The sequence below is a fragment of the Streptomyces sp. NPDC058662 genome, assembly GCF_042716255.1.
Classification (GTDB): Bacteria; Actinomycetota; Actinomycetes; order Streptomycetales; family Streptomycetaceae; genus Streptomyces.
In genome coordinates, this window is record NZ_JBHXRU010000005.1 from 1 (window position 1) to 54883 (window position 54883).

At 72.9% G+C, this 54883-nt stretch carries 54 protein-coding genes (1 of these 54 cut by a window edge); 32 read left to right on the forward strand and 22 right to left on the reverse strand.

The features are described 5' to 3' along the window. Positions 1-124: 124 nt before the first annotated feature. The 3 genes from ACFWUQ_RS03590 to ACFWUQ_RS03600 form a co-directional block, all read right to left on the reverse strand. A complete protein-coding gene (locus ACFWUQ_RS03590; RefSeq protein ID WP_384532163.1) occupies positions 125-694 on the reverse strand; it encodes a hypothetical protein in 570 nt (189 codons plus the stop codon). 91 nt (positions 695-785) lie between these two features. Next, complete coding sequence (locus ACFWUQ_RS03595) at positions 786-1553, reverse strand: thioredoxin family protein (RefSeq protein WP_384532165.1); 768 nt, start codon at positions 1551-1553, stop codon at positions 786-788. Between the two features lie 291 nt (positions 1554-1844). Further along, positions 1845-2030, reverse strand: a complete 186-nt coding sequence (locus ACFWUQ_RS03600) for a hypothetical protein (RefSeq protein WP_384532168.1) — start codon at positions 2028-2030, stop codon at positions 1845-1847. A gap of 73 nt (positions 2031-2103) precedes the next feature. On the opposite strand from ACFWUQ_RS03600, the gene ACFWUQ_RS03605 reads away from it, so the two are divergent. Then, entirely contained in the window at positions 2104-2388 is a 285-nt protein-coding gene (locus ACFWUQ_RS03605; protein ID WP_384532170.1) for a hypothetical protein, read from the forward strand. Between the two features lie 339 nt (positions 2389-2727). On the opposite strand, the gene ACFWUQ_RS03610 is transcribed toward ACFWUQ_RS03605, so the two are convergent. The 8 genes from ACFWUQ_RS03610 to ACFWUQ_RS03645 all read right to left on the reverse strand — a co-directional run bounded on the left by ACFWUQ_RS03610 (position 2728) and on the right by ACFWUQ_RS03645 (position 13528). Next, positions 2728-3609 carry a CAP domain-containing protein gene (locus tag ACFWUQ_RS03610; protein ID WP_384532173.1) on the reverse strand — a complete coding sequence of 294 codons (882 nt, stop codon included), beginning with the start codon at positions 3607-3609 and terminating at the stop codon, positions 2728-2730. A gap of 531 nt (positions 3610-4140) precedes the next feature. Then, complete coding sequence (locus ACFWUQ_RS03615) at positions 4141-6057, reverse strand: helix-turn-helix domain-containing protein (protein WP_384532175.1); 1917 nt, start codon at positions 6055-6057, stop codon at positions 4141-4143. A 124-nt stretch (positions 6058-6181) separates the two neighbouring features. Next, on the reverse strand, positions 6182-7561 hold the full coding sequence (locus tag ACFWUQ_RS03620) for an MFS transporter (RefSeq protein WP_384532178.1): 1380 nt from the start codon (positions 7559-7561) through the stop codon (positions 6182-6184). Positions 7562-7658: 97 nt separating this feature from the next. Beyond that, positions 7659-8444, reverse strand: a complete 786-nt coding sequence (locus ACFWUQ_RS03625; protein ID WP_384532180.1) for a 3-hydroxybutyrate dehydrogenase — start codon at positions 8442-8444, stop codon at positions 7659-7661. Between the two features lie 221 nt (positions 8445-8665). Then, positions 8666-10063, reverse strand: coding sequence for a 3-hydroxybutyrate oligomer hydrolase family protein (locus tag ACFWUQ_RS03630; RefSeq protein ID WP_384532486.1), 1398 nt, complete (start codon positions 10061-10063; stop codon positions 8666-8668). A 226-nt stretch (positions 10064-10289) separates the two neighbouring features. Beyond that, positions 10290-11591, reverse strand: coding sequence for a PHB depolymerase family esterase (locus tag ACFWUQ_RS03635; protein WP_384532489.1), 1302 nt, complete (start codon positions 11589-11591; stop codon positions 10290-10292). 501 nt (positions 11592-12092) lie between these two features. Then, positions 12093-12746: a CoA transferase subunit B gene (locus tag ACFWUQ_RS03640; protein ID WP_384532183.1), complete on the reverse strand. Its 654-nt coding sequence runs from the start codon at positions 12744-12746 to the stop codon at positions 12093-12095. Then, complete coding sequence (locus ACFWUQ_RS03645; protein WP_384532185.1) at positions 12746-13528, reverse strand: CoA transferase subunit A; 783 nt, start codon at positions 13526-13528, stop codon at positions 12746-12748. Before ACFWUQ_RS03645 ends, ACFWUQ_RS03640 begins: the two co-directional genes overlap by 1 nt. Before the next feature lie 258 nt (positions 13529-13786). On the opposite strand from ACFWUQ_RS03645, the gene ACFWUQ_RS03650 reads away from it, so the two are divergent. From ACFWUQ_RS03650 to ACFWUQ_RS03670, 5 genes are all read left to right on the forward strand, one after another. Continuing rightward, positions 13787-14053: a hypothetical protein gene (locus ACFWUQ_RS03650; protein WP_384532187.1), complete on the forward strand. Its 267-nt coding sequence runs from the start codon at positions 13787-13789 to the stop codon at positions 14051-14053. A 209-nt stretch (positions 14054-14262) separates the two neighbouring features. Continuing rightward, a complete protein-coding gene (gene dhaK, locus ACFWUQ_RS03655) occupies positions 14263-15270 on the forward strand; it encodes a dihydroxyacetone kinase subunit DhaK (protein ID WP_384532190.1) in 1008 nt (335 codons plus the stop codon). A 96-nt stretch (positions 15271-15366) separates the two neighbouring features. Then, positions 15367-15972 carry a dihydroxyacetone kinase subunit DhaL gene (dhaL, locus tag ACFWUQ_RS03660; protein ID WP_384532192.1) on the forward strand — a complete coding sequence of 202 codons (606 nt, stop codon included), beginning with the start codon at positions 15367-15369 and terminating at the stop codon, positions 15970-15972. Between the two features lie 107 nt (positions 15973-16079). After that, positions 16080-16472: a PTS-dependent dihydroxyacetone kinase phosphotransferase subunit DhaM gene (locus ACFWUQ_RS03665; RefSeq protein WP_384532492.1), complete on the forward strand. Its 393-nt coding sequence runs from the start codon at positions 16080-16082 to the stop codon at positions 16470-16472. A gap of 122 nt (positions 16473-16594) precedes the next feature. After that, entirely contained in the window at positions 16595-17836 is a 1242-nt protein-coding gene (locus ACFWUQ_RS03670; protein ID WP_384532194.1) for an MFS transporter, read from the forward strand. A gap of 33 nt (positions 17837-17869) precedes the next feature. Here the strand turns inward: ACFWUQ_RS03670 and ACFWUQ_RS03675 are convergent, their stop codons facing one another. The 3 genes from ACFWUQ_RS03675 to ACFWUQ_RS03685 form a co-directional block, all read right to left on the reverse strand. Beyond that, positions 17870-20371, reverse strand: a complete 2502-nt coding sequence (locus ACFWUQ_RS03675; RefSeq protein ID WP_384532197.1) for a SpoIIE family protein phosphatase — start codon at positions 20369-20371, stop codon at positions 17870-17872. Then, complete coding sequence (locus ACFWUQ_RS03680; protein ID WP_384532199.1) at positions 20364-24965, reverse strand: HAMP domain-containing protein; 4602 nt, start codon at positions 24963-24965, stop codon at positions 20364-20366. Before ACFWUQ_RS03680 ends, ACFWUQ_RS03675 begins: the two co-directional genes overlap by 8 nt. Before the next feature lie 225 nt (positions 24966-25190). Continuing rightward, the gene (locus ACFWUQ_RS03685; protein ID WP_384532202.1) at positions 25191-26072 is read right to left on the reverse strand and encodes a SigB/SigF/SigG family RNA polymerase sigma factor; all 882 of its coding nucleotides are present in this window, start codon (positions 26070-26072) and stop codon (positions 25191-25193) included. A gap of 279 nt (positions 26073-26351) precedes the next feature. On the opposite strand from ACFWUQ_RS03685, the gene ACFWUQ_RS03690 reads away from it, so the two are divergent. After that, positions 26352-27257 (forward strand): NAD-dependent protein deacetylase, encoded by a 906-nt coding sequence (locus tag ACFWUQ_RS03690; RefSeq protein ID WP_384532204.1) that lies wholly within the window; start codon positions 26352-26354, stop codon positions 27255-27257. 93 nt (positions 27258-27350) lie between these two features. Here ACFWUQ_RS03690 and ACFWUQ_RS03695 read toward each other — a convergent pair whose 3' ends face one another. Then, on the reverse strand, positions 27351-28442 hold the full coding sequence (locus ACFWUQ_RS03695) for a GNAT family N-acetyltransferase (RefSeq protein WP_384532207.1): 1092 nt from the start codon (positions 28440-28442) through the stop codon (positions 27351-27353). Positions 28443-29432: 990 nt separating this feature from the next. On the opposite strand from ACFWUQ_RS03695, the gene ACFWUQ_RS03700 reads away from it, so the two are divergent. Then, positions 29433-29606, forward strand: coding sequence for a hypothetical protein (locus tag ACFWUQ_RS03700; protein ID WP_384532209.1), 174 nt, complete (start codon positions 29433-29435; stop codon positions 29604-29606). Between the two features lie 55 nt (positions 29607-29661). Here the strand turns inward: ACFWUQ_RS03700 and ACFWUQ_RS03705 are convergent, their stop codons facing one another. From ACFWUQ_RS03705 to ACFWUQ_RS03715, 3 genes are all read right to left on the reverse strand, one after another. Next, positions 29662-29889 (reverse strand): hypothetical protein, encoded by a 228-nt coding sequence (locus tag ACFWUQ_RS03705; RefSeq protein WP_384532212.1) that lies wholly within the window; start codon positions 29887-29889, stop codon positions 29662-29664. Between the two features lie 124 nt (positions 29890-30013). Continuing rightward, entirely contained in the window at positions 30014-30697 is a 684-nt protein-coding gene (locus ACFWUQ_RS03710; protein ID WP_384532215.1) for a hypothetical protein, read from the reverse strand. Then, positions 30688-31332, reverse strand: coding sequence for an RNA polymerase sigma factor (locus ACFWUQ_RS03715; RefSeq protein WP_384532219.1), 645 nt, complete (start codon positions 31330-31332; stop codon positions 30688-30690). Before ACFWUQ_RS03715 ends, ACFWUQ_RS03710 begins: the two co-directional genes overlap by 10 nt. 161 nt (positions 31333-31493) lie before the next feature. Here ACFWUQ_RS03715 and ACFWUQ_RS03720 point away from each other — a divergent pair, with 161 nt between their 5' ends. The 6 genes from ACFWUQ_RS03720 (at position 31494) to ACFWUQ_RS03745 (ending at position 34222) form a co-directional block, all read left to right on the forward strand. Further along, positions 31494-31973 (forward strand): Asp23/Gls24 family envelope stress response protein, encoded by a 480-nt coding sequence (locus ACFWUQ_RS03720; protein ID WP_384532222.1) that lies wholly within the window; start codon positions 31494-31496, stop codon positions 31971-31973. Positions 31974-32043: 70 nt separating this feature from the next. After that, positions 32044-32223 carry a hypothetical protein gene (locus ACFWUQ_RS03725; RefSeq protein WP_384532225.1) on the forward strand — a complete coding sequence of 60 codons (180 nt, stop codon included), beginning with the start codon at positions 32044-32046 and terminating at the stop codon, positions 32221-32223. Beyond that, positions 32220-32615, forward strand: coding sequence for an Asp23/Gls24 family envelope stress response protein (locus tag ACFWUQ_RS03730; protein WP_384532227.1), 396 nt, complete (start codon positions 32220-32222; stop codon positions 32613-32615). Before ACFWUQ_RS03725 ends, ACFWUQ_RS03730 begins: the two co-directional genes overlap by 4 nt. Before the next feature lie 35 nt (positions 32616-32650). Next, positions 32651-33301 (forward strand): DUF6286 domain-containing protein, encoded by a 651-nt coding sequence (locus tag ACFWUQ_RS03735; RefSeq protein ID WP_384532229.1) that lies wholly within the window; start codon positions 32651-32653, stop codon positions 33299-33301. A gap of 19 nt (positions 33302-33320) precedes the next feature. Beyond that, positions 33321-33926 carry an alkaline shock response membrane anchor protein AmaP gene (locus ACFWUQ_RS03740; protein WP_384532232.1) on the forward strand — a complete coding sequence of 202 codons (606 nt, stop codon included), beginning with the start codon at positions 33321-33323 and terminating at the stop codon, positions 33924-33926. A gap of 122 nt (positions 33927-34048) precedes the next feature. After that, positions 34049-34222 (forward strand): CsbD family protein, encoded by a 174-nt coding sequence (locus ACFWUQ_RS03745; protein WP_384532235.1) that lies wholly within the window; start codon positions 34049-34051, stop codon positions 34220-34222. Between the two features lie 115 nt (positions 34223-34337). Here the strand turns inward: ACFWUQ_RS03745 and ACFWUQ_RS03750 are convergent, their stop codons facing one another. Both ACFWUQ_RS03750 and ACFWUQ_RS03755 read right to left on the reverse strand, forming a co-directional pair. Beyond that, the gene (locus tag ACFWUQ_RS03750) at positions 34338-35522 is read right to left on the reverse strand and encodes an SRPBCC family protein (protein WP_384532238.1); all 1185 of its coding nucleotides are present in this window, start codon (positions 35520-35522) and stop codon (positions 34338-34340) included. 3 nt (positions 35523-35525) lie between these two features. After that, positions 35526-36524, reverse strand: coding sequence for a histone protein (locus ACFWUQ_RS03755; RefSeq protein WP_384532241.1), 999 nt, complete (start codon positions 36522-36524; stop codon positions 35526-35528). A 219-nt stretch (positions 36525-36743) separates the two neighbouring features. Between ACFWUQ_RS03755 and ACFWUQ_RS03760 the strand changes: the two genes are divergently transcribed. The 10 genes from ACFWUQ_RS03760 to ACFWUQ_RS03805 all read left to right on the forward strand — a co-directional run bounded on the left by ACFWUQ_RS03760 (position 36744) and on the right by ACFWUQ_RS03805 (position 43633). Next, entirely contained in the window at positions 36744-37118 is a 375-nt protein-coding gene (locus tag ACFWUQ_RS03760) for a gas vesicle protein (protein ID WP_384532244.1), read from the forward strand. A 28-nt stretch (positions 37119-37146) separates the two neighbouring features. Further along, entirely contained in the window at positions 37147-37620 is a 474-nt protein-coding gene (gene gvpJ / locus ACFWUQ_RS03765; RefSeq protein ID WP_384532247.1) for a gas vesicle protein GvpJ, read from the forward strand. A gap of 3 nt (positions 37621-37623) precedes the next feature. Next, positions 37624-38343, forward strand: a complete 720-nt coding sequence (locus ACFWUQ_RS03770; RefSeq protein WP_384532250.1) for a GvpL/GvpF family gas vesicle protein — start codon at positions 37624-37626, stop codon at positions 38341-38343. 33 nt (positions 38344-38376) lie between these two features. Further along, entirely contained in the window at positions 38377-38625 is a 249-nt protein-coding gene (locus ACFWUQ_RS03775) for a gas vesicle protein GvpG (RefSeq protein ID WP_384532253.1), read from the forward strand. A 27-nt stretch (positions 38626-38652) separates the two neighbouring features. Continuing rightward, positions 38653-39129: a gas vesicle protein gene (locus tag ACFWUQ_RS03780; protein WP_384532256.1), complete on the forward strand. Its 477-nt coding sequence runs from the start codon at positions 38653-38655 to the stop codon at positions 39127-39129. Next, the gene (locus tag ACFWUQ_RS03785) at positions 39126-39983 is read left to right on the forward strand and encodes a GvpL/GvpF family gas vesicle protein (RefSeq protein WP_384532259.1); all 858 of its coding nucleotides are present in this window, start codon (positions 39126-39128) and stop codon (positions 39981-39983) included. The genes ACFWUQ_RS03780 and ACFWUQ_RS03785 overlap by 4 nt, the downstream gene beginning before the upstream one ends. After that, positions 39980-40198: a gas vesicle protein gene (locus tag ACFWUQ_RS03790; protein ID WP_384532262.1), complete on the forward strand. Its 219-nt coding sequence runs from the start codon at positions 39980-39982 to the stop codon at positions 40196-40198. Before ACFWUQ_RS03785 ends, ACFWUQ_RS03790 begins: the two co-directional genes overlap by 4 nt. A 164-nt stretch (positions 40199-40362) precedes the next feature. Then, the gene (locus tag ACFWUQ_RS03795; protein WP_384532265.1) at positions 40363-40701 is read left to right on the forward strand and encodes a gas vesicle protein K; all 339 of its coding nucleotides are present in this window, start codon (positions 40363-40365) and stop codon (positions 40699-40701) included. A gap of 142 nt (positions 40702-40843) precedes the next feature. Further along, the gene (locus ACFWUQ_RS03800) at positions 40844-41305 is read left to right on the forward strand and encodes a hypothetical protein (protein ID WP_384532268.1); all 462 of its coding nucleotides are present in this window, start codon (positions 40844-40846) and stop codon (positions 41303-41305) included. An 81-nt stretch (positions 41306-41386) separates the two neighbouring features. Further along, positions 41387-43633, forward strand: coding sequence for a tetratricopeptide repeat protein (locus ACFWUQ_RS03805; protein WP_384532271.1), 2247 nt, complete (start codon positions 41387-41389; stop codon positions 43631-43633). Between the two features lie 90 nt (positions 43634-43723). Here ACFWUQ_RS03805 and ACFWUQ_RS03810 read toward each other — a convergent pair whose 3' ends face one another. Next, positions 43724-44431, reverse strand: coding sequence for a TetR/AcrR family transcriptional regulator (locus ACFWUQ_RS03810; RefSeq protein WP_384532273.1), 708 nt, complete (start codon positions 44429-44431; stop codon positions 43724-43726). 120 nt (positions 44432-44551) lie between these two features. Here ACFWUQ_RS03810 and ACFWUQ_RS03815 point away from each other — a divergent pair, with 120 nt between their 5' ends. Continuing rightward, a complete protein-coding gene (locus ACFWUQ_RS03815; protein ID WP_384532276.1) occupies positions 44552-46186 on the forward strand; it encodes an amidohydrolase in 1635 nt (544 codons plus the stop codon). Here the strand turns inward: ACFWUQ_RS03815 and ACFWUQ_RS03820 are convergent. Then, positions 46153-47325: a LacI family DNA-binding transcriptional regulator gene (locus tag ACFWUQ_RS03820; RefSeq protein ID WP_384532279.1), complete on the reverse strand. Its 1173-nt coding sequence runs from the start codon at positions 47323-47325 to the stop codon at positions 46153-46155. The two genes, ACFWUQ_RS03815 and ACFWUQ_RS03820, sit on opposite strands and share 34 nt — an antisense overlap. A 141-nt stretch (positions 47326-47466) precedes the next feature. Between ACFWUQ_RS03820 and ACFWUQ_RS03825 the strand changes: the two genes are divergently transcribed. The 7 genes from ACFWUQ_RS03825 to ACFWUQ_RS03855 all read left to right on the forward strand — a co-directional run. Then, the gene (locus tag ACFWUQ_RS03825) at positions 47467-49104 is read left to right on the forward strand and encodes an ABC transporter substrate-binding protein (protein ID WP_384532282.1); all 1638 of its coding nucleotides are present in this window, start codon (positions 47467-47469) and stop codon (positions 49102-49104) included. Beyond that, on the forward strand, positions 49101-50054 hold the full coding sequence (locus tag ACFWUQ_RS03830) for an ABC transporter permease (RefSeq protein WP_384532285.1): 954 nt from the start codon (positions 49101-49103) through the stop codon (positions 50052-50054). The genes ACFWUQ_RS03825 and ACFWUQ_RS03830 overlap by 4 nt, the downstream gene beginning before the upstream one ends. Further along, a complete protein-coding gene (locus ACFWUQ_RS03835) occupies positions 50051-50920 on the forward strand; it encodes an ABC transporter permease (protein ID WP_384532288.1) in 870 nt (289 codons plus the stop codon). The genes ACFWUQ_RS03830 and ACFWUQ_RS03835 overlap by 4 nt, the downstream gene beginning before the upstream one ends. Positions 50921-50925: 5 nt before the next feature. Further along, complete coding sequence (locus ACFWUQ_RS03840) at positions 50926-51909, forward strand: ABC transporter ATP-binding protein (RefSeq protein ID WP_384532291.1); 984 nt, start codon at positions 50926-50928, stop codon at positions 51907-51909. Further along, positions 51906-52763: an ABC transporter ATP-binding protein gene (locus ACFWUQ_RS03845; RefSeq protein WP_384532294.1), complete on the forward strand. Its 858-nt coding sequence runs from the start codon at positions 51906-51908 to the stop codon at positions 52761-52763. The genes ACFWUQ_RS03840 and ACFWUQ_RS03845 overlap by 4 nt, the downstream gene beginning before the upstream one ends. 465 nt (positions 52764-53228) lie before the next feature. Next, positions 53229-54485, forward strand: coding sequence for a family 16 glycosylhydrolase (locus ACFWUQ_RS03850; RefSeq protein WP_384532297.1), 1257 nt, complete (start codon positions 53229-53231; stop codon positions 54483-54485). A gap of 169 nt (positions 54486-54654) precedes the next feature. Next, positions 54655-54883, forward strand: the 5' portion of a protein-coding gene (locus ACFWUQ_RS03855; protein WP_384532300.1) for a beta-1,3-glucanase family protein. 1433 nt of this gene lie beyond the right edge of the window; only the first 229 of its 1662 coding nucleotides appear in the window; its start codon is at positions 54655-54657; its stop codon lies beyond the right edge, outside the window.

A 54883-nucleotide genomic window follows, 5' to 3' on the forward strand; every position in this document is an offset into this window, starting at 1 on the left:
GTCCGGTGCGGTGCATCGCAAGACGGCGGACCACGGCTCGTACTGGACGTACCGCCGTGGTCCGCCAACGCCGCGAGGTGCCGTGCCGGGCGCCGCGACCCGGTGAACCTTTCCGGCCACGGCACTAGGGCGCGGCGGCGAACACCGGGCCGTCGTCGGTGACGCGCAGGCGTACGGGGCGGTCGGAGACGGGGACGGTGCAGCCCTCCTCCGTGCTGCAGCTCGCGTACCCGATCAGTACGGTCGCCTCGCCGTTGCCGTCGGCGCTGACGGGGAGGGTGGCGGTGACGGGTCCGTCCGGGTAGACGGGGACGGGGGCCTCCACGCCGGGCACGCTGATGGTCCGTACCTCGGCTGCGGCCTCCAGTGGCCCGTCGGCTCGCAGGGCTCCGGTGACGGCCATGGTGGTGGGTCTGCCGACTCCTTCGATCCCGGTGGGCGGCAGGTCCTTGCTGTAGAGGTGGAAGCCCTCCTCGTCGGGGGTGAGGACGGCGGTCAGGGTGCCCTGCGCGGAGCGCCAGTCGGACACGGTGAGGGTGACGGTGACGCCGTTCTCGCTGAAGCGGGTCGTGGGCGGCGCGGCGCCCTTGCCGGCCTGTTGGGGGCCGCACGCGGCGAGGGCGGCCAGGGCGAGGAAGGCGGCCACCGCGGGGCGGGCCGTCCGCGCGGAGATCAGGTACGGGGAGCCGTTCATCTGTGCCTCGGTCTCGGTCTCGGGGGATCGGATCGGTTCCGGGCCGCCGTGGACGGCCCTGGGCGCCGGCGGGAGCGGCCCGCTGCTGTCATCACGCCCACTGGCGGAGGAAGGAGTTGATGCCCTCCGGCGTCAGGGCGGGGTTGCCCGTGAGGTGTGTGTCGGTGCGTACCGTGCCGGACGGGGTGACGACGACGAGGACGGGCATCTTGTAGCTTCCGCCCCCGGGGCTGTACTTGCGCAGCAGCGCGGACCCGGCGGAGCTGCCGCCACCGATGTCGATCTTGACCAGGTGGTACGAGGCTCCGAGGATCGCCGTGGTCTGGGGCTGCGCGAACACCTTGTCGGCGGCCTTGCAGTTGCCGCACCAGTTGGCGCCGAAGTCGAGCAGCACCATCCGCCCGTCCGACGCGGCCGCCCGCAGTGCCGCGTCCACCGCCTTCTGGGGGTCTGCCGCACTGTCGTAGCCGGGACCGGGTACGCGCGCCGGCGCGGGGGCGGAGGGGGTACGGGACGGCCGGGCGGTCGTCCGCGCGGCGGTCGCAGACGCCGTCTTCGCGCGCGCGGGGCTCGCCGAGGCGGCGGGCGGAGTGCTGTCGGACGCCGACGGGGAGGCGGAGGCCGTCGGGGTCGCCTCGGCGGACTCGGTGGCGGACGGCGCCTGGGACGGGAGGGCCGCGGACGGCGCCGCGGCCGTGACCGCCGGGGCGGACCGCGCGGCCGGGGACGACGGCCCGCACGCGGCGGTCAGCCCCACCGCGGCCACGGCGGCGGCGACCAGCGGGAGCCGCACGCCCAGGAGCGCGGCGGAGCGGGCCCGGACGCGGCTGCGGACGGGGCGGGGCGTGGGAGAGCGCATGGCGGGGCCACCTCGGGGAGCGGTGCGGAGTCCGGGGCGTGCGGGAACGCCGTCCGGAAGGGTGCGGCCTGCGGCCCGGCAGTTCGCCCGGAACACTGCGTCCCGGGCACCGGGGCCGCTCGGCTGACGTGAGCATAGGACCGCTCCGTGCCGCTCGGGCCCCGTGCGCCCGATCTTGAGGTTCCCCTAAGGAAGAGCTCACCTTCCGCTTCACCGGGACGTACGCGAGGGACGGACACCAGCCGACAAACAGCCGGAAAAGGGAGTTACGTTGAGAGGGGGCGGGGCCGCTCAGAAGGACGCCTCGCGGACGGTGGCCTTCGCCGACGGCGTGATCGTCGCCGTCATGGTCGAACGGTGGTCCGCGCCGGTGAAGGTGACCGTGAGGGAGTCGGCCGCGGTCTGCGAGGTGGAGGTCTTGAAGCCGCGGCCGGGGATCGCGGAGATCAGGCACACGCCCCGGCTGCCGTACCGCACCGTCACCTTGCCGCCCTGCGTGGGGACGGTGTGCAGGCCCGGTCCGCCCTCCTGGCAGTCGACGGCGAGAGGCTTGGGCGAGCTGGTCCGACCGGCCGTGGAGGAGGTCCTGGTGGGGGTGGAGGCCGAGGGCGACGGCCGCTCGGTCGCCGGGGGCGGGACGCTCGCGGAAGGGCTCGGCGGCGGCTCGCTCGGCGAGGGACTCGGCGGCGGAAGCCACGCGGGCGGCGAGTCGATGACCACCGGGGCGGCCCGCGCCACTGGGGGCGTACGGCTGGTCGATCCGACCACGAACTGGACCGTCGCGAGCACGGCGGTCACGCTGGTGACGGTGCACGACAGCCATATGAGCAAGTAGCGCGGAATTCGGGGCACGGCCCCATAGTGGCCGACGGCCAGGGGCGCTTGTCACCGGCTCCCGCTCCAGGCCTCCCCTACCGGCCTCGCGGCTCGGGCTGCCTCCCCGTCTTGGGCTCCCGGGCTCGGGCTGCCGGTGCGGGCATCCCGGTACCGGACGCGGCCGCTGACGCCGACGTCCTCCTGACCCGGTGACGGGTCAGGAGGACGTGTGCCGCTCGGCCGGCGGGCCGGTCACGGCGGGCGCGGCCTCACGCGCGTGTGGGGGAGGCACGCGGAGGCCGGGTCAGGGGGCTTGCGGTTCGCGGCCGGTGACCAGTGGGTCGGCGGCCTGCGGCAGTCAGCTCGGCGTGCCGAAGTTCTGCGTCCACCACGGGCCGCCGTCGCCCTTGTGGACGCCTATGCCGATCTCCTTGAAGGCGCAGTTGAGGATGTTTGCCTTGTGGCCGGAGCTGTTCATCCAGGCCTTCATCACGGCGTCGGCGTCGCTCTGACCGCGGGCTATGTTCTCGCCCAGCCGCGACCACTTGTACCCGGCGGCCTCGACGCGGCTGGTCATGGTGGAGCCGTCCGGACCGGTGTGGGACATGACCCCGCTGCGGGCCATGGTGTCGCTGTACGCCCGTGCGGCCGCGTTCAGCTTGGCGTTCGCGGCCAGCGGGCCGCATCCGGCCGCCGCCCGCTCCTTGTTGACCAGGGCGAGGACGGCGGACTCGGACGGGTCCGCGGCACCACCGGAGCCGCCGGAGCCACCGGAGCCGCCCGACGTGCCGGAGCCCCCGGAACCGCCGCCCGTCGTCGCGGGGGCGGTACGTACGGGCTTGCGCGTCTGCGGCGGGGCCGGCGCGGCGGGCTCGCTCGCCGGGGCCTCGGCCTTCGTGGGAGTGGCGGAAGCACTGGCCTCGGCGCCGGGCGTCTCCGGAGGGAGCGAGCCGGGGGCGGCCGCCGCCTCGGCGGTGACCGCGGGCAGGGCCGGGGTGGGGGACGCCGACTCCGCCCCGCTGTCCGCGCCCGCCGCCCCGGTCTTCGCGCCGGACTTCGCACCGGCGGCGCCGTCGGCCCGGCTGTCCGCTCGCCCGCCGCTGTCGGAGTCAGCCACCGCGACGCCGACCGCGACCGCGGCTGCGGCCGCGGTGAGGGACAGCACGATGCGCGTGCGCACCGCCTTCTTGCGGCGGGCTTCGACACGGGACGGCGTTGCGGGGGTTTGGCTGCGGCTCATGCCGGTAGCACCTCACGGAGAGAATGGGAGGAAGGGGCTCCGGCTGAGCCTAGGACGGTGACCAGCGAAAAGATCCGTTCGGAGCCGTTCTTCAACCTCCCTTAAGGAAGCCCGCAGGATCGGCACAGGACGATTGGGGCCAATCGCCCCCGACGCCGCCTCAGGTGGGCTCAGTCGCCGCCGCCTCCTCCCCCGCAGGAAGACCCGCCGCCCCCGCAGGAGGACCCGCCGCCGCAGCCGTGGCCGCCGCTGTCACCGCCGCCGCCCCAGGACCGGGAGCGGCGCCGCTGGGAAGGAGGCCTGCCCGCCCGTAGCGCCGCGACCGCCAGCACGATGAGGACGAACCCCACCATCACCACGTACTCCATGAGCCGTACCCCCGTTGTTCCGTTCGTTCGCGATCTGTGAACGGGGGATGCCCCGCGCGGAGGTTCCCAAGCCGGGTTTGAGCAAGTTCAGAGCTTGCCCCCCGGGGGGGCGCGCACGCCCTTCAGCGCGGTGATCGCCGGGATACCGGCGGCCTGCATCGCGCTAGGACTCCGGCCCGTTCTTCGGTGCTATGCGGGCGATGCGCAGGGCGAGCTGGATCTCCAGCACCCTCTCCGGGGACTGCCAGTCACGGCCGAGGAGTTGTCCGATGCGGTCCAGGCGCTGCACCACGGTGTTGATGTGCACGTGGAGGGCCTCTCTCGCCCTGGACTGGCTCATCCCGACGGCGAAGTAGACCTGGAGGGTGTGCATGAGGTCGGTGCCGCGTTTGGCGTCGTACTCGACGACGGGGCCCACGGTCTGGCGGACGTATCCGCCCAGGTCGGTCTGGTCCCCGAGGAGTACGCCGAGGAACCCGAGGTCGGTCAGGGCGGAGCCGGTGCCGTCGTGGCCCAGTGCGCGGAGCGCGGCCAGGCAGCGGCGGGCTTCCGCGTGGGCGTCGGCGAAGCCTCCGGGGCCGGTCACGGGGCCGGCGGCTCCGACGGTGACGGGGGAGCCCACGGCGTGGCCCAGTTCCTCGGCGAGTGAGCGCGCGCAGGAGCTCGGGGTGTCGGACGGGTAGAGGAGTACCACGTCGTCGTGGTGGGGGCCGGCCAGTCCCTTGCGGTTCTGCGCGGTGCGGGCGGCCGCGGACAGCAGCCGTTGGCGCGGCGCCGCCTCGGCGTGGAGCACGAAGACCGAGTGGGGGTGGTTCAGGTTCAGCCTGAGGCGGCGGGCGCGGGCCGACAGGCTGGTGGTGTCCGCGGCCCGGGTGAGCAGGTCTCCCAGGAGTTCGCCGCGTACCCGGTCCTCTGCCTCGGCGACGGAGCGCCGCAGGAGCAGGAGCAAGGCGGTGACGACGCTGGCCCGTTCGAAGAGGCGGCGGTCGGCCTCGCTGAGGTCGGCGCGGCCGGTCAGCGCGATGCTGCCGAGGAGTTCGTGTCCGGCGAGGACGGCGCACACCCAGGTGCCCTGCACGGGAACGGCGCGTCCTCCGGCGCGGGAGGCCGCGACGGCCTGCGCCGAGGGGGGTCGGGGGTCTGCCCCGGCCCGGGCGAGTTCGGCGCCCTCGGCGTCGTGGATGAGGGTCCCGCCCTGGAGTACGGCGCCGATGGCGTTCGCGACCTCGGCGATGTCCCCGCCGCGCAGGACGAGGTCGGTGAGCCGGTCGTGGGCGTCCTCGGCCCGCCGCATGGCCTGGCTGTGGGCCTCGATCGTCTGCGACGCCGCGTTGAGGTCGACGAGGGCGGTACGCGTCTCCTCCAGCAGGCGGGCGCTGTCGATGGCGATGGCGGCGTGGTCGGCCAGCGAGGACAGCAGCGCGATCTCGTCGGGGGTGAAGGTGCGGGCGGTGCGGTCCGCCGCGTAGAGGACTCCGATGACACGGGTCCCGACCCGCAGCGGTACGCCGAGGATGGCCCGCAGGCCCTCCTCCGTCACGGCGCTGTCGATGGTGGTGGTGTGCTTGAAGCGCGGGTCGTCGCGGTAGTCGCCGGTGGTGTACGGGCGGGCCGTCTCGGCCACCAGGCCGCCGAGGCCCTCGCCCATGCCGAGGCGGACCTGCTGGAACGCGGCGGACACGCATCCGTCGGTCACCCGCATGTAGGTGTCGCCGGCCTCGTCGTCGTTGAGGGACAGGTACGTGACGTCCGTGCCGAGCAGCAGCTTGGCCCGGTGGGTGATCGCCCGGAGGACGGCGTCGAGGTCCCTGAGGGCAGCGAGGTCGCCGGCGGTGTCGAAGAGCGCGGCGAGTTCCACCTCGCGCCGGCGGTGCTGGATGAGCGTGCGGCGGATGCGCAGCGCCACCTGGGTGGCTTCGGCGATCGCGGCTCTGTCCGGCTCGGGGACGCCCGCGTCCTGGGCGGCCTCGCCCGGACGCGTGAAGTGTTCGAGGGGTGCGCCCTGGGCGAGGAGGTCCAGCAGCTGCCGCACGGCGGCGAACGCCGGTCCCGCGTCGGGCTTCTTCACCGAGGGGGGCATGGGCGGCTCTCCGGGGTTCTGGATGCGGTGGGGTGCGCGCGTACCGGGTGTTCCGCCGGTGGGCGCGGGCCCGGTGCGGTGCCCGCCGTACCACCCGGGGCGGCGCGGTACGGCGGGTGCCCGCTCAGCTGTCGGCCGGGACCCGGTCGTGCTGGGTCGTGCGGCTGCCGGGGACTGTCGCGTCGCCGGGCAGGTGGTCCTGCGCCAGGTTACGCCCGCGGGTCTCCTTGGCCGCCAGCACGGTCAGGGTGGTGACGGCCGCCGCCGCGGCGAGGTAGATCGAGATCGGGGTGGACGAGTCGTAGGCGTCGAGCAGGGCGACCGCGATGATGGGGGCGAGCGCGCCGCCGATGATGGACGCGAGCTGGGAGCCCATGGAGGCGCCGGAGTAGCGGATCCTGGTGTCGAACATCTCGGAGATGAAGGCCGCTTGGGGCCCGTACATCGCGCCGTGCAGGACCAGCCCGATGGTGACGGCGGCGGCGATCACGGGGAACGACTTGGTGTCCAGCATCGCGAAGAACGCGAACGCCCAGCCGGCCATGCCCACCGAGCCGATCAGGGTGACCGGGCGGCGGCCGATCCGGTCGGACAGCGCGCCCCACGCGGGGATCGTGACGAAGTGGACGGCGGAGCCGATGAGGGCGGCGTTCAGCCCCTGGCTCTTGGACAGCCCGAGGTGGGTGGTGATGTAGACGAGCAGGAAGGCCGTGATGATGTAGTACGAGATGTTCTCGCCGAACCGGGTGCCGACGGCGGTGAGGACTCCGCGCCAGTTCGTCCGGAACACCTCGGCCACGGGCGGCTTCTCCTTGACGCCGGCGGCGGCGCGCTCGGCGGCCTTGGCCTGGGCCTCCAGGAAGACCGGGGACTCCGAGACCGATACGCGGATCCACAGGCCGATCAGCACCAGCACGCCGGAGAGCAGGAACGGGATCCGCCATCCCCAGGCGAGGAACGCCTCCTCGGACTGGAACGCGGCCAGCAGCGCCAGTACGCCGGTGGCCAGCAGGTTGCCGCCGGGGGCGCCGGCCTGGGGCCAGGAGGCCCAGAAGCCGCGGTTCTTGTCGTCGCCGTGTTCGGAGACCAGCAGGACCGCACCGCCCCACTCGCCGCCGAGGGCGAAGCCCTGGACCAGCCGCAGCAGGGTGAGCAGGATCGGGGCTCCGACGCCGATGGTGGCGTGCGTGGGCAGCAGGCCCATGGCGAAGGTGGCGCCGCCCATCAGCAGCAGGCTGAGGACGAGGAGCTTCTTGCGGCCGATCTTGTCGCCGTAGTGGCCGAAGACCATGCCGCCGAGCGGTCGGGCCGCGAAGCCGATGGCGTAGGTGAGGAAGGCCAGCAGGGTGCCGACCAGGGGCTCGCTGGTCGGGAAGAACAGCTCGTTGAAGACGAGGGCGGCGGCGGAGCCGTACAGGAAGAAGTCGTACCACTCGATGGTGGTGCCGATCAGGCTGGCGCTGATGACACGCGCGATACCGGTTCTGGGTGCCTGGTTTGGCATGGCGGGGTACCACATTTCGGCTGGGAGCGGTGGTGGGAGTGCGTGCAGGTACGGGAGAGGGCGCGGGGGACGGCCAGGGGAACGGGGGTGGGGGCGGTCAGGCCGCGGTCCAGCCGCCGTCCAGGGGGAGGGAGGAACCGGTGATGTAGCCGGTGTGGGGACCGCAGATCCACAGGGCGACGGCGGCGACCTCCTCGGGCCGGATCATCCGTTTGATCGCGGAGCGGCTGAGCATCACCTCGCTGACGACCTGTTCCGGGTCGATGCCGTGGGCCGCGGCCTGGGCGGCGATCTGCTGCTCGACCAGGGGCGTGCGGACGTAGCCGGGGTTGATGCAGTTGCTGGTGACGCCGTACGGGGCCCCTTCGAGCGCCGCGACCTTGCTCAGCCCTTCGAGGGCGTGCTTCGCGGTCACGTAGCCGGCCTTGAAGGCGCTGGCGCGCAGGCCGTGCACGCTGGAGATGTTGACGACCCGGCCCCAGCCCCGCGCGTACATGTGCGGCAGGGTCCGGCGCAGCAGCAGGAAGGGTGCGTGGACCATGACCTTCTGGATGAGCTCGAAGCGTTCCGGAGGGAACTCGGTCAGCGGCGCCACGTGCTGGAATCCGGCGTTGTTGACGAGGACGTCGACCTCGGCCGGCAGTTCCTCCACGGAGTCGGGACGGGCCAGGTCCACCACGTGGGCCCGGCCGCCGATCTCCTCGGCGACGGCCTCGGCCGACTCCTTGTCGATGTCGACGACGTGGACGAGGGCTCCGGCGGCGGCGAACGCCGTGGCGCAGGCCCGTCCGATGCCGCTGCCCGCGCCGGTCACCATGGCGGTGCGGCCGGTCAGGTCGACACCTGCTGTCCCGTCGAACGCGGGAGTGATTCCGCTTGTCATGGCCGGAATCATGCGGGACACGCACGTGCCACTCCCATGTGCGGGCCCGCCACAGTCGGGCGCCGCCCTGTGTGGGTCTTCACCAACGGGCCGGCTCCGGGGTGGCGTACGGCGGACTCGCGACGGGTTAGCGGCGGATTCGCGACGGGCGTCGCGGCAGGTGGCAGACGCGCGGGAGCGGGGCCCGCAGAGGGACCCCGCTCCCGCGGTCTCGCACCATGTCAGGCGGTGTCAGGTGTGAGCCGGCACCGGGTGAGCAGGCTTTCGGGGTCCGCGGCGCCCGGGCGGGGCAAGGTGCGGCTGGGAGGCGGCTGGACGCCGCGGCCCAGCCAGCCCTCCAGTGCCGTGAAGGCCGAGCGGTGGCAGGGCGTCAGCGGGCGGAGCCGGTCGGGGAAGGCGTCGTAGAGCGAGTCGACGTGCGTTCCTCCCTCGACCCGGTAGTAGCGGAAGAGGTGGCCGCGGCCCGCGGCCCGCACCATCTCTGCGTACACGTCGGACCCCTGGCCGATGGGAAGCAGCACGTCGAGGGTGCCGTGCAGAGTGATCAGGGGTCGGCCTATCCGCCCGGTCAGGGCGATCTTCGCGACGGCCTGGTGGACGCTCCGCGGTCGGGAGCCGTAGTCGTAGTCGCTGTCGCAGGCGGGCGAGCCCGGTGCGCAGAACGGCGTTCCGGCCTCCAGCGCGCCGTCGTAGCCCGGATCCAGTTCCTCGCGGTAGATCCGCTGGGTCAGATCCCAGTAGTACTGGTGGTGGAAGGGCCACAGGAACTCCGAGCCGGTGGGGAAGCCGGCCGCCGTCATCTCGCGGTGCGCCCGTTCCGCGCCCTCGCCGCCCGCCGCGTACGCGGGGTAGGCGCGCAGTGCGGGCGGCAGGAAGGTGAGCAGGTGCGGCCCTCGCGTCCGCCAGAGCGTGCCCTCCCAGTCCACTCCCCCGGAGTACAGCTCGGGGTGGTTCTCCAACTGCCACCGCACCAGGTAGCCGCCGTTCGACATACCGGTGGCCAGTGTGGTCGAGGGGGGCCGGTGGTAGCGCTGCCCGACCACGGCGCGGGCGGCCCGGGTGAGCTCGGTGACGCGGGTGTTCCACTCGGCTATGGCGTCGCCCGGGGCGGCGCCGTCCCGGTGGAAGGCGGCGCCGGTGTTGCCCTTGTCCGTGGCAGCGAAGGCGTAGCCCCGGGACAGGACCCAGTCCCCGATGGCGCGGTCGTTGGCGTACTGCTCGCGGACTCCCGGGGAGCCCGCGACGACCAGGCCGCCGTTCCAGCGGTCGGGCAGGCGGATCACGAACTGCGCGTCGTGGTTCCAGCCGTGGTTGGTGTTGCCGCGCGAGGTGTCCGGGAAGTAGCCGTCGATCTGGATACCGGGCACCCCGTCCGGAACGGGCAGCGCGGCCGGGGTCAGCCCCGCCCAGTCGGCCGTGTCGGTGTGGCCCGAGGCCACGGTGCCGGCCGTGGTGAGCTCGTCCAGGCAGGACCTCTCCTGCCGTTCGGCGCCCGGCACCTTCAGCCGGGACATCGACGCGCAGTGGCCCGCCGTCCCGGCTTCGCCGCCGGGCTGGGCCGCCGCCGGGACGGCGGCCACGACCAGGAGGGCGGCCGCCGCCGCGGCTGCGCGCCGCAGGGTCCGGGTATGCCGCCGCTCGGGGCTCGATCGCCGCGGCGGCGGGGGGACGTGCGGTGCTCGGCGCACTGGGGGCACGGGTACCTCCGAGAAGGGTGGGGTCGGCGGGCAAGCGGACGCTATGCCGCCGGCCACCTCCCCGGTCAGGGCGCCGGGCACCACAAGCCCGGTCCCGGACATGGGGTCGCGCACCACAGGGCCGCGGCGCGCCCCGGCCGGCGGGCGGTCAGGAGCACATTCCGTCGGCGAGGACGTAGTAGCCGGCGGGTGACTCCTTCAAGGTGTGCGTGACGAAGGTGTTGTACAGGCCCATGTTCTGGTTCGATCCCTTGGCGTAGGCGTAGCCGCCGGCGGTGGTGGCCCGACCGGCTTGTACGTGCTGGTAGTTGCTCGCGGTCCAGCACTTGGCGGCCGCGCCGGTGGTGGTGGCGGCGACCTCGGCGGAGCGCACGCCCTCCGTACCGGCCGCGTCGCGGGCGGCCACGCTGTAGTGGTGGGCGGTGCCCGCGCTCAGGCCCGTGTCGGTGAACGGGGCGGCGGTGGGTGTGGCGACGCGGGCGCCGTCCCGGTACACCGCGTACGAGGCGGCGCCCGCGACCGCGTTCCAGTTCAGGGTGACCGACGTGTCCGTGGCTCCCGTAGCGCTCAGGCCGCCGGGGGCCGGCAGCCCTCCGGGGTCCGGGGCGGAGCCGTCCAGGCCGAAGAACGCGGTGACCCAGTGGCTGGAGCAGATGGAGCGGATGAAGTTCGCGGTCCCGGCGGCGCCGCACTGCTGGGCGCCGGTGCCGGGGTCGACGGGGGTGCCGTGAGCGATGGAGGGCACCCGGTCGACCTCGACGGCGACCGCGCCGCCGGGCGCGAGGTACTGCTCCCTCCTGGTCTGGTTGGGGCCGATGGTGGAGGTGCGGTCCGGGGCCTGGTCCAGACCGTGGAGGGCGGTCCACTGGTCGCGCAGTTCCACCGCGTTCCTCGGTACGACCGTGGTGTCGTTGTCGCCGTGCCAGACCGCCACCCGCGGCCAGGGGCCGTTGTACCCGGGGTTGGCGTCGCGGACGCTCTGGGCCCAGGCCGAGGGCGTCCGGTCCACGCCGGGGCTCATACACGTGTACGCGGCCGAGACGGTGTCGGCGCAGCCGTAGGGAATACCGGCGATCACCGCGCCCGCCGCGAAGACGTCGGGGTACGCGGCGAGCATCACCGAGGTCATCGCGCCGCCGGCGGACAGTCCGGTGGCGTACACGCGGGCCGGATCCGTGCCGTAGGCGGAACCGGCGTGCGCGACCATCTGGCGGATCGAGGCGGCCTCGCCCTGGCCGCGCCGATTGTCGCCGGGCTCGAAGAAGTTGAAGCACTGGCCGGCGTTGTTGGCGGCGGTGGTCTCCGCGAGGACCAGCACGAAGCGCTGCTGATCGGCGAACTTCGTCAGGCCCGAGTTGTCGGCGTAGATCTGGGCCGTCTGGGTGCAGCCGTGCAGCGCGACCACGACGGCCGGGTTGGCGGGCAGACCGGCGGGCCGGTACACGTACATGTTCAGCGCGCCCGGGTTGGCGCCGAAACTGCTGACCTTCTGCAGGGCGACGCCTGCCTCGGCGGCGGCCGGTGCGCCCGCGGGCGGCAGCAGGGCCGCTCCCGCCACCAGGGCCACGACGGCGGTCAGCCGGCTCAGGGCACGGCGCCCGCGCCCTCTCCCTCCCGCGGGACGCCGGGGGCCTCGGGGCGGCGGCGACAGCGGCGGCGGACTCGGCTCCGGCTTGGGTGCCGGCGCTGATGCCGACGTCGATGTCGACTTCGGACGTATCGCGAACAACGGCATGGCGGTGGCTCCCTCGGCGGGTGACGCACGATCGGAACGGATCGCGCGACCCCCCGGCACGGCCGTCGACGAGGTGGCCGGCACCTGGGGGTGGCCGCAAAGGTAGGAGCGGAGGTCGCCGCCTCAGAATGGCGCCGCGCCCCACAGCCTGCCGCTGCGACTGCGTTCCTCGCCCCGTTGCGTCGCGAACGCCGTCCTGCTAGTGCCATGACCGGCTCAGGCACCGGCCACCAGGTCCGCGGCGAGCGCCAGTTCCGCGCCGGTCGCCGCCCGCACCTCGTCCACGCTCACGCCGGGAGCCACCTCACGCAGCACGAACCCGGACCGTGTGACGTCGAGTACCGCGAGATCGGTGATGACGCGGTGCACCACACCTCGCCCCGTGAGCGGCAGTGTGCATTCCCCCACCAGCTTGTGCGAGCCGTCCCGGGCCGTGTGCTCCATGAGGACGATCACCCGGCGGGCGCCGTGGACCAGGTCCATGGCCCCGCCCATCCCCTTGACCATCTTCCCCGGGATCATCCAGTTGGCGAGGTCGCCGAAGGCCGACACCTGCATGGCGCCCAGGACCGCGACGTCGATGTGACCGCCCCGGATCATGCCGAAGGACAGTGCGGAATCGAAGGCGGACGCACCGGCGGCGAGAGTGACCGTCTCCTTGCCCGCGTTGATCAGGTCGGGGTGGATGTCCTCCTCGTGCGGGTACGGTCCGACGCCGAGGACGCCGTTCTCCGAATGGAGGACGACCTCGACACCGGCCGGCATGTGGTTGGGGATGAGGGTGGGCAGGCCTATCCCGAGGTTGACGTACGAGCCGTCGGCCAGCTCCCGGGCGGCCCGGGCCGCCATCTGCTCACGTGTCAGGGCCATCAGGCGGTCTCCTCGGTACGCGGTCGCGCGGTGCGCCGCTCGATGCGCTTCGCCGCGGCCGGATCGCCGGCCGCGACACGGATGACACGCTGGACGAAGATGCCGGGCAGATGGACGCGGTCCGGATCGATCTCGCCCGGCTCGACGAGCTCCTCGACCTCGGCCACGGTGACGCGTCCCGCCATGGCGGCGAGGGGGTTGAAGTTGCGGGCGGAGGAGTGGAAGACGAGGTTGCCGTGCCGGTCGCCGACCGCCGCCCGTACAAGCGCGAAGTCGGTGGCGATCCCCTCCTCCAGGAGGTACGCGCGACCGCCGAAGGACCTCGTCTCCTTGGGCGGGGACGCCACGACGACGCCTCCGTCGGGGGCGTGGCGCCAGGGCAGGCCGCCGTCCGCGATCTGCGTTCCGACTCCCGCCGGCGTGTAGAAGGCCGGTATGCCCGCTCCCCCGGCCCGCAGCCGCTCGGCCAGCGTGCCCTGCGGGACCAGCTCCACCTCCAACTCGCCACTGAGGTACTGGCGGGCGAACTCCTTGTTCTCCCCCACGTACGAGCTGGTCATACGGGCGATCAGTCCTTGGCGCAGCAGCAGGCCGAGGCCCCAGTCGTCCACACCGCAGTTGTTGGAGACCACGCGCAGGCCGCCGACGCCGCGCCGGCGCAGGGCCTCGATCAGCACGCCGGGTATCCCGCACAGTCCGAATCCGCCGACCGCCAGGGAGTCGCCCTCCCCCACATCGGCGACCGCTTCGAGGGCGTCTCCGACCACCTTGTCCACACTCATCCACCACTCCCTCGCCCTGACCGCACACCCCGTGCCGGCTCCGGTCCGGGGCGTACGGATCAACTGGGTGCGAGCCTAGGAAGCGGGTCGCGGGCATGCGATGGCGCCAGACCCCACACCGCGCCGCCCCAGCATGTGGGACCGACCCCCCCGAACCCGCGGCGCGATGCCCGGACCGCGGACGCGGACACCGCGCGCAGAACCCGACGCACACGAGCCGATCCCCTGGATCGCCGCCCGCCCGGCCACACTGGAGCCATGAGTGATCAGCACGCCACCGGCGACCAGCCCAGCACCGGCCGCGGCCGGGGCCAGACCCGCGAGCCCCAGTACCGCCACCACCTCCGGTACGAGAACCCGGCCGGCCAGGCGTGGACCAGCCCCGAGGGGCACACCCTGCGCACTCCGTCCGGCCTCACCGTCGTGACGTGCGCCTGCGGCCTCACCACCGAGGCGCTCGCGAGCGACGACGCGCGGCTCGTCTACGAGGAACACCGCAACGCGATCCGCGACGAGATCGCGTGAGCGGACGGAGAGTCCCGGACCGCGGGTACCGGGTCGGCCGGTGACCGCGGCCGCCCGGTCGTCCTCCGGGCCGCCGGCGCCACTACCGCGATGCTCTCGGTCTCCCCGGTCGGGAACCGGTACCGTCGCAGCCATCGAGCCGCCCGTCCCCGGCACGGTCGCGGGGCACCGGTCCGACGGTCACTTGTCAGCCTCACCGGGAGATACGCATGCGGATGCTGATCAACAGTCCGGAGTCCGTGGTCGCCGACGCCCTGCGCGGGATGGCCGCCGCGCATCCCGATCTGGACGTCGACGTGGAGCGGCGGGTGGTCGTACGGCGCGACGCGCGGGACGGGCGCCGGGTCGGGGTGGTGTCCGGGGGCGGCTCCGGCCACGAGCCGCTGCACGCCGGCTTCGTGGGGTACGGGATGCTGTCGGCCGCGTGTCCCGGGGAGGTGTTCACCTCGCCGGTGCCCGACCAGATGGTCCGGGCCGCGGGGGCGGTGGACACCGGGCAGGGTGTGCTGTTCGTCGTCAAGAACTACACCGGGGACGTGCTGAACTTCGATATGGCCGCCGAACTCGCCGAGGAGGACGGCCTGCGGATCGAGCGGGTACTGGTCGACGACGACGTCGCGGTGACCGACAGCCTGTACACCGCCGGACGGCGCGGCACCGGCGGCACCCTCTTCGTCGAGAAGATCGCCGGGGCCGCGGCGGAGGAGGGGGCTCCCCTGGAGCGGGTCACCGCGCTCGCCCGGCGGGTCAACGAGTCCTCGCGCAGTTTCGGCGTGGCGCTGAGCCCGTGCAGCACGCCTGCGAAGGGCAGCCCGACCTTCGACCTGCCCGACGGGGAGATGGAGTTGGGCATCGGGATCCACGGCGAACCGGGGCGGGAACGGCGGGCGGCCATGCCGGCCCGGGACATCGCGGAGGTCGCGGTGGGCGCCGTGCTGGAGGACCTGGCCGGGGTGGGGCCGGGCGGCGGCGGCCCGGTGCTGGCGCTGGTGAACGGGATGGGGGCGACTCCGCTGCTGGAGCTGTACGGATTCCACGCGGAGGTGGCGCGGGTGCTCGCCGAGCGGGGTGTGCCCGTGGCGCGGACGCTGGTGGGGAACTACGTCACGTCGCTGGACATGGCGGGGTGCTCGGTGACGCTGTGCCGGGCGGACGACGAGCTGCTGCGGCTGTGGGACGCCCCGGTCCAGACGGCCGCCCTGCGCTGGGGCCGCTGACGGCGGGGTGGAACGCGAGGTGGCCGGGGAAGGATGGGGCGGACCGCGGTCCGGGTTTCCGGGCAGTGCGAGGGCAGTGCGAGGTGAGGAGATCCCGTGCGTGACGCAGACTTTTTCCGGCGCTGGATGGAGGCCGTCGCGGCCGCCGTGGAGCGCGAGGCGGACCGGCTGACCGAGCTCGACTCCGCCATCGGCGACGCCGACCACGGAAGCAACCTGCTGCGGGGGTTCAGGGCCGTACGGGCCGCCCTCGCGGCCGAGGTCCCGGCGGCGCCCGGCGACGTACTGCGCCTGGCCGGTCGGACGCTGATCTCTACGGTCGGCGGCGCGTCCGGGCCGTTGTACGGGACGCTGCTGCGGCACGCGGGCAAGGAGCTGGGGGCGGGCGCCGAGGTGGGTGACACCGAGCTGGCCGAGGCGCTGCGGGCGGGGGTCGACGCGGTGGCGCGGCTGGGCGGGGCGGCGCCGGGCGACAAGACGATGCTGGACGCGCTGGTGCCGGGCGTGGCCGCGCTGGGTACGTCGTACCGGGCGGCGGCGGACGCGGCGGAGGAGGGGGCGCTGGCCACCGTGCCGCTGCGGGCGCGCAAGGGGCGGGCCAGCTACCTCGGGGAGCGGAGCATCGGGCACCAGGATCCGGGCGCGGCCTCCTCGGCGTTGCTGCTCGGGGCACTGGCGGACGTGGCGGACGGTGCGCTGTGACGGGCGGGAACGAGGACGGGAACACGGGCGCGAGCACGGGCGCGAGTACGGGCGCGAGCACGGGCGCGAGCACGGCCGGGCGTACGGCCGGGCCCGCGGGGGGCGGTCTGGTCGGCATCGTGCTGGTGTCGCACAGCGCGGCGGTGGCGCGGTCGGTGGCCGAACTCGCGCGCGACCTCGCTGGAGGCGGCCCCGTGTGCCCGGTGGCGACGGCGGGCGGGACGGCCGACGGCGGACTGGGGACGAGTGCGGAGCTGATCGTCGCGGCTGCGCGGGAGGTGGACGGGGGCGCCGGGGTCGCGCTGCTCGTGGACCTGGGGAGCTCGGTCCTGACGGTGAAGGCGCTGCTGCTGGACGAGGAACTGCCGTCCGGCTCGCGGCTGGTGGACGCGCCGTTCGTGGAGGGCGCGATCGCCGCGGTGGTCGCCGCGTCGGCGGGCGCGGCGCTGGACGCCGTCGCGTCCGTGGCGGCGGAGGCGTACACGTACCGCAAGGCGTGACCCGTCCGGGCGCGGGCCGCGTCGCCCGGAGGGGCGGGCAGCCTGCCCCGGTCGGGACGGGGACCGGTGTTCCGGGCGGTGCGCTCCCCGTCGTACGGGGGGTCGGTGCCTAGCATGGCACCGTGCGAGCAGCCCACCGGACGCCGTCCGGCCGAACACCTCCGGCCGCCTGTCTCCACCTGGCCGTCGTCACCATCGGCTTCACGCTGACTTTCTGGGCCTGGGACCTGATCGCCCCGCTCGGCAGCGACTACCGGGACCGGCTCGGCCTGAGCTCCCTCCAGCAGTCCCTGCTCGTCGCCGTGCCGGTGATCGTCGGCGCGCTGGGGCGGGTCCCGGTCGGCGCGCTCACCGACCGCTACGGTGCGCGGCTGATGTTCCCGCTGGTCTCCGCGCTCACCATCGTCCCGGTGCTGCTGCTGATCCCGGCGCGTGACTCGTACGCCGCGACGCTGGCCGTCGGTTTCCTGCTCGGCCTGGGCGGCACCACGTTCGCCATCGGTGTCCCGCTGGTCAACTCCTGGTTTCCCCCGGAACGCCGCGGGTTCGGCCTCGGCGTGTTCGGCATGGGGATGGGCGGTGTGGCGCTCTCGGGCTACTTCACCCCGCGGATGGCCCGGGACGACGAGAACCTGCCCTTCCTCGTGGTGGCGGCCGCACTGGCCGCGTACGCGCTGCTCGCCGCCCTGCTGATCCGCGACCGGCCCGATCGGCCGCTGCCCACCGCACCGCTCACGGACCGCCTCGGCCGGGCCGGGAGGCTGCGGGTGACCTGGGAGCTGTCCGCCCTCTACGCGATCGGCTTCGGCGGCATCGTCGCCTTCGGGGTCTACCTGCCGACGTACTTGAAGACCTTCTACGCGTTGTCGCCGACCGACGCGGGCACCAAGGCAGCCGGGTTCGCCCTGGTCACCGTGGTCTTCCGGCCGCTCGGCGGTTGGCTGGCCGACCGTGTCCATCCGGCCGTGGTGACCTCGGCCGCCCTCGGCGTCGTCGCTGTGCTCGCCATCGTCCAGGCCTTCGACCCGGCACTGGATCCGGTCGGCACGATCTGCCTGCTGTGCATCGCGGCCGGACTCGGAACGGCCAGTGGCAGCGTCTTCGCCCTGGTGTCGCAGGTGACTCCGCAGCCGCAGGTGGGCAGCGTCACCGGCATCGTGGGCGCGGTGGGCGGCCTGGGCGGCTTCGTGCCTCCGCTGGTCATGGGCGCCGTGTTCAGCGCCACCGGCTCCTACTCCATCGGCTTCATGCTGCTGTCGGACCTGGCCCTGGCCGGCTGCGTCTACGCGTACGGCCGCATGCGCGCGGCGGGCCCCGCCGAACGGCCCGCTCCCGCGCGGACCGCCGCCGATCCGGCCCGGTGACGCCGCCGCCGTCCGGACCGGTCGCGTACGGGCTCAGCGCACCTGTATGCCGATGAGGCAGGTGTCGTCGTCGGTGTCGGAAGCGCTGTAGGTCAGCAGGTTGTCGAGATGCCGTTCGAGTGATTCCGCGGGTCGTGAGGCCACCGCCAGCAGCTGCGCGAGGGAGTCCGTGACGGATACGTCCCGGCGCTCGACGAGGCCGTCGGTGTACATGAGCAGGATGTCCTCGGACTCCAGCTGCACCTCCTCCTCCTCGAACTCCACGTCGGGCAGCGCGCCGAGGAGGAGGCCGGAGGTCATGGAGAAGGAACGGGCCTGGGTCCCCCGCACCAGGACGGGCGGCAGGTGTCCGGCGCGGGCCCAGCGCAGGGAGCGGGTGTCCGGGTCGTAGATTCCGCAGACGGCCGTCGCGGTGAGGTGGCTGGTGAGGTGGTGGGCGACCCTGTTCAGCCAGGTCAGGAGCTGGGCGGGACCGGCGCCGGTGACGGCGAGGCCGCGCAGGGCGTTGCGGAGGATGACCATGCCGGTGGCGGCCTGGATGCCGTGCCCGGCGACGTCGCCGACGCTGATGAGGATCTTGTTGTCGGGCAGGACCACCGAGTCGTACCAGTCGCCGCCGACGAGGGAGTGGGATTCGGCCGGGCGGTAGCGCACGGCGATGCGGATGCCGGGGACCTCCAGGGGGGCCGGGGCGGGCGGCATGATGGCTTGCTGCAGTTGCAGGGCGAGCTTGGTGCGGTCCGCGGACTCGGCCTCGCTGTCGGCGAGTTGGTCGCGGGTGGCCGCCAGCGCGACCTCGGTCCAGTGCTGGGACGAGATGTCCTGGCAGGCCCCCCGCACGGCGATCAGGCGGCCGTGGTTGTCCAGTACGGGCTCCGCCACCATGCGGATGTGGCGGACGATCCCGTCCGCGCGGTTGAGCCTGAAATCGACCGAGGACTCCCGCAGTTTGTGCAGGAGGGTGCGCAGGAAGCGGCCGACGGAGTTGGCGTCGTGCGGGTGGACGTGGCTGGTCAGTTCCTGGAGCGGCACCGGGGAGGCTGTCGCCGGCATCCCGAACAGGGCGAAGAGCTGGCCGTTCCAGCTGATCTCGCCCGTGGTGCTGCTCTCCTCGAAGCCGCCGACGCGGCCCAGGCGCTGGGCGTGCTGCAGCAGGGTCGCGAGCCGAGCGGTCTCGTCCTCGAACTTCCAGATCAGGAGCAGGGCCGAGCCGTGCCGGCTGATCCTGACGTCGGCCACCGTGGTGAGTGGGACCTCGTCGACGATGGCCGTCAGCGCGGTGTGCGGTGCCTGGAAGGGCTCGCCGGTGGCGTACACGCGCTCCAGCATCGAGAAGAGCCCGTGGTCCTCGGCGGCCATCGGGTAGGCCTCCAGGAAGGGGGCGCCGATGACCATCGAGTTGGGGCGTCCGGCGGGGTCGGCGAACCGGGCGTTGGCGTGGTGGATGCGGAAGTCGGCGAGCTGTCCGGCCGGGTCGAGGCTGGGGGTGAGGACCAGCACCGGGTCGTCCAACTGCTGCGCCAGGTCCGTCAGTTCCGCCACGCCCGCGAGGTGCGGTACGGGGGGTGTGCGGAGAGCGGGGTCGGGGGCCTGGTCCTCCAGGGTGTGGGCGCACAGTTCGGCCAGGGCCTCCAGCTGCCGCCGGAGGGGGAGCGACGGGGGCGGGACGGACCCGGGCCAGCTCATCTCCAGTACGCCGATGATGCGTCCGCCGGTCCCGGCGGGGACCATGACGCGTCCGCCGTTCGGGTGGTGGCGCCGGCCGATGGTGGGGATGCCCGAGTCGGCGAGGCAGTCCACCACGGTCAGGTCCCGGTTGGTCACCGCCAGCCGTGCGCAGGTGGCCACCTCGGGGGGGACGTAGCGCCAGCGGTCGGCGTCCTCCGCGGTGAAGCCCGCCTGGCCCGCGAGGGCGAGTGAGGAGTCCGGGCCCACGGACCAGATGGCGACCCCGTTGGCGCCGAGGGCTCCGAGTGCGTTGTCGAGCAGGGCGGCGGCGACGGCTTCCGAGTCGCTGGCGGCGAGCATGCGGCTCTCGACGGCCCGCAGCCGAACGGCGGGTGCCGCTTCGGCGTCGGCATCGGGCTCGCCGTCGGCGGCCTTGAGGAACTCCTGCGCGATCTCGCTGACGTGGTCGCGCGCGGCCTGGTTGATGATGTCGACCGCGAGGGCGAGGGCCGTGGTGTTGGCCTGTTCGGCCAGCTTGGCCAGCTGGCGGGAGGCCTCGCCGGGCCCGCACCCCAGACGCCCCACCAGGATGCCCTTGGCCAGCTCGATCAGCGCGCGCCCGTCGGCGTCCTCCTGCGCCGCGAGGGCCTCTTCGCGCAGGCGCTGGACGGTGGCGGCCAGGCGGCCCACCTCGCTGGACGGGGCGGTGGCGGAGGCCCTCACCGCACTCTCCAGCCCCTCGCGGGCCGATGCCCCCGGCGTCCCCGGCGTCCCCGGTGTTTCTTGCGTCGCCGGTGTCCCAGGTGTCCGGCGTACGTCGAGAGAGGCCTCGACGCCGTTGGTCTCGCGGGCGGTGGAATCAGGCACGGGAGGCTCCCGAGGCGTCCTGGGGCAGGAGCCACTGACGGAGCAGGGCGACGAGGTCGTTCGCGTCCACGGGCTTGGTGATGTAGTCGCTCGATCCGGACGCGATGCTCTTCTCCCGGTCGCCCGGCATGGCCTTCGCCGTGACGGAGATGATCGGCAGCCCCGCGTACTCCGGCATGCCTCTGATCTCCGCCGTGGCCGCGTATCCGTCGAGTTCGGGCATCATCACGTCCATCAGGATCAGGTCGATGCCGGGGGTGCTCGTCAGGGTCTCGATGCCCTTGCGGCCGTTCTCCGCGTGCAGGACCCGGATGCCGTGCAGTTCGAGGATCCCGCTGATCGCGTACAGGTTGCGCGGATCGTCGTCGACGACGAGGACGGACTTGTCCGCGAGGCTCGCGTCGACCTGGGCGTGGTCCGGGAGTACCTGGTCGCCCTCGGGCCGGACGAGGGGGAGGACGTCGCGCAGGCGCTCGACCGACAGGTGCAGGGCGATCCGCTCCCGGAGTTCGTCCAGGCTGCTGAGTACCTCCAGGTGGTGCCCGGTGGCGTGCCGCGCGACCTCGTCGTGCAGGTCCCCCGCCATGCGCCGGTTGTCGTGGGCGAGAACGGGGAGCGAGGCCAGGGCCGTGTCCCCGGCCAGGGCGCGGAGGAAGCGCAGCGCCTCGCCGTTGCCGTCCAGTTCGAGGACCACGCAGTGGAACGGTGACTGGGCGAGCATCGTGGCGGCGTCCCCGGAGGTCAGGGCCGTCACGACCTCGACCCGCTCGGCGGGGTCGGACGCGGCCCGCCCGGCGGTCACGTCCGCGGCGGCGCTCTCGGCGACGAGGGTGAGGAGGCCGTTGGCGCGTTCCTCGATCACCAGCAGCCGTCGGGGGTGGCCGTCGGCCGCCGGATCCCCGCTGCCGGCGTCCGGCTTCTCGTCCCGGTCGGCGCTCTCCTCCAGGGCGGGCGCCCCGGCACTGTGGTCGGACGGGGCCGAACCCGTGACGGGCAGGTACAGCGTGAAGGTCGATCCCGTTCCGGGTGTACTGGTGGCCGTGACCACGCCGCCGAGGAGGCGGGCGATCTCGCGGGTGATGGACAGGCCCAGGCCCGTCCCGCCGAACTTGCGGCTGGTCGTGCCGTCGGCCTGCTGGAACGCCGCGAAGATCACTTCCAGCTGCTCCTCGGCGATGCCGATGCCCGTGTCCGCGACCTTGAAGGCGACGACCGATCCGGAGCGCGCCAGCTCCGCGGGGAGTTCCGCGGTGTCGGCCGGCTCGATGCGGACCTGGACCCGGCCGCGTTCGGTGAACTTCACCGCGTTGGACAGCAGGTTGCGCAGGATCTGCTGGAGCCGGGCGTCGTCGGTGAGGAGGTCTACGGGCACGCCGGGCGCCGTGGTGATGTCGAACTCAAGGCCCTTCTGCGTCGTCAGCGGACGGAAGGAGGCCTCCACGTAGTCGAGGAGCTTCTTGAGGGACACCCGCTCCAGATTGACGTCCATCTTGCCCGCCTCGACCTTGGACAGGTCGAGGATGTCGTTGATGAGCTGGAGGAGGTCGGAGCCGGCGGAGTGGATGATGCCCGCGTACTCGACCTGCTTCGGGGTCAGGTTGCGGCCCGGGTTCTGGGAGAGGAGCTGGGCGAGGATGAGGAGGCTGTTGAGCGGGGTGCGCAGCTCGTGGCTCATGTTGGCCAGGAACTCCGACTTGTACTTCGACGCCAGGGACAGCTGCTGGGCGCGGTCCTCAAGTTCCTGTCGCGCCTGCTCGATCTCCAGGTTCTTCGTCTCGATGTCGCGGTTCTGGGTGGCGAGGAGGGCGGCCTTCTCCTCCAGCTCCGCGTTGGACCTCTGCAGCTCGTCCTGCTGGACCTGCAGCTGCTCGGAGCGGGCCTGGAGCTCTCCGGTGAGGCGCTGGGACTCGCCGAGGAGTTCGTCGGTGCGGGCGTTGGCGACGATGGTGCTCACGTTGACGCCCACCGTCTCCATCAGCCGTCCGAGGAAGTCGCGGTGGACGGGTGTGAACGGCTTGAAGGAGGCCAGCTCGATGACGCCCAGCACCTGGTCCTCGACCATGATGGGCAGCACGATGAGGTTGGCGGGGGCGGCTCCGCCGAGCCCGGACGAGATGAGGTAGCCGGCCGGCACGTTGTCCGTACTGAGGATGCGCCGGCTGCGGACGGCCTGGCCCACGAGGGTCTCGCCGGTGCGTACCCGCTGGGCGGCGGGGCTGTCGGCGGGCCGGCCGAACGATCCGATCAGGGCGAGCCAGGTCTCCCCGTCGGCCTCCTCGGCGAGGTAGAAGGCGCCGTAGCTGGCCTCGACCAGCGGAACCAGCTCGTCCATGACGAGTTCCGCGACGACCGCCAGGTCGCGGTGGCCCTGCATCAGGCCGGAGATCTGCGCGAGGTTGGACTTGAGCCAGTCCTGCTCCTGGTTGGCACGCGTGGTCTCGCGGAGCGAGCCGACCATGGAGTTGATGTTGTCCTTGAGTTCCGCGACCTCGCCGGAGGCGTCGACCGTGATCGAGCGGGTCAGGTCGCCCTCGGCGACCGCGCTGGCGACCTCGGCGATGGCCCGGACCTGCCGGGTCAGGTTGCCGGCGAGCTCGTTGACGTTCTCCGTCAGCCGCTTCCAGGTCCCCGAGACACCCTCGACCTCGGCCTGGCCGCCGAGCCGGCCCTCACTGCCCACCTCGCGGGCCACGCGCGTGACCTCGGCGGCGAACGCGGACAGCTGGTCGACCATCGTGTTGATGGTCGTCTTCAACTCCAGGATCTCGCCGCGCGCGTCCACGTCGATCTTCTTCGACAGATCACCGTTGGCGACGGCCGTCGTGACGAGGGCGATGTTGCGGACCTGGCCGGTGAGGTTGTTGGCCATGGAGTTGACGTTGTCGGTCAGGTCCTTCCACGTTCCCGCCACGTTCGGGACCTGCGCCTGCCCGCCCAACCGGCCCTCGGTACCCACCTCACGCGCCACACGCGTCACCTCGTCCGCGAACGCGGACAGCGTGTCGACCATCGTGTTGATCACCCCGGCCAACGCGGCGACCTCGCCCTTGGCCTCCACGACGATCTTCTGCGACAGGTCACCGCGGGCCACCGCGGTCGCGACCTGCGCGATGGACCGCACCTGACCCGTCAGGTTCGAAGCCATCACATTGACGTTGTCCGTGAGGTCCTTCCACGTACCCGACACGCCCCGCACCGTGGCCTGGCCGCCGAGATTGCCCTCGGTTCCGACCTCACGGGCCACCCGGGTCACCTCGTCGGCGAAGGCGGACAGCTGGTCGACCATCGTGTTGATGGTCTCCTTCAACTCCAGGATCTCGCCCCGGGCGTCGACGCGGATCTTCTGCGACAGGTCGCCCTGCGCCACCGCCGTGGTGACCTCCGCGATGGAACGCACCTGCGCGGTCAGGTTGTCGGCCATGAAGTTCACGGAGTCGGTCAGGTCGCGCCAGGTCCCCGAGACGCCCTTGACGTCCGCCTGCCCGCCCAGCCGCCCGTCGGTGCCCACTTCGCGCGCGACGCGCGTCACCTCGTCCGCGAAGGCGGACAGCTGGTCGACCATCGTATTGATGGTCGTCTTCAACTCCAGGATCTCGCCCCGGGCGTCGACACGGATCTTCTGCGACAGGTCGCCCTGCGCCACCGCCGTCGCGACCTCCGCGATCGACCGGACCTGCGCGGTCAGGTTCCCGGCCATGAAGTTCACCGAGTCGGTCAGGTCGCGCCAGGTCCCCGAGACGCCCTTGACGTCCGCCTGCCCGCCCAGCCGCCCGTCGGTACCCACCTCGCGGGCCATACGCGTGACCTCGTCGGCGAACGCGGACAGCTGGTCGACCATCGTGTTGATGGTGTTCTTCAGCTCCAGGATCTCGCCCCGCGCGTCCACGGCGATCTTCTGCGACAGGTCGCCCTTGGCGACCGCCGTGGTCACCTGGGCGATGTTGCGGACCTGGTCGGTCAGGTTGCCGGCCATGAAGTTCACGGAGTCGGTGAGGTCCCGCCACACCCCGGCCACGCCCGGCACCTCGGCCTGGCCGCCGAGCCGCCCCTCGCTGCCGACCTCGCGGGCCACGCGGGTGACCTCGTCCGCGAAGGAGGAGAGCTGGTCGACCATCGTGTTGACGGTGTCCTTGAGCTCCAGGATCTCGCCCCGGGCCGCGACGTCGATCTTCTGCGAGAGGTCGCCGCGCGCGACGGCGGTGGCCACCTGGGCGATGTCCCGGACCTGGGTGGTGAGGTTGCCCGCCATCGCGTTGACGGAGTCGGTCAGGTCGGCCCACGTGCCGGACACGCCCGGGACTACGGCCTGACCGCCAAGGGTGCCCTCGGTGCCCACTTCGCGGGCGACGCGGGTCACCTCGGAGGTGAAGAGCGAGAGCTGGTCGACCATGCCGTTGAAGACGGTGGCGATCTCCCCGAGCAGCCCGTCGGTCTCGTCCGGCAAGCGGGTACCGAAGTCACCGTCGCGTACGGATGTCAGCCCGGCCAGGAGTTGGCGGAGCTGCTGCTCACCCACCGCCCCCGAAGTCTTCGCACCTGGTACGGCGTCCACCGGCTTGACCATTCCCTGCCCCATCTCCACTGACGCTCGCATTCGAGTGACAGGCTAAACCAACCCCAGCTTCCCCTGCGGCGCCCGAGCGGCGCCAGGCCTGGACCAGGGGGGAGAACCGCTGTGATTCCCGTCTCGCGCTCAGGCCCGTGCCGAAACGGCCCTTCGGTACGACGCGTACAAGCCGCGAGCACGCCGAACGGGCCCCGCCGTAGGGCGGGGCCGGGGGGCGGCGAGGCGGTACGGAAGTTGCCGTCGCGCGCGGGGTCAGGCGGCGAGCATGCCCTCCCGGAGGCGGGTGAGGGTGCGCGAGAGGAGCCGAGAGACCTGCATCTGGGAGATGCCCAGGCGTTCACCGATCTGCGCCTGCGTCATCTCCTGGCCGAAGCGCATGTGCAGGATGAGGCGGTCGCGCCCGTCGAGCTCCTTGAGCAGCGGGGCAAGGGTGTGGATGTCCTCGAAGAGCCCCATGGCGGGATCCTCGCTGCCGAGCATCTCGGCCAGCGGGCGCGAAGCGGTCTCGGAGGATTCGTCCTGCTCGTTGTCGAGGGACTGGCTGGAGTGGCCATTGGCGGCGACCAGGCCCTCGATCACCTCTTCGTCACTCAGTCCGAGGTGGTCGGCGAGCTCCCGGACCGTCGGCGAGCGGTCGAGCACGGTGCTGAGGTCTTCCTTGCCCCGGGCCAGCGCGATCCGCAGCTCCTGCAGGCGGCGCGGGACATGGACGGCCCACGTGGTGTCGCGGAAGTGCCGCTTGATCTCCCCGGTGATGTAGGGGAGGGCCAGGGTCGTGAACTCGTTGCCGAGGGAGGGGTCGAAGCGGTCGATGGCCTTGATGAGGCCGATCGTGCCGACCTGGATGATGTCCTCGATGTCCGTACCGTCGGTGCGGTCGCGGAAGCGGCGGACCGCGAACTGGACCAGGGACAGGTTCATCTCGATCAGCGTGTTGCGCACGTACTGGCGCTCGCGGGTGCCCTCTTCCAGGGTGCGCAGCCGCTCGAAGAAGACCTTGGAGAGGGCCCGGGCGTCGGCGGGCGCCACCTCGCGGGCGTCCGGGATGCGGGGAAGCCCCGTCGGGGCGGCCGTGGCCGTCTCGGCCGCGGCCTCAGCCGTACCGGCTGCGGAATGCGTGGTGAGGGTGTCCATCTCAGCTCCCCGGGACTCGATGTTCGTGACCGAGGACTCCCCCCGACACCGCTGCCTGTTCGGCCGCTTGCCCAGATCATTGCTCCTCGGACGCACACCCGTCAAGCAATACGTGAAATGTATTTCGTGATTCTGGCTGCCGTAGACCTCACGGGCGACGCGGGAACCGGAACGGCGAGGCCTCCGACAGGGGTCCCGCGGCCGTGGCGGGCAACGCGTCCGGGAGGCGCGGGGCGGCGGTCCCGTGCGGGTGCGGGGCCGGTTCCGTACGCTGGCGACATGCGCATGCGGCCCACTCTGAGCTGGACCCCGACCGGGGACGTCCCGCCCGGCACCACGGATCCGGAGCCGGTCGCCGCCGCGCTGGCGGCCGGCGGTGTGCTGGTGCTCAGCGGGGCGGGCATCTCCACGGAATCGGGGATCCCCGACTACCGCGGTGAGCACGGGAGCCTGAGCCGGCACACTCCGATGACCTACCAGGAGTTCATCGCCGGCCCGCAGGCCCGGCGCCGCTACTGGGCGCGCAGCCACCTGGGCCGGCGCGCCTTCGATCGCGCCGGACCCAACGCCGGCCACCGGGCCGTGGCGGCGTTCGAGCGGCACGGTCTGCTCTCGGGTGTGATCACGCAGAACGTCGACGGGCTGCACCAGGCCGCCGGCAGCGAGGGCGTGGTGGAACTCCACGGCAGCCTGGACCGGGTCCTCTGCCTCTCCTGCGGGGCTGTCGGCTCACGCCGCGAACTCGCCCGGCGGCTGGAGGAGGCCAACCCGGGCTTCGACCCGGTGCCCGCCGCGCTGAACCCGGACGGTGACGCCGACCTCACCGACGAACAGGTGGCGGACTTCACGCCGGTGCCCTGCGCGCGGTGCGGCGGCATCCTCAAACCGGACGTGGTGTTCTTCGGGGAGACCGTCCCCCGAGAGCGGGTCGAGCACTGCCGCGAGCTGGTCGGGGCGGCGACCGCGCTGCTCGTCCTGGGCTCCTCGCTGACCGTGATGTCCGGCCTCCGGTTCGTCCGCGAGGCGGCCCTGGCCGGGAAACCCGTACTGATCGTCAACCGCGACCCGACCCGCGGCGACCGGCATGCCGTCACCCGGGTCGCCCTGCCCCTGGGGGCCACGCTGACCGCCCTGGCCGACCGGCTGGGCGTCCCCGTCCCCTCGGCGGACCACTCCGCGCGGTGACATCGAGGACGCCGGCCGCCCCGGATCGCACGGGCGGCGGCTGGGCCCCTCCCCCGCCGCGGCGCCGTGCTCGGCCGCCGGCGCGGGCCCCGTTCAGGGGCGGCGGTCACGGATCCTGCCGGCCGTCTCCAGGGTCCGTACGGCCGCGGCCTTCAGCTGCGGCCGCTCCCGCACGAAGCGGCGGACAGCCCGCGACGGCTCGCGGCTGAGCCAGTGGACGGCCGCCGTGGGCCCGGGGCGCAGGAGGGCGCCCTCGTGCACCGTGAGCTCCCGCGTCTTGAGGGAGTCCTTGTAGGCGGCGTCGCCCCTGCCGAAGTCGAGCATGTCGATGCCGGCGGCGGCGGCCGCCTCGATCATGCGGAGATGGAGGACGAGACCCGGCGAGAACTTGGCGAGGGTCCGGTCGTACGCGGGGAACCAGCAGGACAGGACGGTCCGGGAGCGCAGCCCGAAGTGTGCGGCGACCGGCCTGTCGCCCGCGTAGAGCACCGACAGGACGCCCGAGCAGGCGGGCGCGCTGGTGTCGGCGAGGATGCGCACCAGGTTGAGGATCCAGTCCTGGGCGAACCGGTCGCGCCGGCCCGTGCGGCGGTACTGGGCGGACTTCCACCCCATGAGCGTCCGCAGCGCCGCGGGGTTCCGCTCGTCGAAGACGAACCTCAGCGGTCCGACCTGCCGTCCCAGGCGGCGGTCCTGCGCCAGCGTCGACTTCAGGAACTTGCGGGAGCGGGTGCGGAGCAGGTTCTCGTACGGGGCGTACCCCCCGGGGAGGTCGACGACGGGAGAGGCGAACCGCCCCGTCGCGAAGGGGAGGAACAGGTCCTGCCCGCTTTCGAGGTGGTTGTACTCCCACACGGCGAGGGAACTGGCGCGCAGCAGCTCGCGCGGGTCCAGGCGCAGGTCGGGGCGCAGGACAGCGCCCTGGCAGTCGGAGACGCCCAGGCCGATCGCGCGGCCCCGGCCCCAACGGCCGCGCTCGAAGGGGAAGAAGCCCACGGGCTCGCCGCCCCGGCGCACCACCGCGACCCGCGCGCCCGGCCGGACGCGGCCGACGGACTGGCAGAACTGCGGACTCATGAAGGGATTGGCCACAGGTGCTGTCCCGGCCCGCAACTCCCCCCACACTTCCACGTCTGTCGCACTCAACTCGGCAGGGTGGATCACGTCGATGCGCTGGGTGGTCACATGGGCTCCTGCTGCTCGGATGACTCAGGGGACGGTGACCGGCCGCCGGCCGCACGGGGCGCGGGGCGGCGGCCGGGGCCGGGGACACGGGCGCACGGGCATGACGCGGTGTCCGTCAGCACGTGGGGAGGGGCGCCGCCGCCGGACGTACTTGCCGGCGCAAGGGGACGGGTCGGGAAGCGGGCTCGGGAAGCGGGCGCGCCTACGGCCCCGCGACTGCCGCGGTGCCGGCCGGCCGCGGGCGACAGGGGCGGGGCGGGCCGCGGCGCACCACCGCGTCGGCGAGGAGGAGTTCGTGCGGGGACGCGCTCGTCTGGCTGCTTCGAGGGCCGGCGAAAGGCCGCGGGTCCTGCGCGTCGGCCGGCGTGTTCCCGGGGACGAGCAGCGCACCCAGCCCCGCGGCCGAGGAGCCCGCCTCCTCCCGCGCTGTGCTCGCGCACCACGCGCAGGCGGCGTCCGCGGCGTGCGGCGCCCAGCCGACGGCGAGGGCCAGGTCCAGACGGGACGTCGGGGCGCCGCCGGGGGCAGACCGCGTCAGTCCTCTTCCGGACGCCGGAGCGCGGGGAGCGAGGAGAGGTGGGGGGAACAGGTACGAGCAGGCCGTCATGAGATGACCCATCCTCGGCGAGAAACCGTACGCCGCGCCGGGGAATGAGATGGCTGGTACATCCGAACTTTCGCGCTACCCAACCCCCTAATGAGTGCCCCGCCGAACAAGTGCCCCGCCGTACGACGTGGCGGCATCCGCGCGCCGGGGCTGAGCCGGTAGCCGCCCCAGGGACCGGACGCGGATTCGACTCCGTAGCCGAGGTCCCGCAGCGGGGTCCTGCTGGGGCGGGCGGAAGCGCCTGGGCGTGAAGCCCGCCTGGCGGATGAAACCGATCCCACGGCGGGTCATCCGTTCTGCCTCTCGACGCACGGAAGCTGAGTCCGTCCCGCACGTTCGGGCCTGGTCTGGGTAGGGGGATACGCGTACGGAAAGGGGCGGACATGAGCGCCAGGGAGAAGATCAAGGCCAAGGCCGAGCAGGTGGTCGGGAAGGCCGTGCGGAAGACGGCGCATGCTCTGGGCAAGGAGACCACTGCCGCCAAGGGCGCCGCTCTGCAAGCCCGGGGCAAGGCCCGCTCCGCGAGGGAGAAGGCCAAGGACGCGTTCAGGTTCTGAGGAGCACGTGACCCGGGCGCCGCGCACGGCCCTGCGGCACGGCGCGAGCGGGCGTTCAGACGGTGCGGGTGACCGTGACCAGGACGGTGACGGGGGCGGCCGTACCGTGCCGGGCCAGGCAGGCGGTGACCGCGGCCCGTACGTCCTCGCGGACCTGTCGGGCCGCGTCGACGAGACGGCGGTCGGAGCGCAGGACGCAGCGCACTTCCACGTGCCAGCCGCCCTCCGGGGTGCGCCGGCAGCGGATACCGGCCGTTTCGCGGTGCGCGGTGGCCCCGGCCACCGGGGCGCGGGAGCCCGCGCGGGAGCCGGCTGGTCCGCGAGCGCGCGCTGGGGTGCGGCTGTCCCGGAAGCGTTGCGGGCCGCCGCGGCCGCCGCCCGCACAACGGATTCGCGGCGCGCGGCGGTCATCGTTCGCTCAGCTCGAACCGCTCGGTGCCCGGGCCGCGGGAGCGCTCCAGTACGGCGTTGATCTCCAGGTCGACGACCGTGACGGTGAGGCCGAGGACGTGCTCAGCCGCGTCGAAGACGGCCTGGCGCACCCTTTCGGCCCGTTCCCGCAACGGCTGGTCGAGCGCGGCCGCCACCGTGATGGCGACGACATGGACGGAGCGGCGGCCCTGGACGGGGGTAAGGCGGCAGCTGGCGGCGCGGGCGCCGGGGACGGTGTCGGCGGCCCGGCGCAGCACTTTCGCGGCGGCGCTCTCGGCGATGCGCAGATCGCGGTCGGGATCGTCCAGCCAGAGCATCGCCCCCAGCCGTACCTCGGCGCGGACCGCGTCGATGACCCGGTTGGCGAGGCTGCGACCGTCGGGCTGCTCCTCGGCGCGCAGGGCGCGCGTGGCCCGGTCCAGGACGGCGAGCCCTGCGGCGGCCTCCTGGCAGTACGGGCAGGCGGCGGCGTACGGGTCCTGCGCACCGGCGGGGGCGCGGGCCTGCTCCCAGGCGCGGCCCAGCGGGTGGCCGCAGGGCAGCGGCTCCGCGCCGGGCGACCGCTCGGCGGCGTCAGGGGTCGAGGGCGCCGCGGCCCCCGTGGTGCCCGCGGCCTCGGGCCCGTCGCGGGAGGTGAGGTGCGGGTCGTCTAGCGCCATGGGCGCATCGCCTCCATCAGAGCGCGTCGTGCGCGGAAGAGCCTGCCGCGCACCGTCTGTTCGCTGCTGCCCACCACATCGGCGATCTCCTCGTAGTGCAGGCCGTGCAGCTCCCGCAGGACCCAGCACACGCGCAGCTCGGGGCGCAGTTCCAGAAGCGCTCGCGCCAGTGCGGCCGTCGCCGCGTCCGACTCGGCCACGCGGGGCGGTGAGCTGTCCGCATCCGCGGCGGCCGGTTCGGGGACGACGTCCAGGGGCAGCGGGCGGGGCCGGTTGCGCAGGGTGTTGAGGCAGCGGTTGGTGACGATGCGGTACATCCAGGTTCCGAACGAGGCTCCGTGGCGGAATTCCGGCAGCCGCCTCCAGGCGCTGAGGAAGGAGTCCTGGACGGCGTCCTCGGCGTCTGCCCGGTTGCCGAGCAGACGCTGGGCGAGGGCGAGCAGCCGGCTGCCGTGCCGGCGGACCAGGATGGCGAAGGCCTCGTCGTCCCCTTCGGAAGCCCGTACCGCCAGGACACTGTCGGCCAGGTCGCCGCAGGTGTCGCGGTCCGCGGGGGTGCGGGCGACGGGCTGCGGCGCCGGCCGCAGCGAGAGGTCCGCGCCGTACGAGGGTGGGGATATGGTCCGATTGCGCATCCGCCGCTCGCTTTCTTCCCGAGACGGTCCCGCGGCCTGCGTACGCATTTCGATGGTAAGCGGTGCGCGCCGCACGAGCCGGATGAGGATTTCCGCCGGGGTGTGTCCAAAGCATGAGGGCACCGCACCGGTGCCCGGACGGACACCCTGGGGAGGTCCTCATGTCGGACACCATCAACCCCCTCGCGGGCGGGAGCGAGTCCCGCCCGGCCGGTAAGGCCCTCACCGGCCGTACCGGCGCGGGGACGGCTCCCGAGACGCGGGGCCGGACGACCATCGCCGACAGCGTCGTCGAGAAGATCGCGGGCATGGCCACCCGCGAGGTCCCGGGCATCCACAGCCTCGGCTCGGGCATGGCCCGCACGCTGGGGGCGGTGAAGGAGAAGGTCCCGGGCGGGCGTCCCAGCGTGACGCGCGGCGTGAAGGTCGAGGTGGGCGAACGGCAGGCCGCCGTCGATCTCGACGTGGTCGTGGAGTACGGCGTCGCCATCGTGGACATCGCCGCCGACGTCCGCACCAGCGTCATCACGGCTGTGGAACGCATGACCGGCCTGGAGGTCGTCGAAGTGAACATCGTCGTCGACGACGTCCACCTGCCGGACGAACCGGACGACGAGGAAGCCGAGGGCCGCGTGCAGTGACCCCCTTTTCCGGCCCCCGGCATCCGCCGACGGGCAGCGAAGCGATCGACGTGAGATACAGGTGAGTGAGATGAGCGCAGCAACCACGGGTCTGCTTGCCGGCATGGCCCTGGGATTCGCCGCCTTCTTCGGCGGCTTCTGGGCATTCCTGCTCGTGGCGTTCCTGGGCCTGGTGGGCCTGATCATCGGCCGCATGCTGCAGGGTGACCTGGAGCTCTCCGACTTCACGCGCTCCCGGGACCGGCAGTGACCCCGCTGCCCGACGCCTCCTCCCCCGGTGCGGACGCGCGGCCGGTCCTGCCGGCCGCCGAACGCGGCGCCACGGTGATCCCGGACAAGGTGGTGGCCCGTATCGCGGCCCGCGCCGCGCGGGAGGCTCTGGCCACGCAGGCCGATACGTCGGCCGCACAGGTGAGCCTGGCCGCTCCGCACGCTTCGGTCACGGTCGGGAGCGGTACGGCGCGGCTGGGACTGACCCTGGACCTGCCGTACCCGATCGACCTCGCCCGTGCCTCCCGCGAGGTGCAGCAGTACGTCAGCGAGCGGGTCGCCCATCTGACCGGGATGCGGGTCACGGAAGTCACCCTCGCCATCGAGCACCTGGTTCCCTCCGGCGGCCAGGGGGACCGGCGCGTGCAGTGAACCGGTCCGCAGGCACACCGGGAAGGAGAGCCGGTATGGAACGGGACCAAGACCACCCGGCCGAGACGGAGCGGGTCACCACGACCGACAAGGCCGACCCCCGCACGGTGGGGCAACCGGCGAGGCAGGCCCCGGCCGGTCCGCGGCCGCGCGTCGGGCGCCCGTGGTCCGCGCGCCGGATACCCGCCGCGCTGACCGCCCTGCTCATCGGAGCCGCGGCGGGGATCCTTCTGTTCGACCTCGTCAGGGTCCGTACCGGCAGGCCCGCCGCGGCCTGGCGCACGGACCTGGCCGACGAACTGGCCACACGCCCGCTGGACGACCTCTGGATACGGATCGGCGCGGCCGTCATCGGCCTCCTCGGCCTCTGGCTCCTCGTACTGGCACTCACCCCCGGTCTGCGCCACCGGATGCCCCTCCGGTCCCCCGATCCGCGGATGCGCTGCCTGCTGGACCGCGACGCCGCGGAACTGCGTCTGCGCGATGCCGCCATGCGCGTCCCCGGGGTCAGTGCGGCCAGAGTGCATGTGTCCCAGCGCCGCGTCGGGGCCCGGGCGGACGTGCGTTTCCGCTCCCCCGCCGACGTCAAGGCCGACCTCCAGGTGGCGCTGCGGGAGGAACTCGACCGGCTCGCCCTGGCGCGCCGCCCCGGGCTGGCCGTACGGGTACGTCCGCGCGAGAAGTGACAGACAGGAAACGGATCCCATGAAGAGGAAATCGGCGATCAACCGAGTCCTGCTGGCCCTGACCGGCATCGTCCTGCTCGGCTCGGGCATCCTGGTCCTGACCGGCAGCTTCGACCTGTACCGGCGCTGGCGGATGACACCGACCGACGGGTGGCCGTTGACCACGCCCCGCCACGTCCTGCTCGGCGCCGCCGACCGCACCCGCTGGACGGCCCAGGGGTGGTGGTGGCCCGTGGTCATCGCCGCTCTGGCCCTGGTCGTCCTGCTCGCCCTGTGGTGGCTCCTGGCGCAACTGCGGCGCGCGCACCCCGGCCACGTACCGCTGGGTGGACCACCCCCCGTGGACGGTGTGGAGCTGCGCGAGGGCGCCCTCAGTGACGCGCTGGCCGCCGACGTGGGACAGCAGCCCGGTGTGCACCGGGCCCGGGCCCGGATGGCCGGCTCGGCCAAGCATCCGGAGGCCTACCTCGACCTCACCCTGACCCCCGACGGTGAGCCCCGCTCCGTCCTGCAGGCGCTGGGCGACGGCCCCCTGGAGCGCGTCCGCCGCTCCACGGGCCGGATGCGGCTCCCGGCGACGGTGCAACTGCGGGCGACGCCGCACAAGGCCCACCGCGCCGACTGAGGCAGGGCCCGTCCGCACGCGCGGCCCGATCAGGGAGCAAGCGACCATTTAGGCAGATAGTTCGCTTAAAGGGCTTGCTGGGGGGTAGGGAAGAAACGCACATGGTGTGGGAGGTGAGAGAGATGGCGGCAGGCAAGAAGGTCAAGAACATGGCGAAGAAGACCAAGGGAAAGGTGGAGGAGACCACCGGCCGGGCTGTCGGCAACGAGAGCCTGGAGGCGAAGGGGGCTCGCAAGCAGATGGCGGGCGACGCGAAGCAGACCGTGCAGAAGGCCAAGGACACCCTGAAGCACTGATCCCCCGGCCGGCACTGATCCCTCAGGCCGTGGGGACCGGACACCGTCGAGAAGGGCCGACGTCCTGTCGGCCCTTCTCGACGTCGCGCGGCCCTCGACCGGCACCCGTACGCCCCTACCGGCGGCGCCGGCGCCGTGGGCGGCTCTCCTCCTCGGCTTCGCCGGCTTCGTCCTCGCCTCCCCCGTCGTCATCCTCGTATGCGTCATCCTCCTCGTACTCCGCCTCCTCGCCGTCCTCCGCCTCCTCGTCCTCGCCCTCAGCCTCCTCGTCCTCGTCGGGTGCGTCCTCGTCCTCGTACGCGCCGTCCTCGTCGTCGTAACTCCCGTCGTCCTCCTCGTCCTCCTCGTCCTCCTCGTCCTCCTCGTCCGGCTCTCCCTCCTCGGACTCCTCGTCTCCCTCGGCCTCCTCGGCCTCTTCGCCTTCCTCGTACTCACCCTCCGCCTCGTCCGCGTCCTCGCCTTCCTCCTCACTCTCCTCGTCCAGGGCCTCCTCGTGGGTGCGGACCACTTCGCCGTCCCGGATCTCGCCACGCCAGCCTTCCGGCTCGTCGGTGCTGAGTGATACGTGACGCAGGAAGTGCTTGAGGTCCAGGCGCAGGCGGCGGCCCTGGGCGCGCCACAGGTTGCCGGTCTTCTCGAAGAGGCCGGAGGGGTAGTACTCCACGACCACGACGAGCCGGGTCAGCGACGGAGTGAGCTCGTGGAAGCTGACGCAGCCGCGGGTCGTTCCCTTGGCTCCCTCGGAGGTCCACACGATCCGCTCGTCGGGTACCTGCTCCTGCACGGTCGCTTTCCATCCGCGCGTCGAGGGACCGACTTTGACCTTCCAGTCACTGGTGGTGTCGTCGTTGCGCGAAACGTCGCGGACTCCCTTGGCGAAGCCGCTGAAGTCCTCGTACTGCGTCCAGTGGTCGTACACGGTGCGGAGCGGTAGGCCGACGTCGATGAACTCGATGATGTTGACGACCTTGCCGCCGCTCTTACGGCCCTTCTTGCCCTTGCCGAAGAGCTGCGAAGCAGCGTCGGTCACCTTGTCCTTGAGCCCGCTGAACTTCTGGCCCACCATGGCCTTCACCGCCGAGTCGCCCTGCAGCATCCGCCCGCCGACACCGGCGACGTCGGAGAGCTTGCCGTTGCCCTGCGCCACGTCCTGGAGTTGGTCGGTCACCTCCCCCAGCTTCCCCGACGCCTTGTCCGCGAGCTGCTCGGCCTGGGCTCCGAGGAACGAGGTGACCTCTTCCAGCAGTTGGTCCAGCCCCGACTTCGATTCCTGCGCGCTGGCGCGTTCTGACTGTGCCATGACCTACCTCCGCGTGGACGGCTTGCGGCCCGGCGTCTTCTTCGCGGCCGTCTTACGTGCGGGAGTACGCGTCGCGGTCTTCTTCGCCGGCGCCGTCTTCCGTGCGGGAGTACGCGCCGCGCTCTTCTTCGCCGCGGACTTCTTGGCGGGCGCCTTCTGTGCGGGCGCCTTCTTGGCTGCGCTCTTGGACGGTGCGGGGGCCTTCTTGGCGGCGGCGGATCGCGGTGCGGCCTTTTCCGCAGCACCCTTCTTCGCCGGTGCCTTCTTGGCCGCGGCCTTCTTCGCCGGCGCCGCCTTCTTGGCGGGCGCGGCGGGCTGGGAGGGGCGCGGTCGCCTCGCGCTCTTACGGGAGGGCGCTTCGGAGCTGGTGCGCGCGCGGGTCGGCGGCCGGCCGCGCCTGCGGGGCGGCGGCTCCTCCTCGGGCTCCTCGTCCTGAGGCTCCTCGTCCTCAGGCTCCTCGTCCGCGGGTTCCTCGTCGGGCTCTTCCTCGTCCTCGCCCTCTTCCTCGCCTTCCTCCTCGGGCTCTTCCTCCTCCTCTCCGTCCTCCTCGTCCTCCTCCGGGCCCTCCTCGTCGGCGTAGTCCTCCTCGTCCTCGCCCTCGTCCTGCCCTTCGTCCTCGGATTCGTACGCGCCCTCGTCCTCGTCCTCGTCCTCGTAGGGCTCCTCGTCGTCCTTCGTCCCGCGGCCCCCACCGGCCAGGCCGAGGGTCCGGGTGTGGAGCGAGTCGGCGAGCTCGGCGAGCTTGCGGTCCGCCGCGGCTCCGAGCGCCTTCTTGCCGGCGTCCAGGGCTTCGCCGCGCAGCTGGTCGCTGATTTCGGCGAACTGGGGCATCTCCTTGAGCTTGCCGAGCCCCTGCGTCATGAGCTGGCCCGGCTCAAGGCCGAAGCGGCGGCCGGCGAGGTACGTGGCCACCGTGAAAGCGAGGCGGCCCTTCTTCGTTCGTCCGAGTACATAGCCCCCGGCCACGGCGGCCGCGAGCGCGATTTTCGCTGAGTCCTGCATGAGCTGATCCCTTCACCAGGGCGCTGCGGGGTTGTGCGTCGCCGCCCAGGCACACCGTCCGGGCCTGCGGAGTGGGCCGGTCGGCGTCCTGCGCCGACGGCCGAAGAGACGGCCATTGCCAGGCGGTCCGTAGTCCGCCTACCCCCGAAACAAGCGTTATGTCCCTATATGATGAAATTATAGTTTCAGCAAGCTGTGTTCCCCCAGTGGAGTGACCACATGGCCGCAGCAGAACCCCAACGTCCGAGGAGAGCCCGCCCCCGCCCGGCCGCCGACGCGGAGGAGCCGGAGCGGCCGCCGGCGCGTCGCGCGTCCTCCGAGCGGCGGTCAGGGGTTCCCGACGCGGCCGCGGCGATGCGTTCCGCGGCCGGGCAACTGGCCCAACTCCTCGGGAGGCCGCCCGACTCCGTCTCGTCGCTCAAGCCGACCGAGGACGGCTGGGAGGCACAGGTGGAAGTGGTGGAACTAGAGCGCATCCCCGATACGACCAGCGTAATGGCCAGCTACAAGGTCGCCCTGGGGCCCGAGGGACAGCTGGTCTCCTACGAACGAACCCGCCGGTACAGCCGAGGCATGATCGACCGGCCGACCTGAGGACGGGCAGCCCGGGAAAGGAGGCGTCATGACCATGGTGCCGCAGAGCGGCAGCGGCGTAAGCAGGGGCGGAAGCAGCGCGGGTGGCAGCAGTAGCAGCCTCTATGACGTGTTGGAGCTCATTCTGGACCGCGGTCTGGTCATCGACGTTTTCGTCCGCATCTCGGTGGTGGGCATCGAACTCATCAAGATCGACGCCCGCATCGTCGTGGCCAGCGTCGACACCTACCTGCGGTTCGCCGAAGCATGCAACCGCCTCGATCTCGAAGCGGGCCGCAAGGCGCCCGCCCAGCTCCCCGAGGTGGTCGGGACCATGATGGAGGGCGGCGCCCGCGGCAAGACAAAGGGCGCGCTCGGCGGGGCGGTCGACGCGGTGACCGAGTCCCTGAGCAGCCGTTCCGCCAAGCGGGAGGAGCGCGAGGAGGAGGAAGCGGTCGAGGAGGAAGCGGCCCCGAGGAAGCGGCGTCCCGCCCGGCGCCCGGTCCGGCGGGAGAGGGAGTAACCGATGGTGCTCTACGTGTACGCGATCACCGGCAAGGACCATCCCCACCGCCTCGACGGCCTGACCGGCGTAGGTTCCGACCCCTCACCCGTGCGTACGGTCGCCGCCGGACCCCTGTGCGCGGTGGTCAGCGACATCTCCGAGGAGGTCCGGCCCAAGCGCAGGGACCTCCAGGCGCATCAGCAGGTGCTGGAGTCCTTGATGGCCGACGCCGTCGTCCTGCCGCTGCAGTTCGGCTACTTCGCCTCCGACGACGAGGCCGTCCAGCAGGCTCTGGAAGAGGAGACGGACAGGTACCTCGCGACGCTCGCGCGGCTCGACGGCTGCGCCGAGTACCACGTCAGGGCATCGCAGGCGGACGAGGACGAACTGCTGCGCCGGATCCTGCGGGATGTACCCGAGGCGAGGGAACTGAACGAGCAGATCCGCGCCGGCGCGCAGGACCCCCAGCTCCCCCTCGCGCTCGGGGAGCTGATCGCCCGCGAAGTGCAGGAACGGCAGGACGCGCTCGCGGCGGGACTCGTCGAGGCGCTGATCCCCTACGGCCGGGAGCACACCACCCATCCGCCCTCCAGCCCCGACTTCCTCAACCTGTCGCTGCTGGTGCCCCATGACCGGACGGAAGAATTCCTGGCGGCGCAAGCCGGACTCGCTCGGCAGATCGAGGGCGGCGTCGACTTCCGGCTCACCGGCCCGCTGCCCCCGTACAGCTTCGTTCAGTGACCGGGAACAGACACCAGGAAGGAGGACACGGACATGGGACTGCTGTCGCAACTCTTCACCCTTCCCGTCGCACCGGTGCGGGCCGTGCTGTGGGCAGCCCAGCGGGTCGCGGACAAGGCCGAGGACGAGTACTACGACCCGGCCCCCGTGTGGCGCGAGCTCGCCGACCTGGAACGGCGTCTGCTGGCAGGCGAGATCGACCAGGACATGTTCGACCGCCGGGAGGACGAGCTGATCGACCGGCTCACAGAAATCGCAGAGTTCCGCCGGCAATTCTCCTGACGGGGATGGGGAAACGAGGTCGTCATCGTGTCTGAGCCACTACCCGGCCGACTCGGCTCCTTCCCGTCCCGCGCGGCCCCGGCGCCGTACGGGCAGAGCACCTCAAGCCTCGCCGACATCCTGGAAAGGGTCCTGGACAAGGGAATCGTCATCGCCGGGGACATCCGCATCAACCTCCTCGACATCGAACTGTTGACGATCAAACTCCGCATTCTGGTCGCCTCCGTGGACAAGGCGAAGGAGATGGGCATCGACTGGTGGGAGCACGACCCGTCGCTCTCCTCACGCCATACCGGCAGTCCTCTCGAACAGGAGAACCGCCGCCTGCGCGCCGAGCTGGAGGCCCTGCGCCGCGATCGCCTCGACGGCGAGGAGTTCCCGCCGCGCGCCGCCGCTGAGGAGCGCGGGGAGTTCGAGGAGTCCGAGGGATACGAGGAACCGGACGCATACGGAGAACCCGGGAGAGGTACGGGCGGCGGGACCGCCCGGAGGCGCCGGCCATGACCACGTCCGACGACGCCCTCACCTACGTCTACGCGGCGGCGCCCCTCACGGCCGACCTCCGCGACGTCCTGCGGGGCCTGCGAGGGATCTACGGAGCCCCGGTCCTGTTCGTCCCCGCGCCGCCCGGCACCGGCCGCGGCGACCCACCGGCGGCCCTCGCCTTCGCCACCAGTCGCGTACCGCGGCGGGACTTCAGCGAAAGCGCGTTGAAGAACCACTTCGAGGACCTGGAATGGCTTGAGGGTGTGGCCCGGGCGCATCACGACGTCGTACAGGCGCTCTCCACCCGCACCACGGTCCTCCCCCTGCGCATGGCCACCGTCTACCAGGACGACGACCGCGCCGCCCAGGCGCTCGCCGAGCAGTACGAGGCCTTCGCCGAAAGGCTCGCCCGGCTCACCGGCCACACCGAGTTCGGGGTGAAGATCTACCTCGCGCCCTCCGCGTCCCCCGCCGCCGGCGCCGACACCGGGACCGGGGCCGGCGCCGCCACCAGCCCGGGCAAGGCGTACCTCCAGCGCCGCAAGGCCCAGCACAACGCCCAGGAAGCCGTGTACAGCCAAGCGCAGCGAGCGGCGGAGACCGTGGGCGCCATCGCCTCCCGGTACGCCTCGCAGCACGCACGACACCCCACCCAGCGCGGGGCCCTGACCGGTCCGGGCGAGAACGTGGTCAACGACGCCTACCTCGTCCCGGACCCGTACGGGGAGCCCTTCCGCGCCGCCGTCGAAGAGGCCGTCAGCGCCTTCGACGGGGTGCGCGTCGAAGTGACCGGGCCCTGGGCTCCCTACTCCTTCGCCATGCCGCCGGCCGAGCACCAGCACCCGACCGCCGGCGAGGAGCGCGGCCCATGACTCCCGCAGAGTACGGAGAGCCGCTGCCCGGGCGCCAAGTGGCGCTGGTGGACCTGCTGGACCGGCTGCTCAGCGGCGGGGTGGTCATCACCGGCGATATCGTTCTGACCATCGCCGACATCGATCTCGTGCGCATCTCACTGCGCGCGCTCATCGTGTCCGTCAGCTCGGAGACCCGGCCGGTTACGGGAAGCCCGGGAGGGCCGCCGCGATGACGGCGCCACGCCCGGAGAGGGCCCCCGACCCGCCGACGCACCGCGATCCGCCGACGCGCCGCGATCCGCCGACCCGCCGCGACCGGCGTACGCACAGCGATCCGCCGACGCACCGAGACCGGCCGACGCATCGCGATCCCGGCCTCGCGGATGTCGGTGACTCGATGTCGCGAGCCTTCCAGCTCATCCAGGCACCCCCGACGCCGCACCGCACGCCGCCGCGCCCGGCCCACCGCATGTACACCGACCGCGACACGGTGGAGGAGGACCTGCTCAAACTGGTCCTCACCCTGGTCGAACTGCTGCGCCAGCTCATCGAGCGCCAGGCACTGCGCCGCGTGGACGCGGGGGACCTCACCGACGAGCAGGAGGAGGAACTGGGAGCCACCCTCATGGCACTCCACGACCGGCTGGCCGACCTGTGCGCCGAGCACGGGTACGCGTTGGAGGACCTCAATCTCGACCTCGGCCCCCTGGGACCTCTCCTTCCGCCGCCGCCCTGACACGGTTCGCTGCGCCCGAGTGGAGTAGAGCCCAGCTCGGCGCCGGGAATCCGGCCGCTCCCCGCGAGATCATCGCGGCAGGGATCGTCAGCGCACCCCAGCAACGAGACGGCCTTGACGGCCGGGATGGAGAAGTACACCGATGACCAGCCAGCACGACGGCAACGAGCCCTCCGCCTCCTCCGGTGAACCGTTGCGGGAGCAGCCCGCACCGGGCGAACCCGGGCGGGCCGACGCCGGGGCGCCGGCCGACGCCGACACCGGGAGCACGGCCAAGGAGAAGACCGCCGCGCTCAAGGACCACACGCTCGCCAGGGCCAAACAGGCCGCCGCCGAGCTCCGCGACAAGGCCGGCCAGGCGACGGAGGCGGCCAAGAGCAGGACACCCGAGCCGCTCCTCACCACGGCGACGCACACCGCGGCGCACGTCCGCGACACCGCATCGCGCGCCGGACATCTCGCCGCCGACAAGACCCCCGACGCCGTCCGCGAGAAGGCCGCCCAGGCGGCGCACGCGGCGGGATCCAAGTGGACTCCCCTGCTCTCGGCGGGGGCCGCCCTCCTCATCTTCCTCCTCGTGCGCCGCATGCGGCGCAGCTGCTGAACACCGCCGGGTTTCGGCATCGCGCCCTGCGGCCGACCGGCAAGCGGCATGCTGGTCGCCGGGCGACGCGAAGGGGGCGACGTGCGGCGAGCGGGAGCACGGGCGGGATCGGCGGCCGCGGCGGGAGCAGCGCTGGTCGCGGCCGGAACGGGTGTGGTCACGAACTACGTGACGGCAGCGGTCCCCGCCTGGGCCCGGGATCCCCGGCTCGTGTGGACCGCGTTCGGTGTCCTGGTCCTGGCGTCGGTCGCCCTGCAACTCCGAGCCAGGAGCACGGACGGCGGCGCGGACCGCGCCCGTCCTCGGCAGCTCCCCCTGGAGCGGGTGCTGGCCGCCGGAAGGCCCGGATCCCTCGCGCCGGCGCACACCGGGGGGCCGGTGCGCGGACGGGACGCCGACCTGGCCGCGCTGCTGGCGATGCCGCGTCGTCCCGATGGCCGGTTCGCGGTGCTGTGCGGCACGGGAGGGGTGGGCAAGACCACCTTGGCCGCTCTCCTGGCCGAGCGGGCCGGTGCCGGGGGCACGCCGGTGTTCTGGGTACCGTGGCGCGACGAGCGCGACCTGGCCGAGCAGATGACGCGCGTCGCGGTTGCCCGCGGGCTTCCGGAAGAACAGCTGGAGGCGGTTCGTGCGGGCCGGGCGAACCTGCCGGACGTGGTGTGGCAGCAGCTCGGTACCGGGCGTCCCTGGCTGCTGGTCGTGGACAATGTCGACCAGCCCGCTGCCATGGGCCCCGGGAGGGAGCCCGTCGCCTCCTACCGCGGCTGGATCCGCCCCGGCGGCAGCGGACTCCTGCTGGTCACCAGCCGGGACACGCACCCCGACACGTGGGGCAGCCGCGCCGTCGTGCACCGCCTGGGTCCCCTCCTACCGGAGGCCGGCGCCCAAGCCCTGCTCGACGGCGCGCCCGGCGCGGGCACCCCGCAGGCCGCGCGGCTGCTCGCCGACCGGCTCGGCGGCCTCCCCCTCGCACTCCACGCCGCCGGCCGCTACCTGGGCACCGTCGCCGGCCGGTACCGCACGTTCACCGCGTACGGGCAGGCTTTGGACCACGAACTGCCCGCGCTGCTCGGCGCCGAGCACCCTGACGCCTCCGACCCGGACGTCGCCCGCCGCCTCGTCCGCCACACCTGGGACCTCTCCCTGGACCAGCTCACCGCCAGTGGCAATACCCGGGCACGCCCCGTCCTGCGCCTGCTGTCGCTGTTCGGCGCCGCACCAGTGCCGTTGTCGCTCATCACCCCGGCGCTCGTGGCGGCGGTCACCGGAGTGGCCGCCACCGCGGCCGACGTCGACGCGGCTATCAACGGCCTGCACACCTACGGTCTCGTGGACGCCCCGGCGACCGGTCCGGGCGAGAGCGACGAGACCCTCGCGCGGGTCTCGCTCCACCCCTTGATCCGTGAGATCTCGGCCCTTGCCCTGACCAGCGAGTCCACCGACCCGCACCGCTGGTACCGGGCTCTCGCCCAGCACATCGTGGCCACGGTGGAGGGCCTGTGCGAGGTAGGCACCGATGACTGGCCCCTGGGCAGGCTTCTGGCGCCTCACGCGCTCGCCCTCACCGAACTCGACGGATGCGGCGACGACCTCGAACTCATCGGCGCCCTGCACTCGTTGGCGCGTCTGCTGAGCACCGCCGGTGAGGCCGCCGAGGTTCTGCGTCTGAGCCGCCGGGCAGCAGCCGCGCGTACGCGCCTCCTGGGCCCGGACCATCCCGACGCACTGAGCAGCATCGACAGCCTGGCCGTCGCGCAGCACAACCTCAGACGGGACGCGGACGCCGTCGAGCTGCACGAGCGGAACCTCGTAGATCGCGTACGCGTCCTCGGACCGGAACACCCGGACACCCTGCGCAGCCGGCACAACCTGGCGAGCGCGCTGGACGGCCTCAACCGTCACGCCGAAGCAGTCGACCTGCACCGCCACAACCTCGCCGACTACACACGGGTGCTGGGGCCGAACCACCCCGATACGTCCAGCAGCCGCAACAACCTGGCCAACGTCCTCAACGACCGGGGCCGCCATCGGGAAGCAGCGGACCTGCACCGCCGGAACCTCGACACCGACGAACGCATTCTGGGCGCGGACCATCCCGTCAGCCTGACCGGGCGCAGCAACCTCGCCATGGCACTGCACCGCCTCGGCCGGCACCCGGAAGCGGTCGCGCAGTTCCAGCGGGTCCTCGACACCCGCACCCGTGTGCTGGGCCCGGACCATCCCGACACCGCGCGCAGCCGTACCGATCTGACCCGCGCGGCGGAGCGTCTGGCGCGGTCGCGACGCTGGTACGCGAGGCCGTGGCGTCGCCTCGGCGGCGGCGGCTGACCGGCGTCGCCGCCTTCCGCCGCACCGGCCGGGGCGGCGCGGCGCTTCCGTAAGTGTCGGGCCGGGGTCTCGGAGGTGGCCGCGGGGTGGTCAGCGGCGCGCGTTCGGGTGCAGGGCGGCCGCGCCGGTGAGGGTGAGTTCCAGGGCGAAGGGGTAGCCGCTGTCGCGCATGTCGGCGGCCAGGAGGGGGAAGGTCGCCGCGATGTTCGGGTGGGTGTCGGCGGGGAGACGGCCGTAGGCGGCGTGCCAGACCTCGGCGTCGGCCGCCGCTGCCGGCGGGGGCAGGGCCGCGGCGGCGGCGTCCTGGGCGGCGAAGGCGAGCGCCTGGTCGACGAAGGCGTGGTAGATCCGTACCGCCACGGCGTCGGGGAAGCCGCCGTCGCGGAGGATGGCGAGGATCGTCTCGACGGCCCGGGTCTCGTGCGGGCGGCCCGTGGTGCGGTGGGCGGCGAGCAGCGCGGCCTGGGGCTGGGCCAGGTACGCGGTGTGGATGCGCAGGCCCATCGCGCGGAGGTCGGCGCGCCAGTCGCCGGTGGCCGTCCAGCCCTCCTGTGCGCGGCCGATGACCTCGTCGGCGAGGGCGAGGAGCAGGGCGTCGGTGTTGCGGAAGTAGCGGTAGAGGGCCGTGGGGTCGGCGCCGAGGGCGGTGCCGAGCCTGCGCACCGAGAGCGCGTTCGCGCCGTGCTGTTCGACGAGACGCAGGGCTGTCTCGATGATCAGGCGTTCGGAGAGGACGGAGCCCGCCCGGGTGGGGCGGCGTCGCCGCCGGCCGGCTTCGGGGACCACGCGTTCGGACATGGGCGGACCTTACGTCAACGCCATTGACGTGTAAACGGCTCTCGGGCTTCGATGGCGTCCGTCACCCGCCACCCCGCCACCCCAAGCCGCCCAGCGCGCACTCATGCAGGGAGCCGCCGCATGCCCCACGCCGATCTGGTCTTCACCGGAGGACCCGTCCTCACCATGGATCCTGCCCGTACCCGGGCCACGTCGCTCGCGGTCACGGGCACGCGCATCGCCGCCGTCGGCCATGACGAGGTACGGGAGCTGATCGGGCCCCGTACCGAAGTGGTGGACCTCGCGGGCCGGCTGCTGCTGCCCGGCTTCCAGGACGCCCACATCCACGCGGTGGGCGGGGGCGTCGAGTTGGCGGAGTGCGATCTGAGCGAGGTCGTCGACGCCGACGTGTACCTGGAGCAGATCCGGTCGTACGCGCGGGCGCACCCGGAGCGGGAGTGGATCACCGGCGGCGGCTGGTCCATGGAGAGCTTCGCCGGCGGGCTGCCGACCCGGCAGCTGCTGGACTCCGCGGTGCCGGACCGGCCGGTGCTGCTCTCCAACCGGGACCACCACGGGGCCTGGGCGAACACGCGGGCCCTCGAACTGGCGGGCCTCACCGCCGCCAGCCCGGATCCGGCCGACGGACGGATGGAGCGCGAGGCGGACGGCTTCCCCAGCGGGATGCTCCAGGAGGGCGCGACGGCACTGGTCGCGCGGCTGGTGCCGCCGAAGACGCCGGAGGACCGGCTCGCGGGCCTGCTGCGGGCGCAGGAGCTACTGCACTCGCTCGGCATCACCGGCTGGCAGGATGCGCTACTCGGCGACTTCAACGGGATGGCGGACCCCTCGACCGCCTATGCGGCCGCGGCGCGCGACGGTTCGCTGACCGCCCGGGTGAGCGGCGCGCTGTGGTGGGACCGCGAGCGCGGCGCCGAGCAGATACCCGCGCTGGTGCGGCGCCGTGAGGAACTGACGTACGGGCGGTTCCGGGCCGGCTCCGTGAAGATCATGCAGGACGGCATCGCGGAGAACTTCACGGCCGCGCTGACCGCTCCGTACCTGGACGGCTGCGGCTGCGCCACCGCGAACAGCGGTCTCAGCTTCGTCGACCCGGACGCCCTCCGCGGCTACGTGACCCAGCTCGACGCCCTCGACTTCCAGGTCCACTTCCACGCGCTCGGCGACCGGGCCGTACGGGAGGCGCTCGACGCGATCGAGGCCGCCGCCGCCGTCAACGGGCGGCGCGGCAACCGGCACCACCTGGCCCACCTCCAGGTCGTCCACCCCGACGACCTGCCGCGCTTCGCGGCGCTCGGCGCCCTCGCGAACATCCAGCCGCTGTGGGCGGCGCACGAGCCGCAGATGGACACGCTGACCATTCCGTTCCTGGGTCCCGAGCGCGCCGCCTGGCAGTACCCCTTCGGAGGGCTGCTGCGGGCGGGCGCCACCCTGGTGGCGGGCAGCGACTGGCCCGTCTCCAGCCCGGATCCGCTCGCGGGCCTCCACGTCGCCGTGAACCGCCAGGAGCCGGGCGCCGCCGACGACCGGGTTTTCCTGCCCGACCAGCGCATCGACCTCCTGTCGGCCATCGCCGCCTACACCGCCGGTTCCGCGCACGTGAACGGGTGCGACGACGCCGGCAGCCTCCTTCCCGGCCACCTGGCCGACCTCGTGGTGCTCGACCGGGACATCCTGGCCGCGCCCCCGGAGGAGATCGCCGAGGCGCGGGTGGAGCGCACCTACGTCGGCGGCGCACTCGTGCACGGCGGCTGAGGAGGCTTCCCGCCGGGCTGCCGAGGTCCCGGGCCGGGCTGCCGTGGTCCCGGTCCCGGCTGCGGGGGCCCCGCGCCCGGCCTCCGAGGTCCGGGCGTCCGGACCGAGGAGGCCCGGACGTCGAGGCGGACCGGCACGATCATCCCGCCGGTCTCCCGCCGCCCGTGCTCCAGTACGGCCACGAGCAGTTCGATCCCGGCCTCCGCGACCGCGTCGGGGCGCAGGCTGAGCGTGGTCACCGGCGGCGCGGTGTGCACGGCGGTCTCGTCCTCGCTGACACAGGCGAGGAGGAGGTCGCCGGGGACGTCGTAGCCGTGGCGGCGGGCCGCGTCCAGGACGAGGGGCGGGCTGGCCTCGGCGACCACGAACAGGCCGTCGGGGCGCTCCGGCCCGGCCGTCAGGGCGGTCTCGACGGCCCGCACGACCGGCCCGTTGCCGGGCTCGGCGGCCCGGACGACCAGCTCCGGCAGCCCGTGCGCGGCGCACCAGTCGCGGTGGGCGGCGAACACCTCGCGGTGGAAGCGGGTGGTGCTGTCGGGGACGACCAGCGCGGGCCGCCGGGCTCCCTGGGCCAGAAAGTGGTCCAGGGTCTGGTGGACGGCGGCGGTCGCGTCGACGTCGACCCAGTGGGCTTCCGGCAGGCCTTCCACGGACCGGTCGCTGAAGACCGGGATGCGGGCGGCGATCAGGTCCTCGACGATCCGGTCGTCGGCGACGGGGTCGGCGACGACCACGGCGTCGAGGGGCAGCGCCGACCACTCGCTCTGCAGCGACCCGGCGGGCAGCAGCACCATCGCGTACCCGCGTCCGAGCGCGCTGGCGGCGGTGGCCCCGGTGAGCCGGGCGAAGTACGGCGACTCCAGGAAGGTCCAGGGGGCGTCGGCCAGCTCGCCGACCACGTATCCGATCAGCCGGGCCCGTCCCGCGCGCAGCTGGCGCGCGGTGGCGTTGGGCCGGTAGCCCATCCTGCGCGCGGTCTCGCGGGCCCGCTCCCGTACGTCGGGGGAGAGCCGGCCGGTGCCGTTGAGCGCCGCCGAGACGGTGGTCTTGGACAGGCCCGCCTCGCGGGCGACGTCGACGAGGCGGACGCGCGGGGTGGGCGGCGAGAGCTGCCCGCCGGGCCCTGGAGCTTCGGTCATGGGACCGATGCTGCCACCCTTACGACCTCCGCAAAACCGTTCCCGCAAACCTCGTCGAAGTCTTGTGCGGGAACGTTCCCGCATCAATACTCGCTCCATCCCCCCGTGCCCGTCACAACACCCGTAAAGGGGTGGCTCTGCATGCGCATGCCCGGAATCATCGCCTTCGCCTGTACCGCCGCGCTCGCGGCCTCCCTCACCGCCTGCTCCGGTGCCGCCCGGCCGCAGACCGGCACGACCGGCGGCGCCGGCTTCGACGTCACCCCGACCTCCCCGCCCGCCCGGGGCGAACTGGACTCCTTCACCTGGTCGCTGTACGCCGAGCCGTACACCCTCGACTACGCCCTCGCGTACGACTACCCGCCGAACACCGTGCTCGCCAACGTCTGCGAGCAGCTGCTGCGGGTCACCCCGGACCTGAGGATCGAGCCCGGCCTCGCCGTCAAGTGGGACCAGCCCGAACCGGGCACCCTCGTCTACACCCTGCGGCCCGGCGTGAAGTTCCACGACGGCTCCACGATGAACGCGGACGACGTCGTCGCCTCCCTCAGACGCCAGATGGACCCGGCCACCGGCTCCCCCTGGGGCTCCGCCTTCAAGAACGTCGACTCCGTGGAGAAGACCGGTCCGCTGGAGGTGACGATCCGCCTCGGCAAGCCCGACGTCCTCTTCCACGAGCTCCTGGCCGCCTCCCCCGGCACCGTCGTGAGCGCCGCGTCCCTCGCCACATCGGGCAAGGACTACGGCACGCCCAAGGGCGCCCTGAACTGCACCGGCCCCTTCTCCCTCGCGCAGTGGACCCAGGGCGACAGCATCACACTGCGCAGGAACCCGGCCTACTGGGACAAGGAACTCGTCCCGAAGTCCGGCTCCGTGAAGTTCACCTTCATCGAGGACGCCGCCGCCCGTGTCAACGCCTTCCTGTCCGGCACCGCAGACGGCGGCTACATGGTTCCCTCCACCTCCTTCGCCCTGCTGCGGGCCGCGGGGAAGGGCTCGGTCCTCTTCGGCCCCAACACCGCGGCCGCGAACCTCGCCGTACTCGACTTCCAGGGCCCGCTCGGCGACCTCAGGGTCCGCAGGGCGCTGTCCATGGCCCTCGACCGGAAGAACATCGTCAAGGCGGCGGCCGGCGGCGTGGGCGTTCCCGCCAAGGCCCCCGCGGCGCGCGGCGCCTGGGCCCTGGCCCCGGAGCGGACCGCCGCCCTGTACGACACGCTGCCTGAGCCGGTGTACGACGTCGAGGGCGCCAAGCAGCTGGTCCGGGAGGTGAGCGCCGGCGGCCGCACGATCACCGTCGTGACCAGTTCACTGGCGCCCGAGGTCAGTGTGGTCGCCAACGCGGTGCAGGCGGCCGGCCGCCAGATCGGCCTCGACGTCGAGCTGAAGCCCGTCTCGCCCGACGCGTACAGCGGCATCTTCGTCGACCCGGCGGCCCGGAAGGGGATCGACCTGGTCATCACCAACGGCTACGACAACACCCCGGATCCGCTGGAGTTCTACCAGTACCTGCGCACCGGCGACTTCGGGAACTACGGCAACTGGTCCGACGCCGGATTCGACGCCGCCTTCGACCGGGCCAACTCCGAGCCGGATCCCGGCAAGCGCGCCGACCTGACCGCGAGACTCCAGGAGATCGCCCTGCGCGAACTGCCCGTCATACCCGTGTACGAGGCGCCGTACTCGGTGTTCCTCGGCAAGCGGATCACGGGCGCGCCCACCGGCATCGCCCAGCTCTACTACCCGTGGGCCGCGACGATCGGGGCCGCACAGTCATGACCCGCTTCCTCCTCGGGCGGCTCCTGGGTCTGGTGGCCGTGCTGTTCGCGACCTCGGTCGTGGTCTTCGGCGCGATCCACCTGGCTCCCGGCGACCCCGTGACCTTCCTGCTGCACGGCCGCCCCGCGACCCCCGAGGCCGTGGCCGTCCTGCGCGCCGAACACCGGCTGGACGATCCCCTCGTGGTCCAGTACGGCACGTGGCTCGGCGGTTTCCTCAGCGGCGACCTCGGGCGCTCCGCGCAGTACCACCAGGACGTCACCGCCCTCCTCGGCTCCCGGCTGCCCGGCACGGCGCTCCTCGTCGGCTACGGAGCCGTACTCGTCGCCGTCCTCGGGGTGGGCGCGGGCATCCTCGCGGCGCTGCGCCCCGGTCCCCTCGACCGCACGGTGCTCATCGGTACGGGCGTGGCCACCGCCACCCCGTCCTTCGTCACCGCGATCGTGCTCGTCTCGCTCTTCTCGGTCCAGCTCGGCTGGTTCCCGGGCCCCGGCGGCGGCGCCGCGGAGGGCCTCGGCGCCCGGCTCCACCAGCTCACCCTGCCGGCCTTCGCCCTGGCCCTGACCTTCGTCGGCCTGCTGGCGCGGGTCACCCGCTCCGCGCTGCTGGACGAACTCGGCCGCGAGCACGTCGAGGTGGCCCGCGCCCGGGGCGTCCCCGGCCGCACGGTGGTCCGCCGGCACGCGCTGCGCAACGCGCTCGGTCCGGTCGTCACCGTGGGCGGCACCATGCTCGCCGGCCTGGTCATCAGCACCTCGATCGTGGAGACCGCCTTCGACGTGCCCGGGCTCGGCTCACTGCTCGTGCAGTCCGTCACCGCCCAGGACTTCGCGGTGGTCCAAGCGGTCACCCTGCTCAGCGTGGCGGCCTTCGTCCTCGTCAACCTGGCGGTCGACCTGCTCGCCCCCGTCATCGACCCCCGTCTCTCCCCCGGGGAAGGCCCCTCATGACGACCACCCTCACCACGGGGCCGTACCGCAGGCCGGGCCTGCGCGGACTGCGCCTCCTCGGCCGGGGCCCCCTGTTCGCACTCTCCGTCGCGGTGCTCGCCGGCCTCGTCCTGGTCGCCGTGCTCGCACCCGTCCTCGCCCCGTACGACCCCGAGGCCCTCGACCTCTCCGCGAGCCTCGCCGGCACCACCGCGGAGCACCTCCTGGGCACCGACCAGTCGGGGCGGGACATCCTGTCCCGGCTGCTGCACGGCGCCCGCACCGGCCTCCTGGGGCCGCTGCTCGTGGTCGGCGTCTCCACCCTGCTCGGCATGCTGCTCGGTGTGGTGGCGGCCTGGCGGGGCGGCTGGGCGGACGCGGTCCTGTCCCGCTCGATGGACCTCGTCTTCGCGATCCCCGGGCTCATGCTCGCGATCCTGCTCGTCTCCGTCGTCGGCCCCGGCATGACCGCGCCCGTCATCGCCATGTCCGTCGCCTACACGCCGTACGTGGGCCGGCTGGTGCGCGGCCTCGCCCGGCAGGAGAAGCGACGGCCGTACATCGAGGCGTACGTGGTGCAGGGCTGGTCCGGTTGGACGGTGTGCCTGCGCCACCTCCTGCCGAACATCGCGCCGACCGTCTTCGCCCAGTCCGCGATGAACTTCGGGTACGCGCTCATGGACCTGGCGGCACTGTCCTTCCTCGGCTTCGGCGTCCAGCCGCCGACCGCCGACTGGGGCGCCATGATCAACGAGGGCCAGGGGGCCGTCCTCCAGGGCGCGATGCTGCCGGCGCTCGCGCCGTCCGCGTGCATCGTGCTCGCGGTCGTGGCTTTCGCGACCGTCGGCGAGGGGCTCGCCGACCGGATCGCACGGCGGGAGAGGTGAACACCATGACCACGACACTGAACGCGCCCGTCCTGGAGATCGACGGGCTCGGCATACGCCTGGCGGACGACCGGGCCGCCCGGCCCGTCCTGGACGGGGTGAGCCTGACGGTACGGCCCGGGGAGACCGTCGGCCTCGTCGGGGAGTCGGGCTCCGGCAAGTCCGTGGCCTGCCGCAGCGTCCTCGGACTGCTGCCGCCGGGCGCCCGTACCAGCGGGCAGGTCCGGGTGTCCGGACGGGACGTGCTGAGCATGCCCCCGAGGGAACTGGCCGCGCTGCGGGCCCGCGAGGTCGCCATGGTCTTCCAGGACCCGCGCGCCTGCGTCAACCCCCTGCGCAGGGTGGGGGACTTCCTCACCGAGGGACTGCGCGCCTCCGGCTCCCCCGCCGGCCGGGCCGCCGCGCGCGCCGAGGAACTCCTCGACGCCGTCGGCATCCGCGATCCGCGCGGCGCCCTGCGCCGCTACCCGCACCAGTTCTCGGGCGGCATGCTCCAGCGGGTCGTCATCGCCGCCGCCCTCGCCGCCGAGCCGGCCCTGCTCCTCGCCGACGAACCGACCACCGCGCTGGACGTCACCACCCAGGCCGAGGTGATCGCGATCCTGGCCCGGCTGCGGGCCGAGCGCGGCACCGGGATGCTCTTCGTCACCCACGACCTGGAACTGGCCTCGGCGATCTGCGACCGGGTGTACGTGATGTACGCGGGCCGGATCGTCGAGACCCGCTCCACCGACGAGCTCTTCGACCGCCCCCGCCACCCGTACACGGCGGGGCTCCTCGCCTGCACCCCGCGCATCGAGGCGGGTTCGCCCGCGCCCCGGCCCGTCCCGGGCCGGCCGGTCTCACTGGCCGAGGACCCGCCCGGCTGCTCCTTCGCCGCCCGCTGCCCGCACGCGGTGGCGCGCTGCGCACGGGAGAAACCCGAACTGGCACCGCACGGCGAGGGACTGGCCGCGTGCCTCCGCGCCGGGGAAGGAATCCTTCTGTGAGGCACACGGAAACGCACGCTGGGCCGAAGGGCCTGGTCGTCGACGGGTTGCGCAAGCGGTACGGCGCGCACACGGCGGTCGACGGGGTGTCGTTCACCCTGCCGCCGGGCGGCTCGCTCGCGATCGTCGGCGAGTCCGGCAGCGGCAAGACCACTACGGTCCGGATGCTCGTGGGCCTGGAGCGCGCGGACGGCGGCACGGTCCGCCTCGACGGCCGGGACCGCTCGGCCCGTGCCCGGGGCCGGGCCGAGCGGCTCGCCAGGGCCCGGGAGATCCAGATGGTCTTCCAGGACCCCTACCTGTCCCTCGACCCGAGGGTGAGCGTGAACGGCTGCCTGGACGAGGTACTGCGGCTGCACACGGGCCTGGACGCGGCCGCGCGCACGGCACGGGTCGGCGAACTCCTCGACCAGGTCGGACTCGGGGCCCGCGAGGCGGTGTCCCTGCCGCGCGGGCTGTCCGGGGGACAGCGCCAGCGCGTGGCGATCGCGCGCGCCCTCGCGGTGGAGCCCCGGGTGCTGGTACTGGACGAGGCGGTCGCCGCGCTCGACGTGTCGATCCAGGCGCAGATCCTCGACCTGCTGCGCGGGATCCGGCGCCGGTCGGGGATCGGCTACCTGTTCGTGACGCACGACCTGGCGGTCGTACGGCACGTCGCCGACGAGGTGCTCGTCCTCAAGTCGGGCACGGTGCTGGAGTCGGGACCGGTGGACCGGGTCCTCGACGCGCCGGAACACCCGTACACCCGGCTGCTGCTGAACTCGGTACCGAGGCGCGGGCGCGTGCCCGGCGGCGCCGGCCGGACCGGGCACGGCGGCCCGGGACGGGGCCCCGACCCGAGGTCGGTTCCCTAGCGTTTCCCCCGGTCACACCAGCCGGATCGGGCCCACCGCGCGGGCGCGCCGCGCACCGCCGGCTCGCGGAGACGGTCTTCGTCGGGCTCGTCCGACCGGACGGCGACAGCGCGGTGGTCATCCGGATGTGCGCGCTCGCGTAGCGGTGTGCGCCGCGGCCCGCGCACCGACGCGCGGGCCGCGCGCGGCGGGGTGGAGACGCGTGCGCGCACGCCGGCACGTCGGCTTCCGCGCAGATCAAGCCAGCCTTAAGAGAACGTTATGCTGCCGGCTCGAATAGAAAACCGCAGGTCAAAGGGGTGTAGGGGGTGCGCCCAGGTGTTGCCATGGGCATTACACCTCCGGAATACTCACTGGCCGCGGGTGTCGCCGCGTCATCTCTGGGAGCGCTCTCAAGGGACAGTCCGGTAGTGCGCCCGCGCGAACGCCCCTCTCTTCCCATCCCTCAGAAATGGATGCCTGCCCATGGCTGCTGCTCATCGAGCGAGACGTTGGTCCTTCGGCGGGCTGATGCTCGTCGTCACCGCGGGACTGGTGGTCGCGGTGCTCACGTCCTTCGTCGGGCCGGCTTCCCGGGCCGGCGCCGCCGCGGTTGCCGCGCAGACCTGGTCCGACGAGTTCGAGGGACCGGCGGGCCGCGGGCCGGACGCCGCCAAGTGGACGGTGGAGACCGGAGGTTCGGGATTCGGGAACCACGAGCTGCAGTACTACACCAACAGCACGTCGAACGCCGCCCTCGACGGTCAGGGCAACCTGGTCATCACCGCGCGCAAGAACACCGATGCCGGGCTGCAGTGCTGGTACGGGCCGTGCCAGTACACATCGGCGCGGCTGAATACCGCCAAGACGTTCACGCAGGCGTACGGCCGGTTCGAGGCGCGGATCAAGATCCCGCGGGGCCAGGGGATCTGGCCCGCGTTCTGGATGCTGGGCAACGACCTCGGCACCGTGGGGTGGCCCAACAGCGGCGAGATCGACATCATGGAGAACGTCGGCCGCGAGCCCAGCACGGTGCACGGCACGGTGCACGGCCCCGGGTACTCCGGAGCCGGCGGCCTGGGCGCGGCGTACAGCCTGCCCGGTGGGCGGGCCTTCGCCGACGACTTCCATGTGTTCGCCGTGGAGTGGAGCCCGAACTCGATCGTCTGGTCGGTGGACGGCACGACGTACAAGACACTCACCCCGTCGGGCACCAACGGCAACAAGTGGGTCTTCGACCACCCGTTCTTCCTCATCCTGAACGTGGCGGTCGGCGGCGACTGGCCCGGGAGTCCCGATGCCTCCTCGACCTTCCCGCAGACGATGACCATCGACTACGTGCGCGCCTCCGGCAGTGCCGCCGCCGCGCGCCCGATCCGCGGCATCGGCGGTATGTGCGTCGACGTCGCGGGCGGCTCGAACGCCGACCGTACGCCGATCCAGCTGCACGACTGCACCGGGAGCGCGGCCCAGCAGTGGACCGTCGGCGCCGACGGCACCGTCCGCGCGCTGGGCAAGTGCCTCGATGTGGCGGGCGGTTCGACCGCGGACGGCGCCGTGGTCCAGCTCTACACCTGCAACGGCACCAACGCCCAGAAGTGGGCGTACACCGCCGCCCACGACCTCACCAGCATCGGCGCCGGCACGTGCCTGGACGCCAAGGGCAACTCCTCGGCCGACGGTACCCGGCTGCAGACATGGACCTGCACCGGCGGCGCCAACCAGAAGTGGACGGTCGGCTGACCGAACCACGGAGCCGGCAGCGCCCCCTCCCCCGCTGCCCCTCCCGGCTTCCCCTCCCCCGCTGCCCCTCCCGGCTTCCCTTCCCCTTCCCCTCTGACCTCGCCAAGCGCTCTCTCCTCCCCCTCTCGCAGAACGGACCCCCACCGTGCCGGCACGCCACCAGCGAACGATGTCCCGCAGAAAACTCCTCACCGCGGCCGCGGGCCTGGCCCTGGCGGTGCCCGCCGTGGCGACCTGGCTTGAGGCGGACGCCGACGCCTCGACCACCCCGACGCTCCCCCTGGAGCTGGCCAACACCACGGGCAGCAACACGGTGTACGCCTACGTGCTCGGCCGCGACCCGGCGGCCGGCGGGAACTGGGCCTTCATCCGGGCGGACGGCACCAGCCTGTACCACC

What these genes read in the sequence shown, in the direction of transcription:
- ACFWUQ_RS03590 (WP_384532163.1), bottom strand. Translation starts at nt 694, where the DNA reads ATGAACGGCTCCCCGTACCTGATCTCCGCGCGGACGGCCCGCCCCGCG.
- ACFWUQ_RS03595 (WP_384532165.1), bottom strand. Translation starts at nt 1,553, where the DNA reads ATGCGCTCTCCCACGCCCCGCCCCGTCCGCAGCCGCGTCCGGGCCCGC.
- ACFWUQ_RS03610 (WP_384532173.1), bottom strand. Translation starts at nt 3,609, where the DNA reads ATGAGCCGCAGCCAAACCCCCGCAACGCCGTCCCGTGTCGAAGCCCGC.
- ACFWUQ_RS03615 (WP_384532175.1), bottom strand. Translation starts at nt 6,057, where the DNA reads ATGCCCCCCTCGGTGAAGAAGCCCGACGCGGGACCGGCGTTCGCCGCC.
- ACFWUQ_RS03620 (WP_384532178.1), bottom strand. Translation starts at nt 7,561, where the DNA reads ATGCCAAACCAGGCACCCAGAACCGGTATCGCGCGTGTCATCAGCGCC.
- ACFWUQ_RS03625 (WP_384532180.1), bottom strand. Translation starts at nt 8,444, where the DNA reads ATGACAAGCGGAATCACTCCCGCGTTCGACGGGACAGCAGGTGTCGAC.
- ACFWUQ_RS03635 (WP_384532489.1), bottom strand. Translation starts at nt 11,591, where the DNA reads ATGTACGTGTACCGGCCCGCCGGTCTGCCCGCCAACCCGGCCGTCGTG.
- ACFWUQ_RS03640 (WP_384532183.1), bottom strand. Translation starts at nt 12,746, where the DNA reads ATGGCCCTGACACGTGAGCAGATGGCGGCCCGGGCCGCCCGGGAGCTG.
- ACFWUQ_RS03645 (WP_384532185.1), bottom strand. Translation starts at nt 13,528, where the DNA reads ATGAGTGTGGACAAGGTGGTCGGAGACGCCCTCGAAGCGGTCGCCGAT.
- ACFWUQ_RS03650 (WP_384532187.1), top strand. Translation starts at nt 13,787, where the DNA reads ATGAGTGATCAGCACGCCACCGGCGACCAGCCCAGCACCGGCCGCGGC.
- dhaK (WP_384532190.1), top strand. Translation starts at nt 14,263, where the DNA reads ATGCGGATGCTGATCAACAGTCCGGAGTCCGTGGTCGCCGACGCCCTG.
- ACFWUQ_RS03680 (WP_384532199.1), bottom strand. Translation starts at nt 24,965, where the DNA reads ATGCGAGCGTCAGTGGAGATGGGGCAGGGAATGGTCAAGCCGGTGGAC.
- ACFWUQ_RS03685 (WP_384532202.1), bottom strand. Translation starts at nt 26,072, where the DNA reads ATGGACACCCTCACCACGCATTCCGCAGCCGGTACGGCTGAGGCCGCG.
- ACFWUQ_RS03690 (WP_384532204.1), top strand. Translation starts at nt 26,352, where the DNA reads ATGCGCATGCGGCCCACTCTGAGCTGGACCCCGACCGGGGACGTCCCG.
- ACFWUQ_RS03700 (WP_384532209.1), top strand. Translation starts at nt 29,433, where the DNA reads ATGAGCGCCAGGGAGAAGATCAAGGCCAAGGCCGAGCAGGTGGTCGGG.
- ACFWUQ_RS03710 (WP_384532215.1), bottom strand. Translation starts at nt 30,697, where the DNA reads ATGGCGCTAGACGACCCGCACCTCACCTCCCGCGACGGGCCCGAGGCC.
- ACFWUQ_RS03715 (WP_384532219.1), bottom strand. Translation starts at nt 31,332, where the DNA reads ATGCGCAATCGGACCATATCCCCACCCTCGTACGGCGCGGACCTCTCG.
- ACFWUQ_RS03720 (WP_384532222.1), top strand. Translation starts at nt 31,494, where the DNA reads ATGTCGGACACCATCAACCCCCTCGCGGGCGGGAGCGAGTCCCGCCCG.
- ACFWUQ_RS03725 (WP_384532225.1), top strand. Translation starts at nt 32,044, where the DNA reads ATGAGCGCAGCAACCACGGGTCTGCTTGCCGGCATGGCCCTGGGATTC.
- ACFWUQ_RS03735 (WP_384532229.1), top strand. Translation starts at nt 32,651, where the DNA reads ATGGAACGGGACCAAGACCACCCGGCCGAGACGGAGCGGGTCACCACG.
- ACFWUQ_RS03740 (WP_384532232.1), top strand. Translation starts at nt 33,321, where the DNA reads ATGAAGAGGAAATCGGCGATCAACCGAGTCCTGCTGGCCCTGACCGGC.
- ACFWUQ_RS03745 (WP_384532235.1), top strand. Translation starts at nt 34,049, where the DNA reads ATGGCGGCAGGCAAGAAGGTCAAGAACATGGCGAAGAAGACCAAGGGA.
- ACFWUQ_RS03750 (WP_384532238.1), bottom strand. Translation starts at nt 35,522, where the DNA reads ATGGCACAGTCAGAACGCGCCAGCGCGCAGGAATCGAAGTCGGGGCTG.
- ACFWUQ_RS03755 (WP_384532241.1), bottom strand. Translation starts at nt 36,524, where the DNA reads ATGCAGGACTCAGCGAAAATCGCGCTCGCGGCCGCCGTGGCCGGGGGC.
- ACFWUQ_RS03760 (WP_384532244.1), top strand. Translation starts at nt 36,744, where the DNA reads ATGGCCGCAGCAGAACCCCAACGTCCGAGGAGAGCCCGCCCCCGCCCG.
- gvpJ (WP_384532247.1), top strand. Translation starts at nt 37,147, where the DNA reads ATGACCATGGTGCCGCAGAGCGGCAGCGGCGTAAGCAGGGGCGGAAGC.
- ACFWUQ_RS03770 (WP_384532250.1), top strand. Translation starts at nt 37,624, where the DNA reads ATGGTGCTCTACGTGTACGCGATCACCGGCAAGGACCATCCCCACCGC.
- ACFWUQ_RS03775 (WP_384532253.1), top strand. Translation starts at nt 38,377, where the DNA reads ATGGGACTGCTGTCGCAACTCTTCACCCTTCCCGTCGCACCGGTGCGG.
- ACFWUQ_RS03785 (WP_384532259.1), top strand. Translation starts at nt 39,126, where the DNA reads ATGACCACGTCCGACGACGCCCTCACCTACGTCTACGCGGCGGCGCCC.
- ACFWUQ_RS03790 (WP_384532262.1), top strand. Translation starts at nt 39,980, where the DNA reads ATGACTCCCGCAGAGTACGGAGAGCCGCTGCCCGGGCGCCAAGTGGCG.
- ACFWUQ_RS03795 (WP_384532265.1), top strand. Translation starts at nt 40,363, where the DNA reads ATGTCGCGAGCCTTCCAGCTCATCCAGGCACCCCCGACGCCGCACCGC.
- ACFWUQ_RS03800 (WP_384532268.1), top strand. Translation starts at nt 40,844, where the DNA reads ATGACCAGCCAGCACGACGGCAACGAGCCCTCCGCCTCCTCCGGTGAA.
- ACFWUQ_RS03810 (WP_384532273.1), bottom strand. Translation starts at nt 44,431, where the DNA reads ATGTCCGAACGCGTGGTCCCCGAAGCCGGCCGGCGGCGACGCCGCCCC.
- ACFWUQ_RS03815 (WP_384532276.1), top strand. Translation starts at nt 44,552, where the DNA reads ATGCCCCACGCCGATCTGGTCTTCACCGGAGGACCCGTCCTCACCATG.
- ACFWUQ_RS03820 (WP_384532279.1), bottom strand. Translation starts at nt 47,325, where the DNA reads ATGACCGAAGCTCCAGGGCCCGGCGGGCAGCTCTCGCCGCCCACCCCG.
- ACFWUQ_RS03825 (WP_384532282.1), top strand. Translation starts at nt 47,467, where the DNA reads ATGCGCATGCCCGGAATCATCGCCTTCGCCTGTACCGCCGCGCTCGCG.
- ACFWUQ_RS03830 (WP_384532285.1), top strand. Translation starts at nt 49,101, where the DNA reads ATGACCCGCTTCCTCCTCGGGCGGCTCCTGGGTCTGGTGGCCGTGCTG.
- ACFWUQ_RS03835 (WP_384532288.1), top strand. Translation starts at nt 50,051, where the DNA reads ATGACGACCACCCTCACCACGGGGCCGTACCGCAGGCCGGGCCTGCGC.
- ACFWUQ_RS03840 (WP_384532291.1), top strand. Translation starts at nt 50,926, where the DNA reads ATGACCACGACACTGAACGCGCCCGTCCTGGAGATCGACGGGCTCGGC.
- ACFWUQ_RS03850 (WP_384532297.1), top strand. Translation starts at nt 53,229, where the DNA reads ATGGCTGCTGCTCATCGAGCGAGACGTTGGTCCTTCGGCGGGCTGATG.